Here is a 57,671-nt window from a genome sequence, read left to right on the forward strand (position 1 = left end):
CGCATGTACCGCACAGGCGATCTCGCACGTTATCGTGCCGATGGCAACATCGAGTTCCTCGGCCGCAACGATCATCAGGTGAAGGTGCGCGGCTTCCGTATCGAGCTCGGCGAGATCGAAGCGCAACTCGTGGATCATGCCGCCGTGCGTGAAGCGGTCGTCATCGCGCGGGCCCGCAGCGAAGCCTCGCAGGATCAGCAACTCATCGCTTATGTCACGCTGCTCGCCGATGTCGATGCCAGTGTCTTGCGCGAGCATCTCGCCGAGCGCTTGCCCGATTACATGGTGCCCTCAGCGATCGTCATGCTCGATGCACTGCCGCTCACACCCAACGGCAAGCTCGACCGTCACGCGCTGCCCGATCCGCACGCCGATGCCTTCGCGTTGCGTCCCTTCGAAGCGCCTTTGGGCGAGACCGAATCGTCGCTCGCCGATCTGTGGGCCGAATTGCTGGGCCTCGATCGCGTCGGCCGGCAGGATAACTTCTTCGCGCTCGGCGGCCATTCGCTGCTGGCCGTCACGCTCATCGAACGCATGCGCCGCATCGGCCTGCACGCCAATGTGCGCGATCTCTTCGCCACGCCCGTGCTCAGCACGCTTGCCGCATCGATCGAGCGCGGTGCGATTGCGCACGATATCGTCGTGCCGCCCAATGTCATCACGCCCGACACGACCGCGCTCACCCCTGCCATGCTGCCGCTCATCGCCTTGACGCAAGCGGATATCGACTCCATCGTCGAACAAGTCCCGGGCGGCATAAAGAACGTGCAGGACATTTACGCGCTCGCACCGCTGCAGGAAGGCATTCTGTTCCATCACATGCTGAGCACCGAGGGCGACCCGTATCTGCAAACCGCGCGCATCGCCTTCGATAGCCGCGAGCGTCTGGATGCCTGGCTCGATGCGCTGCAACGGATCATCGCACGGCACGACATCCTGCGCACCGCCTTCATCCACGACGGCATCAGCACGCCCGCGCAAGTCGTCTGTCGCCAAGCGCCTGTCACCATCGATGAGATCGAGCTCGATCCCGCACACGGTCCGGCTGTCGATCAACTCGCGCGTCTGTTCGATGCGCGCTCGCAACGCCTGCCTCTGCATCGGGCGCCCCTGCTTCGGCTCACCCTCGCGAAGGAACACGATTCGCCGCGCTGGCTCGCGCTGCTCGTGTGGCATCACCTGATCGGCGATCACGTTACGCTCGAAGTGATTCAGAAAGAGATCAGCGCACTGCTCGAGGGCCATGCCGATGCGCTCGATGTGGCGCAACCGTTTCGCGATCTGGTCGCGCAGGCGCGGCTCGGCGCCACTCAGCAGGAGCATGAAGCGTTCTTCCGCGACATGCTCGCCGAGCTCAGCGAGCCCACGCTGCCCTTCGGCTTCACCGATGTGCATCACGACGGCTCCTCGGTCGCCGAAGCTCGCGTGACGTTGCCCGCGGCGTTGAACACGCGTCTGCGCACGCAGGCGCGAGAACTCGGCGTCAGTCTCGCCAGTCTCTGTCATCTCGCATGGGCGCGTGTGCTCGACGCGGCAAGCACCGGCGATGGCCGCATCGTCTTCGGCACCGTGCTGCTCGGGCGCATGCAGGCAGGTGTCGATCAGGCGCTCGGGCTGCTCATCAACACCTTGCCGATTCGCCTCGATGTGAACGATGTCTCTGTTGTCGATAGCGTGCGTGACACGCATCAGCGTCTCGCGGCCTTGCTGCAGCATCAGCATGCTCCGCTCGCACTCGCTCAGCGATGCAGTGGCGTGGCCGCGCCCGCGCCGCTCTTTAGCGCGCTGCTGAACTATCGCCACAACCAGGCCGTCGCCGATGAACAATATGCCTTCGAGGGGATCGAGCTGCTGGGCGCCGAAGAGCGCACCAACTATCCGCTCATGCTCGCTGTCGAAGACAACGGCGCGAGCCTTGGCTTGACCGCGCAAACGCTCGCGCCGCTCTCGCCCGATCAGTTGTGCGGGTACATGGAGCAAGCGTTATCGAGCCTCGTGCAGGCACTCGAGCAGGCACCGCAGACGCCCGTCGACCAACTCGATGTGCTGCCGCCCAAGACGCGTCAGTTACTGGTCCAGACGTGGAACGATACGGCTGCGTCGTACCCTGTCGATCTGTGCATTCATCAGTTGTTCGAGCAGCAGGTCGAGCGCACGCCCGATGCGATCGCGCTGATCTTTGGAGATCAGACGCTCACGTATGCGCAACTCAATGCGCGTGCCAATCGGCTCGCGCATCATTTGATCAAGTTGGGCGTGCGTCCGGAAGATCGCGTGGCGCTGTGCGTGGAGCGTGGCATCGGCATGGTGGTGGCGTTGCTCGCGATACTCAAAGCGGGCGGCGCCTATGTGCCGCTCGATCCGGCTTACCCCGGCGAACGCCTGACTCACATCCTCACTGACTCGACGCCGCGCCTCTTGCTCGCCGATGCCATCGGCCGTGAAGCACTCGGCGATACGGGTACGTTGAGCGTGCTCGATCCGGACGCATCGCTCGATGCATCAGAGGACAATCCTCAAACCAGAATCGAACCACATCATCTCGCATACGTGCTCTTTACATCGGGCTCCACAGGCAAGCCCAAAGGCGTGATGATCGAGCATCGCCAGATGCTGAACTTCCTGTGCTCGATGCGCGATATCACCTCGATGAACGCCGCCGACACACTGCTCGCTGTCACGACGATATCCTTCGATATCGCGGGCCTGGAGTTGTATTTACCCTTGAGCGCCGGCGCGTGCATCGTGCTCGCATCGCGCAACGATGCAGCCGATCCGCTCGCGTTGCAAGCGCTCATCGATGCACACGCCATCAGCTTCATGCAGGCGACCCCGGCCACCTGGCGCATGCTGCTCGATACGCAGTGGAGCGGCAGCGCGAAGCTTACCGCGCTGTGCGGCGGCGAAGCGTTGTCCGCGAACCTCGCGGCGCGTCTGAACGAGAAGGTCAAGGCGCTGTGGAATCTCTACGGTCCGACTGAAACGACGGTCTGGTCCTCGTGCTATCGCACGGGCCGCGACGCGCATAGGTCATCCACGGTATCGGTCGGCCGGCCGATTGCCAACACGCGTCTGTACGTGCTCGATGCGCACTACCGGCTCGTGCCGCCGGGTGCCGTGGGCGAGTTGTATATCGGTGGCGCGGGGGTGGCGCGTGGTTATCTCAATCGTGCCGAGCTCACCGCCGAGCGCTTCCTCGACGATCCGTTCATTGCCGATGCGCGCATCTATCGCACGGGCGATCTCGCGCGCTATCGCGCCGATGGCAATCTCGAGTTCCTCGGACGCAACGATCATCAGGTCAAGATTCGCGGTTTCCGGATCGAACTCGGCGAGATCGAAGCGCAGCTCGCGAGTCATCCGGCCGTGCGCGAGGCCGTCGTCATCGCACGCGCGCGGCGTGAAGAGACGCAGGACCAGCAGCTCATCGCCTATGTCACTGGCGCCACCGCTATCGATACGAATGCGCTTCGCGAGCATGTGACTGCGCGCTTGCCGGATTACATGGTGCCATCGGCGTTCGTCACGCTCGATGCGCTGCCGCTCACGCCCAACGGCAAGCTCGATCGGCGCGCATTGCCCGATCCGCAGTGGCAGGATCTCGCCGCTTATGTCGCGCCGCGCACCTCGCTCGAACATACGCTCGCGCAGTGCTTTGCCAGCGTCCTCGGACTCGAGCGCGTGAGTGTCTTCGACAACTTCTTCGCGCTCGGCGGGCATTCGTTGCTGGCCACGCAACTCGTATCGCGCTTGCGTCAGGCGCTTTGCATCGAATTGCCCTTACGAACATTGTTCGATGCGCCGACGGTGGCTTCGCTCGGCGAAACCTTACAGCAGGAAGCGGGTCGCGTGAGCGCAATCCCGACACTGCAAGCACGCACGCGGCCGCAGCATTTACCGCTGTCTTTTGCGCAGGAACGCTTGTGGTTCCTCGAACAGCTCAACCCCGGACAGTCGGCCTATAACATTCCGGTAGCCGTGCGCCTGAGCGGGTCGCTCGATGTTCCGGCGCTCGACACTGCGTTGAATGCCCTCGTGGAGCGTCACGAAAGCCTGCGTACTTCCTTCGTGCAACAAGACGGGCAGGCGGTTCAATGTATCGCGACGCAATTGCGGATCGCACTGCCTCTCGTCGAACTCGGCACGCTCGCCTCCGACGCGCAAGCCGCCGAAGTCCGCCGGATCACGCAAGCCGAAGCCACGCGAGCCTTCGATCTTCAGCACGGGCCGCTTCTTCGCGCGCGGCTGCTTCGCCTCGCCGAAGACGAGCATGTGCTGCTCTTCGCGATGCATCACATCATCTCCGATGGCTGGTCCATCGGCGTGCTCGTCCGTGAACTCGGCGCGTGCTATGAGGCCGCGTTGCATGACGAAGCGCTCGCTTTGCCGCCGTTGGCCGTGCAGTATGCCGACTTTACGTTGTGGCAGCGCGATTGGCTCACCGGCGCGGAACTCGATCGACAGACGCAATACTGGCGCACTCAGCTCGCCGAACTCGCACCGCTCGATCTGCCGACCGATCGCGCTCGCCCTGCGCGGATCAGCGGACGTGGCGCAACATTGCCCTTTTCGCTGAGTCCCAACTTGTCGGAGCGCGTGACCACGCTCGCGCATCGAGAAGGCGTGACGCCATTCATGGTGCTGCTCGCCACACTCCAGACGCTTCTTGGTCGTCTCTCCGGGCAATCGCAAGTGGCAGTCGGCTCGCCGATCGCCAATCGCACGCATGCACAGATCGAACCGCTCATCGGTCTGTTCGTCAATACGCTCGTATTGCGTGCGAATCTGTCGGGCGCGCCCAGCATGCGCGAATTGCTCACGCAAGTGCGCGATACGACGCTCGCCGCTTACGCACATCAGGACCTGCCTTTCGAAAAACTCGTCGAAGCCCTCGCGCCGGCGCGCGACACGAGCCGTACGCCGCTCTTTCAAGTGATGCTCGTCTTGCAGAATGCGCCGCTCGAGGCGCTTACTTTGCCCGGTCTCACGCTGGAACTTCTGCCCCCGGCCGAAGCCGGCGCCAAGTTCGACCTCACACTGAACCTGACTCACACGCACGACCGCTTCGCGGGCAGCATCAGCTACGCAAGCGATCTTTTCGATAGGCAGACTATCGTGCGTTTCGGCGAACGCTTCACGCGCTTGCTGGATCAGGCGCTCGCGCGGCCCGATGTACCGTTACATGCGCTCGAACTCGTGTTGCCTGAAGAGTATGCGTTGTTCGATCGATGGAACGACACGGCAGCCGCCTACCCCGAGCACCTCTCCATGCATCAGCTTTTCGAGCAACAGGTTCGACGCACGCCCGATGCCACCGCGCTCATCTTCGAAGACGAATCCCTCACGTATGCGGACCTGAATGCGCGTGCGAATCGGCTTGCTCATCGACTGATCGCGCTGCGCGTGCGTCCGGAAGATCGCGTCGCGTTATGCATGGAGCGGCGCGTCGGCATGATCGTCTCGTTGATAGCCACGCTCAAGGCGGGCGGCGCATACGTGCCGCTCGATCCTGCGTATCCGGGTGAACGGCTGAATCACATTCTTGCCGATGCCGCGCCTCGATTGCTGATCGCCGATGCAGCCGGCCGTCATGCGTTGGGCGACACGGGCACCCTGACGGTACTCGATCTTCATGCATCCGACGAGGAAACGCTCTCGCAGGCCGATCCGCAAGCACCGGTCGCGCCGCACAACCTCGCGTATGTGATCTATACGTCGGGATCGACGGGCAAGCCGAAGGGCGTCGCCATCGAACATCGAAACGCCGTCAACTTCCTGAACTGGGCGCAGAACGCCTTCACATCGAAAGAGCTTTCACACACGCTGTTTGCCACATCGATCAATTTCGATCTTTCGATCTATGAATGCTTCGCACCGTTGACCTGCGGCGCCACCGTGCATCTCGTCGACAACGTCCTCGCACTTTCCAGGAAGCCGCACGATGTGAGCCTGGTCAACACGGTGCCTTCGGCGATCACTTCTCTACTCGATGCAGGCGCATCGCTCGCATCCGTCGAGACTATCAACCTTGCGGGCGAGCCGCTCAGGCTCGCGCTGATGAAACGCATCTTCGCCGAGACCGATATCGAACGATTGTGCAATCTGTATGGCCCGTCCGAGACGACCACTTACTCGACGTGGATCGAGATGCATAGGGGCGATCACCTGAAGGAGACCATCGGCAAGCCGATCGCCAACACCCGCGTCTATCTGCTCGATGCGCGATGCAAGCCGGTGCCGCTCGGCACGGTGGGCGAAGTGTATATCGGCGGCGCGGGCGTGGCGCGTGGCTATCTCAACCGGCCTGAACTCACCGCCGAACGCTTCCTCGACGATCCGTTCATGCCCGGCGATCGCATGTACCGCACAGGCGATCTCGCACGTTATCGTGCCGATGGCAACATCGAGTTCCTCGGCCGCAACGATCATCAGGTGAAGGTGCGCGGCTTCCGTATCGAGCTCGGCGAGATCGAAGCGCAACTCGTGGATCATGCCGCCGTGCGTGAAGCGGTCGTCATCGCGCGGGCCCGCAGCGAAGCCTCCCAGGATCAGCAACTCATCGCTTATGTCACGCTGCTCGCCGATGTCGATGCCAGTGTCTTGCGCGAGCATCTCGCCGAGCGCTTGCCCGATTACATGGTGCCCTCAGCGATCGTCATGCTCGATGCACTGCCGCTCACACCCAACGGCAAGCTCGACCGTCACGCGCTGCCCGATCCGCACGCCGATGCCTTCGCGTTGCGTCCCTTCGAAGCGCCTTTGGGCGAGACCGAATCGTCGCTCGCCGATCTGTGGGCCGAATTGCTGGGCCTCGATCGCGTCGGCCGGCAGGATAACTTCTTCGCGCTCGGCGGCCATTCGCTGCTGGCCGTCACGCTCATCGAACGCATGCGCCGCATCGGCCTGCACGCCAATGTGCGCGATCTCTTCGCCACGCCCGTGCTCAGCACGCTTGCCGCATCGATCGAGCGCGGTGCGATTGCGCACGATATCGTCGTGCCGCCCAATGTCATCACGCCCGACACGACCGCGCTCACCCCTGCCATGCTGCCGCTCATCGCCTTGACGCAAGCGGATATCGACTCCATCGTCGAACAAGTCCCGGGCGGCATAAAGAACGTGCAGGACATTTACGCGCTCGCACCGCTGCAGGAAGGCATTCTGTTCCATCACATGCTGAGCACCGAGGGCGACCCGTATCTGCAAACCGCGCGCATCGCCTTCGATAGCCGCGAGCGTCTGGATGCCTGGCTCGATGCGCTGCAACGGATCATCGCACGGCACGACATCCTGCGCACCGCCTTCATCCACGACGGCATCAGCACGCCCGCGCAAGTCGTCTGTCGCCAAGCGCCTGTCACCATCGATGAGATCGAGCTCGATCCCGCACACGGTCCGGCTGTCGATCAACTCGCGCGTCTGTTCGATGCGCGCTCGCAACGCCTGCCTCTGCATCGGGCGCCCCTGCTTCGGCTCACCCTCGCGAAGGAACACGATTCGCCGCGCTGGCTCGCGCTGCTCGTGTGGCATCACCTGATCGGCGATCACGTTACGCTCGAAGTGATTCAGAAAGAGATCAGCGCACTGCTCGAGGGCCATGCCGATGCGCTCGATGTGGCGCAACCGTTTCGCGATCTGGTCGCGCAGGCGCGGCTCGGCGCCACTCAGCAGGAGCATGAAGCGTTCTTCCGCGACATGCTCGCCGAGCTCAGCGAGCCCACGCTGCCCTTCGGCTTCACCGATGTGCATCACGACGGCTCCTCGGTCGCCGAAGCTCGCGTGACGTTGCCCGCGGCGTTGAACACGCGTCTGCGCACGCAGGCGCGAGAACTCGGCGTCAGTCTCGCCAGTCTCTGTCATCTCGCATGGGCGCGTGTGCTCGACGCGGCAAGCACCGGCGATGGCCGCATCGTCTTCGGCACCGTGCTGCTCGGGCGCATGCAGGCAGGTGTCGATCAGGCGCTCGGGCTGCTCATCAACACCTTGCCGATTCGCCTCGATGTGAACGATGTCTCTGTTGTCGATAGCGTGCGTGACACGCATCAGCGTCTCGCGGCCTTGCTGCAGCATCAGCATGCTCCGCTCGCACTCGCTCAGCGATGCAGTGGCGTGGCCGCGCCCGCGCCGCTCTTTAGCGCGCTGCTGAACTATCGCCACAACCAGGCCGTCGCCGATGAACAATATGCCTTCGAGGGGATCGAGCTGCTGGGCGCCGAAGAGCGCACCAACTATCCGCTCATGCTCGCTGTCGAAGACAACGGCGCGAGCCTTGGCTTGACCGCGCAAACGCTCGCGCCGCTCTCGCCCGATCAGTTGTGCGGGTACATGGAGCAAGCGTTATCGAGCCTCGTGCAGGCACTCGAGCAGGCACCGCAGACGCCCGTCGACCAACTCGATGTGCTGCCGCCCAAGACGCGTCAGTTACTGGTCCAGACGTGGAACGATACGGCTGCGTCGTACCCTGTCGATCTGTGCATTCATCAGTTGTTCGAGCAGCAGGTCGAGCGCACGCCCGATGCGATCGCGCTGATCTTTGGAGATCAGACGCTCACGTATGCGCAACTCAATGCGCGTGCCAATCGGCTCGCGCATCATTTGATCAAGTTGGGCGTGCGTCCGGAAGATCGCGTGGCGCTGTGCGTGGAGCGTGGCATCGGCATGGTGGTGGCGTTGCTCGCGATACTCAAAGCGGGCGGCGCCTATGTGCCGCTCGATCCGGCTTACCCCGGCGAACGCCTGACTCACATCCTCACTGACTCGACGCCGCGCCTCTTGCTCGCCGATGCCATCGGCCGTGAAGCACTCGGCGATACGGGTACGTTGAGCGTGCTCGATCCGGACGCATCGCTCGATGCATCAGAGGACAATCCTCAAACCAGAATCGAACCACATCATCTCGCATACGTGCTCTTTACATCGGGCTCCACAGGCAAGCCCAAAGGCGTGATGATCGAGCATCGCCAGATGCTGAACTTCCTGTGCTCGATGCGCGATATCACCTCGATGAACGCCGCCGACACACTGCTCGCTGTCACGACGATATCCTTCGATATCGCGGGCCTGGAGTTGTATTTACCCTTGAGCGCCGGCGCGTGCATCGTGCTCGCATCGCGCAACGATGCAGCCGATCCGCTCGCGTTGCAAGCGCTCATCGATGCACACGCCATCAGCTTCATGCAGGCGACCCCGGCCACCTGGCGCATGCTGCTCGATACGCAGTGGAGCGGCAGCGCGAAGCTTACCGCGCTGTGCGGCGGCGAAGCGTTGTCCGCGAACCTCGCGGCGCGTCTGAACGAGAAGGTCAAGGCGCTGTGGAATCTCTACGGTCCGACTGAAACGACGGTCTGGTCCTCGTGCTATCGCACGGGCCGCGACGCGCATAGGTCATCCACGGTATCGGTCGGCCGGCCGATTGCCAACACGCGTCTGTACGTGCTCGATGCGCACTACCGGCTCGTGCCGCCGGGTGCCGTGGGCGAGTTGTATATCGGTGGCGCGGGGGTGGCGCGTGGTTATCTCAATCGTGCCGAGCTCACCGCCGAGCGCTTCCTCGACGATCCGTTCATTGCCGATGCGCGCATCTATCGCACGGGCGATCTCGCGCGCTATCGCGCCGATGGCAATCTCGAGTTCCTCGGACGCAACGATCATCAGGTCAAGATTCGCGGTTTCCGGATCGAACTCGGCGAGATCGAAGCGCAGCTCGCGAGTCATCCGGCCGTGCGCGAGGCCGTCGTCATCGCACGGGCGCGGCGTGAAGAGACACAGGACCAGCAGCTCATCGCCTATGTCACTGGCGCCACCGCTATCGATACGAACGCGCTTCGCGAGCATGTGACTGCGCGCTTGCCGGATTACATGGTGCCATCGGCGTTCGTCACGCTCGATGCGCTGCCGCTCACGCCCAACGGCAAGCTCGATCGGCGCGCATTGCCCGATCCGCAGTGGCAGGATCTCGCCGCTTATGTCGCGCCGCGCACCTCGCTCGAACATACGCTCGCGCAGTGCTTTGCCAGCGTCCTCGGACTCGAGCGCGTGAGTGTCTTCGACAACTTCTTCGCGCTCGGCGGGCATTCGTTGCTGGCTGTTCAGTTGATGGCATCGATTCACGCGAAGCTCGGCCAGGACATTTCGATTCGCGTTCTCTTCAATGCGCCATCGGTCGCGGAACTCGCCGATCAACTGAACGCCGCGCCTTCGAACAACGAATTCGATCCGATTCTGCCTATCCGGGCATCGGGGAGCGGCGCACCGCTCTTCTGCATTCATCCGGTCGGCGGACTGGCGTGGAGCTATGCGGGTCTCGCGAAGATCATCGATGACGACCGGCCCCTCTACGCCGTCCAGACGCCGGCGTTGAAGGAGCCCGGCTACCGTCCCGCGAGCATCGTCGACATGGCGGCGGACTATATCGCGCGCATCCGCACGGTTCAGCCTCACGGTCCCTATCACCTCCTCGGCTGGTCCTTCGGCGGACTGCTCGCGTACGAAATGGCGACGCAACTGCAAAACCTTGGCGAGAAGATCGGCGAGCTCGTGTTGCTGGATTCGCGTCTTCCGGACGGACTCACTGCATCCGAAGTCGATGAATGGGCGCTGTTCGCCGCGACGTTCCCGGACATGTCGCCCGATCTCACGCTCACGCTTCAGGCAATGCAATCGACCACCGAGCGCGTGGTCGCGCTACGTGAGCATCGGCTGATACCGGCGTATATCACGGACGAGCACGTCACAACGCTGATCGGCACGACGCAACGGAACATGCAGTTGCAATCGATGTACGCGCCCCGGTCGTTCCATGGCGATATCGTCTATTTCACGGCGACGCGCTCCGAAGCGCCCGGACAACCCCGACGTAGCGCGCAATGGCGAGCGTGCGTGAATGGTTCGATCGTGAACTACGACATCGACTGCATGCATGGCGAGATGTGCCTGCCATCGTCGCTCGCGTTGATCGGACAGAACCTCGCATCGATGAATGTGATTGGTGCATCAGCGAAGTAGAGAACGAACAGCGCCACGGGCTTAGGCCGGTGGCGCTGCTATCGAACGAAGGAATAGAAGGAGTGAAAAGAGTGCGCCGAGGCCGCCGATATGACGATCGCTCAACCTGCGCGCCGCTGCTTGCGATCGGTATGCTTGCGCACGTTGCTGGCGAGTTCCGAAATGATTTCGGTGGCTGCGCCGATGATCTGACCGAAGTCGAATCCCGCGCGCGTCATCTCCCGATAGAACGATCGTGCAAGCATCTTCGAGAGCTGGCTCGGGTTTTGTACGGATTGCGCGACGATGTCGCCGATCGTCTGATCCGAGGATCGCTTGATCGTTGCCTGAGCGAACGGCGAGGCGACGAGCTTCTCAAGCCGGTCCGCCTCGACGGATCGCGTGACGAACGTGCCGAGAATGCGAAGCAGCTTCAGATCATGTTCATCGAATTGCCGTCCGAGCCGCGGTCCCGATACTTGCACGACGCCTATCGTCTTTCCGTTCAGCGCGAGGACGGCGAACATCTTGTCGCGCGCGTCCGAGTATTCGACGATGGCCGTCTTCTCCCCGATATGCACTTCGCCGAATGCCTCCGTGCGGGCCGCGCACAACTCGACAACGCGATCGTCGACGGGTATCGAAACGACGCATCGCTTCACGCGCATTGCCTCGGCGACCATCGCTGCGAGTGCTTCCGGCGATACGTCGGTCATCTCGGTGTCCGCAAACTCGACGAGCAGCGAATCCTGCGCTTCATAAACATGTTCGGCGCTTTTCATGAGCACTCCACCGGTAGGTTTGGATGTGCGTCAGGGTATGCGTCGAGAGTTAGTTCGCAGTTAGCCCATGACCGTGATTCGAACCGATCCGCGTCCTCATCCCACGCTAACTTTCGAAAGACACACTAAGCGTCATTCCTGACAGGTGCTCACGATGAAACGTCCCTTATTCATGCAGCGTCGCAGCATCAAGGTTCGCGACGGCCGTTTTGATATTTCCGTCGAAGAGTCCGGAAGTATCGGCACGCCCTGCGTCTTGCTGCACGGCCGCGGCGAGTGCAGCGGCGTATGGCGAACATTGACCGACGCAGCGTCGGCCGAACATCGTTTCGTGTCGATCGATCTGAGGGGCCACGGAGATTCGAGCTGGGACCCGGAGCGCGCGTACGATTCGCCAACCCTCGCGGGCGATGTATTGCAGGTTCTGCTTGCAATGAACATAAGAAAGCCCGTTCTTATCGGTCATTCGCTCGGCGGCAGTGTCGCACTGCAATTGAACGCACTGCTCGGACACCATGTTTCCGGACTGGTCATGGTGGACTTCGGACCGGAATCCGATGCATCGGGTTCACAACGCGTTCGTGCCGACATACGCGAGACGCCGGCTACATTCGACACGGTCGACGGATATGTCTCGTGGTTGCTCGAACGGCGTCCGCTGGCCAACGGCCGTGCGCTTCGCAATCTCGCGCTGCATGCGTTGCGCCGCACGCCGGCCGGAGTGTTCGAGCCGAAGCTGGACCGGCGCGTCGCCGATGAGTCGTCGCAAAACAGGGAGCCGCAGGCGGAACAACTGTGGCAGATGCTGGCGTCCGTGCGCTGCCCGACGCTCGTCGTGAGAGGCGTCGGGTCAGCGGTGCTAAAGCCGCAGGTTGCGCAACGCATGGCGCATCACGCGCTATGTGAAGGGCAACTCGCCACGATATCCCGCGCCGGCCATGCGGTGATGACCGATAACCCCGACGAATTCAATCGTACGATCGACGCCTTCCTTGCTTCGCTGCCGGATGCCGTGAGCGGAGGTCAGTGATGTTCTCGATCATTCCCGCGCAGCTTCGCCGACAGTCGATGCCGCGACTGGTCATTGCAGTCATCGCCGGGTTCGCCGGGGCGCTGTGCAGCGCGGAGATCGCGCGTCTCATCGGCCAGGTCGCCGCCGGCCAGATCGAAACGCGCGGACTGGTGATCGTTTTCTTCGCGGTGTGCGCGGCGCAATTGCTGTTCAGAACGAGTTCGCAGATCATCGTGCTCGATTTCGGTCAGCAGGTGATCTGCAGTCTTCGAATCGAGCTATGCCGCAAGATCCTGCGCACGCCCTACAAGAAGCTGCAATCGCTCGGGAAGCCGCGCCTGCTCGCCATTCTTACCACGGACATCAACACGTTCGCGCAGGCATCGCAAATGCTGCCGCTCGCGTTCGGCAACGTCGTGCTCATTGTCGTATGCCTCGTGTATATGGCCTGGCTTTCGTGGCAGGCGTTCGCGTGCTTTTTCGTCTTTCTCGTCGTCGGGGGGGCGATCTATCACAGTATCGAACGCTGGCCCTTGCGCGAAATGCAAGCGGTGCGAGATCAGCTCGATGTCATCTTCCGGCACTTTCGTTCCTTGCTGGAAGGGACGCGGGAATTGCAACTCAACGACGCGCGAGCCCGATACTTCACCGAACACGTCGTTCATTCGACCGCACACGCATTCCGCCGATCGTTCACCCGCGCGATGCTCATCTACTCGCTCGTCGCCAACGCCGGTGGCATGCTCTTCTATGTGGCGATCGGCCTGATCCTGCTCGTCGTGCCGCACTGGTTTCCACAATCCCACGGCGTGCTCGTGACGCTCACCCTCCTGCTTCTTTTCCTGATCCATCCGGTCAGCGAAGTCATGACGATCTTGCCGATTCTTCGTCAGGCGTCGATTGCGCTCCAGCGCATCCGCATTCTCGATGCCGAGCTCATGCAGCAAGCGGACGATGACGGTCATGGCTCCACAGACGATCCCTTCGGGGCCGCAGTCGAAGGCGTGCCGCTCATCCGGTTTTCCGCGGTATCGCATCGCTATCCGGGGCTGACGGAAGATCATCCGTTCACACTCGGACCGATCGATCTGTCGATTCGTCAGGGCGAAGTCGTTTATCTGATCGGCGGAAACGGCAGCGGCAAGACCACGCTCGCGATGCTGCTGCTCGGACTGTACGAGCCCGAGCAAGGGCACGTAGAACTGAACGGTGTAAAAGTCGAGAGAGACAACCTTGCGCATTATCGCGAGCGCTTCTCGGCCGTGTTCGCCGACTTTCATCTGTTCGATGAAGTGCTGTGTGAAGACCAGTCGCAAATCGCGAAGCAGGCGGCCCAGTATCTTCACAAGCTCGAACTCGACCACAAGGTCAGCATGAAGGGCAACCGGTTCAGCACGGTCAATCTCTCTTCCGGACAACGCAAGCGCATGGCGCTCATAGCGTCGTATCTGGAAGACCGCCCGATCTATCTCTTCGACGAATGGGCCGCCGACCAGGACCCCGTATTCAGGCGCGTGTTCTATACGCAGTTGATTCCCGAGCTCAAGCGCAAGGGCAAGACGGTCATCGTCATTTCTCACGACGATGCCTATTTCGAATGCGCCGATCGTCTCGTTCAGGTTGCGAACGGGCGCCTCATCGACGTCTCTTCCGAAGCACTGAAAGAAGGCCCCTTCGCGGGACGCAGCGGCTCGGCAGTGGCCGAATAACTTCGCCGTTCGCTCGAACAAGACGTCCCCACCTACGGCGTTCGACAGCGACGCCGGCAAAGTCAGCGCCGACCAAGCAAACGTTTGGCGCGTAATTCCTTCCGCAAAAACTTAGGGCTGCGCAACCAGTGGAAGGCAAGCGCGCCGCGGAGACGCTGTGCTTCGCCTATCGCCGCATGTACGGCACCGATGTGCGCGTCGCCCGCATCTTCAACACCTACGGTCCGCGCATGGACCCTCAGGACGGACGCGTCGCGTCGAACTTCATCGTGCAGGCGCTGAGCGGCGATCCAGGACCGCGCGGCTCACTCCACTTGAAACACCGCGACCGCCCGACGCAACGCTTCGGCCTGCTCGGCGAGCGATTGAGCGGCGGCGGACGCCTCTTCGACGAGTGCCGCGTTCTGCTGCGTGACCTCGTCCATCTGCGCGACGGCCACATTCACCTGATCGATGCCCATGCGCTGCTCGCCAGATGCCGCCGCCACTTCGCTCATGATGGCCGTCACGCGATTCACTGACGCGACCAGGCCTTCGATCGTGCCGCCGGCATGCTCGACGAGCGCCGAGCCGTTCGACACGCGCGCGTTCGAAGCATCGATGAGCGTCTTGATCTCCTTGGCGGCCACGGCGCTGCGTTGCGCCAGTGCGCGCACTTCGCCGGCGACGACCGCGAACCCGCGGCCCTGATCGCCTGCCCGCGCGGCCTCGACGGCCGCATTGAGCGCGAGGATGTTGGTCTGAAACGCGATGCCTTCGATCACGCCGATGATGTCGGCCATCTGCGACGAAGCCTGCGCGATGCTGCGCATGGTCGCGACCACGTCGTTGACCGTGTCGCCGCCCTGAGTCGCGTCGCCGCATGCTTTCGTCGCGGCGTGCGTGCCCTCGGCGGCGTTGTCGGCATTCTTCGCGACCGTGCTCGCGAGTTCTTCCATGCTCGCCGCCGTTTCTTCGAGCGATGCCGCCTGAGACTCCGTGCGTTTCGACAGATCGACAGTGCCCTGCGCGATTTCGCTGGCCGCTTCGGCAATCGCCATGCTCGATGATTGAATGCCAACCACGATCGTGTTCAGACGCGCGCGCATCGTCTCGAGCGAGACCATCAGGCTGTCGGGGCTGCGGCCTTCGAGCGGGATCGCATCGCGTAGATTGCCTTGAGCGATGCGTGCCGCAAGCGCCATCGCTTCGCCCGGTTCGCCGCCGAGCGCGCGTGTAAGACCGCGCGTGATGACAAGCGCGGCTACGATGCCGGCAAGCAAGGCTGCTACGCCGAGCGCGAGCATGATCGCTTTGGCGCGGGCGTAGGCGGCGTCGGCGTCGCGGTTGGCGATATCGTTCTGTTCATCCTGCAGCGCGATCATGTCCTTCGTGGTACTCATCCAGTCCCGTTGCACAGGCCGCAACTCGTCGATCAGCACGCGAATTGCCGCCTGTTGCTCGCGCGCTTCGGCAAGCGAGATCGCCTTTTCGATGATCGGCGCGGCGGCGGCTTCGTTCGCGCGAAGCTTCTCGAATACCGCGCGTTCGCTTGCGGAGGTCTGATCGCTTTCCTTGAAGCGCGTGCCGAGTGCGTCGTAAGCCTGCGCGTAGCCTTGCGCCTGCGTACGGATGCGCGCTTTCTCCGTCTCGACCGCGGCCGCATCGGTCAGGAGCGCGATGTTGCGCAGTGCAATCATCCGGTCGCTCACCGACAGGCTCAGCACGTGCGCGAGCTTCGCCTCCGCATTGTTGACTTCGACGACTTCATCGAAGCGCGCCTGGATTTGCGACATGCTCACGAGACCGAAGACGAGCACGGCGAACAACGTTGACAGCACGATGCCGAAGCCCAGACCCAGTTTGGTGACGACCTTCATGGTTGTGATTCTCCGTAGACAGATGCGAGCGGGTTTCCCAGGATGAGAAATCCACTGCTTTCATACTGTTTACGGATAGCATTCGGTTTACTTTACGGTGCTTTCGGCGTCTTTTGACGAGTGTGCCGCGCAAAGCAACGGGCTAGCGCATCGCCTTGGTTTTGCCGTCGCTTGTACTTCCTCATTCGGGCAATCACACCCTCAGGCATCGGGCGTCTCAAGTCTTGCGCTTCCACTGCCGATATGGCGAGATCGCTTTCGCCTCTTTAGCTCCGGACGCCACCGCTGCGCGCGAAGTAGAAACTCGAGAAGATAACTGAATGCGCTACAAAATATGCGATACATGCGGCGCCGAAGTAAGCGCTATGGCCTCTCTATGCAAACGCTGCCAGACACATTTGCCGCCGAATCCGCCTCCGGATGAAGCGACAGGAGAATCTCTGACGTCCTCGTCACAAAGCGTCAGCCGGCAGATGTTGCTCGCGTCGAGCATCGCCATCATCGGCGCGATCGCTGTTGGAGGGGTTCTCGCAACCGCTCCACGCGACGAGAGTCGAACGCAGCACAGAGCCGACGCGACCTCGGTAAGCGGTCGTGTGATTCCGGCTGAGCAGGCCGAACACCCGTCTTCGGAAAGTACATCGAAGTGAAGTCGGACCACGACGACGCAGGCCGACGCCCACCATGTCGTGACGTTACGGAATGACGGTCCCGATCGTACGAAGCTCGTCGGATTGCCCATCTGCGCAGTAGTCAGTCCGTTGGTCGCGGGCGTTAGTTAGCTGCGTGCCTGTTGTTCCAGCACGGATGTCCCGACATCTGTGTCTGCGTAGCTTTTGAGTTGGCAGATCTGACCGCGATCGCATAAAGTCAGGTAGAGCACATCGCGCCTTTTCGTATCGATGACTCGCAAGGCTGCGCGCCCGTAAGACATCTAGCTCCGTGTAGAAAGCGTTCCCAGAGAATGTATCTCCCGGTCTTGGCTGCTGGAGCAGGCACATGAACAAGATGCTTAAGATAGGTGCGACGACGATCCTCACACTCGGCGGGGCAGCGCATGCGCAAAGCAGCGTCACGCTCTACGGGCTAATCGATGCGGGTTTGACCTATACGAACAGCCAGATCAGCGGGACGGGCGGCGGGCACAGCAACTGGGAAATGACGAGCGGCGCGGTCCAGTACAGCCGCTGGGGTTTGCGCGGGGCCGAGGACCTCGGCGGGGCGTGAAGGCAATCTTCACACTGGAAAGCGGCTTCAATTTGAATACCGGGCAGTACTCGGCAAACATGCGCCTCTTCAATCGCCTGGCGTATGTCGGCTTGTCGAGCCGCGATTACGGCGCGCTCACGCTAGGCCGCCAGACCGACAGCATGGTCGATTTCGTCGCGCCGCTTTCATTGACGGGTACGGAGTTCGGGGGCACGCACTTCGCGCATCCGCTAGACAACGACAATCTGAACGACTCGTTTCAGATCAACAACGCGGTCAAGTACCTGAGCCCGAACATCGCAGGCTTTCGGTTCGGTGGGCTGTACGGCTTCTCCAATCAGGCGGGCGGATTCGCGAACAATCGTGCGTATAGCTTCGGCATCTCATACGTCGCGGGCGCGTGGAACTTCGGTGCGGGTTATCTCGCGCTCAGCAGTTCTGCGCGCACGCCGGCACAGTTGAATACGAACGGCGCAGTCACCGATACAACCGGCGCGTCCCTGCAAGGCGCGCTGACGCCGACGGGTGTGCCTTTGGGCGTGCTGGCCAGCAGTCAGAAGACCTTCGGCGCCGGCGTGAACTACACCTTCGGTCCGGCTGTGGCCGGCTTCGTGTACTCGCACACCAAGCTCTCCCAATTCTTTCAGACTGGGCTGAGCGGAACTTTCCAGAACTTCGAAGGAAACATTCGGTATGCGCTGACGCCGGCGGTCGAACTTTCGGGCGCGTACACCTATTCGCGCGCAGGCGGAAATGGCGGCGGCGGCGTTCCACATTGGAATCAGGTAAGCGCGATGGCCGATTACCGCTTCTCTCGGCGCACCGATGTCTACATTCAGGGCGCGTGGCAACGGTCGAGCCCGAGCGGCACTTCGCCCTTGGGCGTGGCATGGATTAACGGCGTGACCGCCCCGGCTTCCACGACGAATCAGCTCGAAGCGGCCGTCGGCTTGAAGCATCGCTTCTGACGCCCTCGAAACAGCCTTAAGCGTCAAACCGGACGAAGGACACTATCCAACGACGAATCTATCGATGACGGATGACCGCGCAAAGCGGTCCTCCCGGTCGTGTGCGGCCACCGATCGCCAAGAACGGTGGAACAACGGCGCACTGTGCGCTAATTGCATCGTCGCGCGCGGAGCCAATAACACATTGCGAAGCCGCATCGTAGCGATCGGAACGGATGAAAAACAGCCGCGCGCCTTTAGGCCCCATCCTTGTCGCCACCGGCACCTGAATAAAGCGGCGTGACGCTTAAAAGAAGAGAGACCACAATGTCGAGCAAGCGACGCATGCGTATCTCCTTCGAATGACAGCGCCGCGTATGGCGCGCGGCTCACCTTCAGTTAAGGAGAGCAGATTCGCAATGCGTCCAATTCAAGAAGCATCGGTCGACGTCAAGAATACAGCGGCGAAAGCTCTATCGCGCCGGACCCAGGAAGCCACGAAAGCCGGCGCCACTTTATTTATTAGGATCGCTTACTTGATACTCGACGGTGGCGCCGCCTTATTTGCAGGCCAGGCCCGGCCGACTAGTCACATTCAGATCTGACGTGTAGTGCTCCACTTCCCGCGCTGCTTCCGCGACCGTCGGCTGAGTCATTGCCGGGCTGGCGTCGATCCGCGGACTGTGCAATAGATTTCCCGGCGCATCCGCAATTATTACCTATTACCCAGATTCAAAGCGACTGCGTTTCGGTATCGCGTTCCGAATAACCTAAAGAACGCACAAAGCTTGCCGTAAAACTGTTTATAAGGCTCATCCATTCGGTAATTTTGGCTAGCCCTTATGCGTCCTCAAAGGTCGACGGGGTAGCAACATCGCGGAGCGACATTGCGACCGATTTGCGAACCCGGCTCCCTTGCCGTGCAAGTCGTCCTCATTAATCCCCTAACGCTCCGGTCCATACAGCGTACCGACCGAACTGCAGCAACCGGGCGTTTCAGTCCGAAACCTGCATTCCATCGCGGTCTGACTACCGACTTAGAGAAATAGGCGTCATCAGTCCGCACGCCCACGGCTTCGGAACACATCAATTCGTATTGCTAACTACCATGACAAACCACAGAAAACCTGGCCATTGCTTGCGTGACCGTTTCCGCCTCGTCAATATCTCGGCGGCCGTCGTTGCCGTCGCCACCAGTCTGATGCTCGCGGCATGCGGCGGCGGCGGCGAAGGCGCCGTCGAGGCCGCCACGGCGAAAGCCACCGATATGCCGGAGGCGACCGCAAAGGCGGCCACCACGGCTTCAATCTTTTACGGCATGAACGGTCACATTACCAACGGCGGCGCCTATGACAACACGCCCTACGCGACACAGCTCTCGCAGCTCCAAGACCTTGGCGTGAAGATTTTCCGCAACGACGTGTACAACTTGGCATCCGCCAAAGTGCTCGCTACCGTTGCCAAACAGTTTGCGGCAGGAGGGGTTCAGGTGTATCCGGTGATGCTGCTCGGGCTGGGTTTTGACAGCGAGGAAGCGGCTTACAATGCGGGCTTCGTAATGGGTCAGCAAACGGCACAGACCTATAAGTACACGTACTACGAAGTCGCCAACGAATTGGATTCTGCCGCGCTGGCTGGAAACTACGACGGCAACATCTGGTGGCAATACAGCAATCGGCCGTTCACGATCGCGCGCGGCGTGATCCGTGGCATGATCGCGGGTGTGAAGTCGGTCGACAGTTCCGCGAAGATTATCGTCGATGGCACATGGAAGCACATTGCGTTTTTTCAGATGCTTCTCGACGGCTCACAGCCCGACGGAACACACGGTCACCCGACCGTCAGCTGGGACATCACCGCATGGCACTGGTACTCCGACCAGGGCGACATGACGAATGCGTGCGGGGGCACGGGGTGTCACGACATTCTCGGTATCATCAGTTCCTTTGGCAGGCCCGTCTGGATCAACGAGTTCGGCGTGCGTCCGGAATATGGCGCGAATGACACTATCGCTTCTTACCTGACCGGTAACCTGATGATGCAGCAGTACTACACCCAGGCGTCGAAGTACAACATCCAGTCGATTCAAGGTTTCGAGTTGTACGACTCCCAGGAAGGCAACTACGGCATGCTGCAAAGCGATGGCAAGACGAAGAAGGCCTCGTACATGGCAGTCAAGAATTTCATTGCGAGCCACCCGAAGTAATAAGCGGCAGGGCGGTCGCCAGCTGAAATTCGCCGCGTCGGGGCTTTCGATGACGCGGTCATCGAAAAACCCGGCGAACAAGGGAATCGCTCACTTCGAAAGATATTCGATTCCCTCGGATCCTCCACCGACTATTAACGGCTCGAGTTGGCCGGCTAAGACCGTCTAGCACAACCTCTCGATCTTTCGCCAAGGCAACCATCGGTCCAGCGCTTACGAACCGGCGACAACAACCTCGGCGACATCCCACTGTCGAGGCGTCTGCGGTCTCAACAACATTCTCCGAGTGGGCAAGGACGTCTGGCGCACAAGTGCCCCTCAGCCCCCTTTGCGGTATCACCGATTCCACTCAAGAACTGCCGATGCGACCGGAAGAATTTCGCAGACTCGTGCAAGCGCGCTCACCACGGGCTTAGCGCCGCAGCGGTCCACGCGCCGTTTCCATCACTTCCCGACCGTCGGGCCTCGGCTCGGCGAGCAGGAATCGCCTATGCCGCGAAATACTGGTTTTCCCGTATTAACTCGTCTCGTCAAATTGCCGTTATCCGCTGCAAGCAACAGGTCATAACGGCACGCAAGAGCGCCAACGTTTGCGTGACCAGGCGTTTCGAGCAGCCGTACATGGCGCTTTGATGCGTCGCATAGCCCGAATTGGGATTGCAGAAGCCGGTCCGAATCGATGCGCCGGACTTGGAAAAAAGATGACTGATTCGATGAGAAAAGTACCGCTTTCCGATGCAGACGCTACCTCGGTAGTACGTTCGGGGACGCGGTTTCAGTTCATGCACATGGCAGGAGGCCGGGTGATCCTCGAAAATGAAATTCGGCAACTTGAACGGTCCGTCAACACCCTGATATGCCGACCCACATTGATCCGCCGTGAATACTGGGCTGCTCAGACGGAAAAGCTTCTGGTGTTTCCGGGACTGTCCGCCCGCGATCGCCGTCGCTTGATCGCGTTACTGGATCTTCTTGGAATTTCAACCCGCGAAGAAGTCGCTCCGTTAGGCCCGCCCACGATGGTCTTCAGTATGTCCGGAGAGCCGACTGCGACGTGATTGATCCGCTTGCACCCTCTTCCGGTCTCTCAACGAAACGACAAGACGGACAATTCTCCTGAGCTGCCCGTGTTATGCCGATTGCGGGTGTTCATCATTGGCGATAATCCCGGACGTACCTGTCTGTTGCGCCAATGCATGCTCTCGTAGAAGGGCACGAAATCTGTCGATCGACATGGGCGTGCCGGTGAAATAACCCTGGACGACGTCGCATCCCGCTTCCATCAGCCACGCGAGCTGTTTCGCGTCTTCCACCCCCTCGGCAACCGCGTCAAGCCCGAAGCTATGAGCCATCGACAGGATCGCCGTCACGATGGGCTGTCCATGTTCTGGAAGCCTTTCGATGAATGAACGGTCGATCTTGATCGTATTGACAGGGAAGGCATGCAGATACGAGAGCGACGAATACCCTGTGCCGAAGTCATCGATGGATAACAGCACACCCGCAGTGCGCAGACGATTCATCACGTCGAGCGCCGTCTCGCGGTTGGCAATGAGGTGGCTCTCGGTAAGCTCGAGCTCGAGCAGCCCGGGTGCGAGGCCGCTCGCCGCGAGCGCCGCGAGGACGTCGTCGACAAAGGCCGGATGCCGCAACTGCCGCGCCGACACGTTCACCGCAACGCGAACGCTTACGTTCTGATGGTCGGCGCACCACGTCGCCGCTGCGACGCACGCGCGCTGCAGCACCGAACGCCCGAGCCGCACGATCAGATCGCTGTTCTCTGCGATCGGAATGAACTCTGCCGGCGATACGACGCCTTCGTCCCTATGCGTCCACCGCGTCAGCGCTTCTGCACCGACGAGCGAACCGTTGCGGCAGTCGAACTGCGGTTGATAGACGAGATCGAGCGCACCGCCGTCGACGGCCTTGCGCAATTCCGCTTCGAGATACGCACGGCGATGCGCTGCATTCATCAGTTCACGAGAGAATCCCACGACCATGTTCTTGCCGCGCGTTTTCGCTTCGTATAACGCGATGTCCGCGCTGGCGACAAGGCTTCCGCTGTCGTGCCCGGCCTCCGGAAAGCTCGCATAGCCGATGCTCGCCGTCACGCTGATCTCGTCGCCGTCGATTATCGCGGGCTGGCAGAGTGCGTGTCCGACTTCATTCGCGACTTCCTCAACCGCGCTCCGTTTCCAGGAGCACTCTACCGTTACGGCGAATTCGTCGCCGCCCATCCGACTCACGATCCCACGACCGCGCACGGCACTCGTCAGCACGCGCGCCACATGCTGCAGCAGTTCGTCGCCGGCCCCGTGACCGAGCGTGTCGTTCACCGTCTTGAAGTCATCGAGATCGATCAGCACGAGACCAAGATGGCGATGCGGGTCCTTTGCCGCCCCGAGCCGCGCCTCCAGCGTTTCATAGAACGTACGCCGGTTCGACAGGCTCGTGAGCGGGTCCGTGCGCGCCAGCTGCTCCAACTCGCGTTCCGCTTCCGTCACTCGTCGCCGCATCCGGCGCATGACGAGTGTCGAAACCCAGAGCGCACCCAGACACGCGACGCCGAGAAAGCACGCATATTGCAGGAGTTGTCGACGCACCAGGTCGCTCGTTGCTACGAGCACCACATGTCCCAGCTTGTGGCCTTTATGCTCGATCGTCGCGCGCACGTAGACGTCACCGAGCGAGAGTGTCGTGCGATGCTCCGTCGACGCGAGCGTACCCTCGTCGATGTGCTCCGCGCTAATTCCTGCGCGCGCGTAGCGAGTGAAGATCCGGTTGTCGTCGCGATATACGCTGACACTCTCGACGTAGGGAACCCGGCGCAGCGATCGCAAGACGTCTGTCATCGACGCTTCGTCATCGAACATCAACGATGCGCTGACGTTCTCTGCGATGACGGACGCTTGCAGCGACGCATCGTCATAGAGAGCGCTGCGGAATGCCACCGCCTGGTACACGAGAAGCACGATGCTCGCGACCACCAGCGCAATGCCGACGCTCACGAGATTCGCGTGCACCGTCAGACGCTCGGCGCTCCGACTGCTGCTCCGCATGGTCATTTGAGTCTCCTTGCAAGCCGCAGCAGTTTCGAGCTAAGAACCAGCTTTCGGCGTAAGGCCTCGGTGTTGCTGATGTCGAAGCGCAAATGTTCGTCCTCCGCGATCAGCTTGATGACCGCCTCACCGGGTGCGGTCGCGCCGGCGCCCGCGATGACGAGCACTGCATCGTCCGACCGCAATGCCTCGCGCATCTCCGCGCTCGTGCTGTCGCCGTCGTCCAGGGCAAGCACGTCGCATTCGCCGGCTCCCTTGCCGCCCACGGTCATAAAACGCCACACGCGCGCACCCACCAGCCGCCCATTGAGTCCAGCCAGCGCGTCGCGCAGCGAACTACGCTCGCTCGCACAGACGCGCAATTCGGCGCCGCGAGCGCGCTCAGCGGGCCATTGCGTGAATTGCGTGAAGTTGAAGATGTAGGCGCTCTCGAGCTTTGGCAGATCTACCTGCGCGTGCGCACACCATGCCGCGAGCGAACCGGCCGTGCACAAACAGAGCGCTATGCCTCGACGGATCCACATCTTCAGAACCCGTAGACCATTTTCGCCAGCAGCGTGCGGCTCTGCTGCACGATGACGTTCTGAGCGAAGCCGGGGCCAGCCGGATCTGCATATCGGCGGTCGAAGACGTTATAAACCGACAGCGACACATCTGCCGGCGCAATAAGTTTCCGGCTGTGGAGCGACACGTTGACGACGCAGTAGCCCCCCGCCGAGCCCGCTTGTGCGAGCCGCGACGACAGACACTGCGCTTCGGAACCTGCGCGCGCCGACATGGCAAACAGCGGGACGCTCACGTTGACCTTGGCCATGTGGCGCGGCGAGTTTTGAAGCGCGCCGCCCGACACGGAATCGCGCGAGAACTGATAGGCGTAACTGGCCCGCGCGCGCACGCCCGAGGCAAACTGCTTCTGCCATGAGAGTTCCGCGCCGCGTGCCTGCGCGCGATCGACGTTGCGAAACACATAGAGACCCGAATCCGGGTCGATGGACTCGGTGATGAGGTCCCGAAGCGAGTAACGGAACAACGAGAGGGTCACGCGTCCCGTGCCGCCCAATGCACGCTCGTAGACGAACTCCTGCGTGCCGATACGTTCCGACTTCAACCAGGGATTCGCAAGCTGCCCGCCTTCGCCGGGAATTGCGTAATACATCTCGTAGGCATTCGGCGCGCGATATGCGGTGCCGTAGACGAGCTTGAACGTATCGCTTGCGGTCGGCCGCCAGATCAACGCGATACGGGGACTGAAATTGCCGCCGATGCGCGTCTCGCTATCGAAGCGGCCGCCGATGTCGAGCGTCAGCGGCTCGGCGAGTTTGATTTCGTCATCGACATACACGCCGACGCGCTGACTGACGCGATGGTCGTCGAGCAGGCGCTCATACGGCCCAACGTTGTAGTTCCACTGGTCGCGTGCCGTGTTTATCGTGTAATCGACGCCGGCCACGATGCGATTGCGCGGCACCGTGCGCACGGTCGCATGCACATCGCCGCCGTACCACACGGCATGATCGCCATCGACGTTGGTGATGCCCGGCGCGGGCGAGACGAGCTGACGGCTCGTGTAGTCGTAACGCCCCGAATAAAGCTCATAGTCGATCGCAATGTCGTTGCGCAAATGATGCGTGTACGTGGCATCCACGAAGGAATGCGTGTCCGTTACGCTAAAGGGTGCGTTGAAGACAGCGTCGTAAGGCGCGCCAGGAACGTCCTTCGTGCGGTTGCCGTAGCCCGCGCTGATGCGCAAGCCGCCGATGCCGAACTTCGCGAACAACTTCTGGTTGCGCTCGCCATCGAGTCCGTTTGCTACGCCGTTGTTCTTGTCCGGCGTATCGAACTCGGGAAAAAAGAGGTCTTGGCCGTGGCGCTCGTAAGCCGTCGCGGACAGCACGAGGTCCGCGCCGTGCGCGCTATGCCAACCATACGTCGCTCGAGCTTGTTTCTCACCGAAGCTGCCGACAGCGCCGGCGAGTTGAACGCCACCGATCTCGCTGCCCTTCTTTGTGATTACGTTGATGGTGCCAAGCAACGCATTGGAACCATACACGGCCGAGCCGGGGCCGGGTATGTATTCGATACGCTCGACGAGATCCATGTCGATCGGAAAGTCGGAGCCGACGGGCGCCTGATCATAGACTCCGTCGTTCAAACGCATTCCGTCGACGAGCAGCAGGAAGCGGCTGTTGTAATCACCCGGGCGCTGGAAACCGCGCGCGCCGAGATACGAGTACATGCGATCGGAGGTGATATACAGTCCCGGCAGCGTTGCAAGCGCATCGGCCAGCGTGCGCCAGCCGTAGTCGCGTATGTCACGGGCGGTCAGAACGATGACGGCGGCAGGCGCGCTCGCCGCGGACTGTGCGACCCGCGTCGCACCACTCACGGTCATGCTCATCAGCGACTCGAGCGGCATCGAAGCAAGGTCTTCGTTCTCCGGTTGGAGCGATGCGCGCGCGAGCGACGGAGCGGTAGCCGCACACGCGGGCGTCACGCACGCGCCGACGAACGCGGCCATGAAAAGTCCGGCGACAAAGTGCAGCGGTGCATCAGCGGAACAAAGACTTGGCGGCTGGGTGAAGATCGACATCTGTACGGCATGTTCTAATGAATTCGAGGGTTCTTTTCTTATCGGCATCCGCACCCGGCCGCTTGAGTCGGACTCCATGCGTCGGCGCGCTTCAGCGGCCGCGTGTCGGTAATATTTTCGCGGCACCCCGCACCGCGCTGTGTGCCGGCGTGAGCGCACGCCAGCGCCGTCGTCTGATCGCTTACCCTGAAGCGGCGGCACGGATGTTGCGCAACTGCCTTCTCCATCCTCCGGAGAATTCAAGGCGTCTCCTGCCGCGCCTCCGTCCCCATGGCCTCCCCTGAGATCTTCGCAGAAATTTTCAACACGGCGCCCGTCGGGAGCTACTTGCTCTCCCCCACACGGGACGCAATCATCCTTGCGGTCAACGATGCGTTCCTCAAGGCCTCGACGCTTCGCAGAGAAGAGATGGTCGGACGGAGCCTTTTCGATGTGTTCCCCCACAATGAAGCTGATCCGGAAGACACAGGAGTCGAAGCGCTGCGCCAATCGATTGCTCGTGCAATCGAGACGGGTGAACCTCAGACATTGCCGCTACAGCGATTCCCGCTCTGGGTGACCACCGACGACGGGAAGACACGTTACGAAGAACGCTTTTGGAGTGCTGTCAACACGCCGATTTTCAATTCAGAGGGCACGCTGCTCTGCGTCTCTCATACCACGACCGATGTCACGAATGCGCATTTGACCCGGCAAGCGCTCGCCGCAAGCGAACAGAGATTCCGAAGCCTCTTTGATGCGATCAACCAGGCGTTCTGCGTCATCGAGCTATCGTTCGATGAGGGCGCGGAGCCAATGGACTACAAGTTCGTCATGGTGAATCCCGCATTCCAGGCGCACACGGGGTTGGTGGACGTCGTGGGAAAGAACGTTTCCAAAGTGATTCCCGGCCACGACCGCCACTTCTTCGATATCTATGGCGCGGTCGCCAGGAATGGCCTCCCGATTCACGCACAGAGGGAGGCGTCGCAGCTAGGACGCTGGTTCGACATCTATGCATTCCGCCCTGACGCTGCAACGCCTCATCAGGTGGGAGTCCTCTTTTCTGACATTACCGAGCAGCGAGAAGATGAGCAACGTCTGGTCGCCAGCGAGCGGAACGCAAGAAGCGCCGCGCGCGAAGCACTGGACGCTACCCGCCGCCTGGACGCAGTATTGGAAGCCGCGCCGATCGGCATTGTCGTCAGCGACAGAGGCGGTGCGATCGAACGAGTGAATCGATCGTTTGCTCAGTTTTGGGGCGAGAATCATCCGCGCCCACAAAACATCGAAGACTTCGAGATGTGGAAAGGACGCTGGGCCGATCATTCAGACAGACACGGCCATCCACTCACCGCCCATGAGTGGACTACGGCGCGCGTTTTAAACGGTGAAGCCGCCGCCAGGGATATCGTCTCCATCGAAAGCTTCGATGACCCGCCCAATCGACGGACATTACTGAGCACGGGGGCCCCCATCAGGGACGATCATGGCGCCATCGTCGGCGCCGTTGTCGCACAGTTGGACATCACCGATCGCGTCAACGCCGAAGAGGAGTTGCGTCTCGCCGATAGACGGAAGGACGAATTCCTCGCCATGTTGTCACATGAACTCCGCAATCCGCTCTCGCCTATCGCAAGCGCGGCAGAACTGATGAGGGTCGCACCTAACGATGCGCGACGGGTCAGCAAGTCGTGCGAAATCATCTCGCGACAAGTAAAACACATGACGGGACTCATCGATGACCTTCTCGATGTGTCACGGGTAACGCAGGGACTGATCAACCTCAACGTCGAGGTGCTCGACGCAAATCGGGTTGCGGCTGACGCAATCGAGCAGGTCAGACCGATCATCGAGAGGAAAAGGCATCGTCTTTCGCTGCGTACGTCGTCGACGGCGGCGCTGGTACGGGCAGACGAGAAGCGGCTGACGCAAGTCTTCGTCAATCTGCTCAATAATGCAGCCAAGTACACGCCGGAAGCAGGCGTTATCGACTTCACCGTGAGCTTGAACGACGACTGTGTCAAAGCCGTCGTAGCGGACAACGGCATCGGGATGACGCCGGAAATTGCCGCGCGCGCCTTCGACTTGTTCGCGCAAGGCGAACGCAGTTCCGATCGCTCTCAAGGTGGACTGGGGATAGGACTCGCACTCGTCAAGAGTCTGGTCCAGCTCCATGGAGGTACCGTCACCGCGTACAGCGCAGGTCCCGGCGAAGGCAGCACGTTTGTTGTATGCCTGAAGCAGGCTGAAACCTCGAATGTCCAACGAAATGACAAGACGGACAATTCTCTTGAGCTGCCTGTGTTATCCCGATTGCGGGTGTTGATCGTTGACGATAACCCGGACGCGTCGGAGACGCTTGCCATGCTGATGCAAACCTTGGGAAATGAAGTACGTGTCGCGGCAAACGGCAATGGAGCCCTGAAGGAAGTTGAACAGTGGAATCCCGACGTATGCCTTCTCGACATCGGCTTGCCCGACATGGACGGATATCAGTTGGCGTCCAAACTCAGGTGCCGCCCGGAGACCGCGCGCAAAGTTCTCATCGCAGTAACTGGATACGGCTTGCAACAGGACAAAGAGAACGCGATCGCCGCCGGGTTCGATCATCACTTTGTCAAGCCATTGGACGTGCGGAGACTTTTTTCCCTGCTTGGCGATGTCGCTTCGCGCGCGGATCGCGAATAGAACACCATCGCCCGACAGGCGAATTGCGTTGACAGGCAGGCGTCTGCCGACGCTTAATGGCGGATCTGTCGAAGATGGTAGATCAAGTCCTGCGCTCCTCCCGAAAACGCAGTGCGGAGTTCGGTACTCGGCCCATGCTGCCTATGAAATCGGCACCGCATCGCGGGCGGCGCTTCTCAGCCCGCGCGATAACGCGCGCCGGGATGCGTGTCACGCAGATGCGGCCCGCGTCCCGCGAACAGCTTCTCGCGCAGGGTGCCGTCCGCATACGCCGTGCGATATCGGCCACGGTTCTGCAACTCCGGCACGACCAGATCGACGAACGCATGCAGGCTCTCCGGCATGACCGTGCGACGCAGATTGAAGCCATCGACGCCGGTTTCATCGGCCCACGCGACGAGTTGATCCGCCACTTCTGCGGGATCGCCGACAATGAACGGCCCGCGCCCGCCGATCTGATCGAAGCGCGTCATGTCGCGCGGCGTGATCGGCCGCCCGGCGCGCTTCGTCAGGTTTTCGACGGTCGATTGCAGCGCATTGCTTTTGACATAGCGGATCGGTTCGTCGAGATCCGTCGCCGCGAAGTCGATGCCGGTCCATCCCGACACGAGCACGAGCTGGCCGAGCGTGTCGACATATTCCGCGTATTCGGCGTGGAGTGCCCGAGCTTCCCTGGACGTGCGCGCCACCACGACGGTCGCGCCGAGATAAAGCAGCACGTCGTCAGGCGCGCGGCCGGCATCGACCGCATGCTTGCGGATGTCACGCGCCGCCGCCGCGACGATGGCAGGCGTCTGGCCTTCGAGGAACACGCATTCGGCATGCTTGCCGGCGAACGCCTTGCCGCGTCCCGATGCGCCGGCTTGATACAACACCGGCGTGCGTTGCGGCGACGGCTCCACGAGATTGAAGCCATCGACGCGAAAGTACGGCCCTTCGTGCAACACGCGGCGGATCTTCGACGGGTCCGTGTAAGGCTTGCCCGCGCGCCTGTCATGCACGACCGCGCCCTCCGTCCAGCTTCCTTCCCATAACTTGTAGACGGCTTCGAGGAAGTCCTCCCCCGCCGCATAGCGCTCGTCGTGCTCGCGCGCCTTCTCCAGTCCCATGCCCCGCGCCGCGCTCTCCAGATATCCGGTGACGACGTTCCAGCCAGCGCGCCCGCCCGTCAGATGATCCAGCGTCGAGAAACGCCGCGCGAACTGATACGGATGCTCGTACGTCAAATTGGCGGTCACGCCGAAGCCCAGGTGCTTGGTCGCATGCGCCATCGCGGGCACGGTCAGCAGCGGATCGTGCGATGGCGATTGCGCGGCGGAGAACAGCGTCGCGTCGACGCCACCGCCGTAGACATCGTAGATGCCGAAGACATCGGCCAGAAAAACGCCGTCGAACAGGCCGCGTTCGGCAGTCTGCGCAAGTTCGATCCAGTAGCCGAGCGTGTTGTGTTCGAGAGAACGGTCGCGCGGATGCCGCCAGAATCCGGCCCACGAATGCGCGGGCGCGTTCATGTGGAACGCGTTGAAATGCAGATGTCTGTTCATGGTGCGCGCGCTTTCTCGCGGCCGGCATTTCGGAGCGATACACACTAGGAGAGAGGCCGCGTCGCGCCAACCAAGTTAATCAGCTAAGCAAATTGACCGGTCGCTGGCAAGCCCATTACGCCCATCGTGCAGAGCTTTCGCGAAATGATCCGTTCGTCCTGACGACACGAGGAATCAACATGGAGAGCTTCCATCCCATGTGCATCCGTCCATGTCCAGTCACGATCAGTTCAATGACCGGGTTTTCTGGGTCACAGGCGCATTCGGCGCGCTCGGCGCGGCCGTCGTGCGAAGACTCGCTTGCGCAGGCGCGCATGTGGTCGCGTCCTCGCGCAACATCGATAATCATTTCCCCGGTTCGAGCGTCAACGCCGCGCTGGACCTGCTCGTGCAAGGTCTCGGACGCAAGTACGGGCCGCATGGCGTGCGCGTCAACGCGGTCGCGCCCGGTCCGATCGAATCGCCGCGCTTCGCGTCGATGACGACCGGCCAGGCCGACGCCGAACCCACGCGTCTCACCGCGCTCGACGGCCCCGGCACGCCCGACGACGTCGCGGCGGCGGTCACGTATCTGCTCTCCGACGATGCCCGCTTCGTCACCGGAACGCGTCTCTATGTGGATGGCGGCGGCCCGCCGTACGCCTGATTTCTCGATTCCGCTTCCTACTTTCAAGGACTTCTCTCTCATGTCCCGTTCCGTATCCGCCTCGCAGTTGCGCACGCTCATCGCTCAACGCTCGGAACTCGCCGTGCTCGACGTGCGCGAGGAAGGCGTCTCCGCGCGAAAGCGTCTGTTCTATTCGTCGGTTGCGCCGGTGGGCCGGCTCGGACTGCTGATCGATCGCCTCGTGCCGCGCCGCGGCACACCCATCGTTCTCGTCGATACCCACGGCGAGTACACGCCGCGCGCAGCCGCCTTGCTCGAACGCTGGGGTTATACCGACGTCGCGATCCTCGAAGGCGGCGTCGAAGGCTGGGCGCAGGCGGGCTTCGAAGTTTTTTCGGGCACCAATGTGCCGGGCAAGGCATTCGGCGAAGTCATCGAGCACAAGCTGCATACGCCCAACATCGACGCCTCGACGTTGAAGGCCCGCCAGGATGCCGGCGACGATCTCGTCGTGCTCGACTCGCGTCCGTTCGGCGAATTCAACACGATGAGCATTCCCGGCGGCATCGATTGCGCGGGCGCGGAACTCGTCTATCGCGCGCTCGCTGTCGTGCCGTCGCCGGATACGCTGATCGTCGTGAACTGCGCGGGCCGCACGCGCAGCATCCTCGGCGCGCAGTCGCTCATCAACGCGGGCGTGCCGAACCCGGTCGCCGCGCTCACGGGCGGCTCCATGTCGTGGCTGCTCGAAGGCTTCGAACTCGAACACGGCAAGATCCGCACCGCGCCGCGCCCCGAAGGCGAGGCGCTCGCGACCGCGCGCGAGCTCGCCGCCGCCGCCGCGCGCCGCGCCCGTGTGCCGGTCATCGACCGCGACACGCTCGCCGCGCTCGAACGCGAAAGCGGGGAACGCACGCTGTATCGCTTCGACGTGCGCGATCCGCTCGAATACGAAGCGGGTCATCCGGCAGGCTGGCAAAACGCGCCCGGCGGACAGCTCGTGCAGGCAACCGACGAATACGTCGGCACGCTGCATGCGCGCGTCGTGCTGCGCGACGACGACGGCGTGCGCGCGCGCATGACGGCGTCGTGGCTCAAGCAACTCGGCTATCTCGATGTCCGCGTGCTCGACGATGCGGGGAGCGCATCGCTCGTCGCCGAGCACGTCGAAGCCGGTGCGCAGGCCGTGCGCGTGCGTCCGCACGGCGCGCGCACGCGCTGGATAGAAGCCGATGCGTTGTTGCGCGAGATCGAAGCGGGCGCCGTGCGGACCATCGATATCGACAGCAGCCTCGCGTTCCGCCGCGCCCATGTGAAGGGAGCGCGCTTCGTCGCGGCGAGCGCCGTTCTCGCGCATCTGAACGACTTGCCGCGCGACACGCCGATCGTGCTCACGTCAGAAGACGGCGTGCTCGCGGGACTTGTCGCGGCGGAAATCGCGCAGACGCGCGGCGGCGTATCCGCGCTCATCGGCGGCACGCGCCGCTGGCTCGCGCTCGGACTGCCCCAGGACGCCGGCGACGCGGGCAACCTGACCGGCGACGACGACGCGTGGTACAGCCCGTATCACGCAAAGGCGGATCAGGTCGCCGCGCAGATGAACGCGTATCTCGCCTGGGAGTTGCAACTCGTCGAACAGGTGGACCGCGATGCGATCGCGTCCATCGACGTGCTCGACTTCGAAACGCCCACCGCGCGGCGCAGCCGCGAACGGCTCGCCGACATCGCGGGGCGCGCGAAATGAGCCCCACGTTCGACGGCGCATCGAGCCCGGCGGACATCGAAGGCAGTCCGCTGCACGCGGCGTTCCAGCAACCGCTGATCCTCGGCCTCTTCCTGCCGATCCAGAACGGCGGCTGGTCCATTTCGACGCTGCCGCGCGGCACCGACTGGCGCTTCGACTACAACGCGCGTCTGACGAAGCAGGCGGAAGCGCTCGGCTTCGATCTCGTCTTCGGGCTCGCGCAATGGCTCGGCAAGAACGGTCACGGCGGCGAGATGAAGTATCGCGAGCAGTCGCTCGATGCATTCATCGCGACGAGCGCGCTCGCCGCGATCACCGAGCGCATCCTGCTGATCTCGACGGTTCATGCGCTCTACGGGCCGTGGCATCCGCTGCATCTCGCGAAGTTCGGCGCGACGCTCGATCACATTTCGAACGGGCGCTGGGGCATCAATCTCGTGACCGGTCACGTCTCCACCGAATGGGCGATGTTCGGCCAGCCGATGATCGAGCACGACGAGCGCTATGCGCGCGCGGCGGAATTCGTCGGCGTGCTCGACACGCTCTGGCGCAGCGACGCGAACCTGACGATCCGCACGCCGCGCTGGCGGCTCGACGATGCCTTCGTGAGCCCGCGCCCGCGCTATCGCCGTCCGGTGCTCGTCAACGCGACCGGCTCCGATGCCGGCATCGACTATGCAGTGCGCCATTCGGACCTCGTCTTCATCACGAGTCCGGCGGGCGCGGATTTCGACGACGCCATCGGCGCCTTGCCCGCGCACACCGCAAAAATTCGCGAAGGCGCGGCGCGCGTCGAACGGCACGTACGCACGCTCATTAACCCGACGATCGTATGCCGTCCGACCGAGCGCGAGGCGTATGCGTATCGCGACGCCATCGTCGCGCACGCCGATGAAGGGGCGCTCGACGGCTTCGTCGCGCAAGGCAGCCGCAGCGACGCGAAAGCGTGGTCGAAGCACAAGCGCGAGCAGCGCATCCTCGGCGGCAATCTGCATCTGATCGGTTCGCCCGAGCAGATCGTCGACAAGCTGCTCGCGCTGAAACGCGCCGGATGCGACGGCGTGCAACTGACCTTTTTCGACTTCGAACCCGATCTCGCCTATTTCGGTGAAGCGGTGCTGCCTTTGCTCGTCGAAGCGGGCCTGCGTCGCGACTTCGCCGGATCCAACTCTCCGCACACGACGACATGACCACCACGCGGCCACGGCAACTCCATCTGAACACGAACGTGACCGGCACCGGGCGGCATCCGGCGGGCTGGCGCACGCTCGACAATCCACGTTCGATCATCGATCTGAGCTTCTTCAAGGCGATCGCGGCGACGGCCGAGCGCGGCAAGCTCGATGCGGTGTTTCTCTCCGATACCCTGTCGCTGCGCAATCACGCCGAAGGCCCGTCGCAGGCGCTGGAACCGACCGTGCTGCTGACCGCGCTCGCGGGCGCGACGCAACATGTCGGCCTGATCGCGACGGCATCGACCACGTTCAACGATCCGTTCAATCTCGCGCGCCGCTTCGCATCGGTCGATCATCTGAGCGGCGGACGCATCGCGTTCAATGCGGTGACGACTTACGACACGCACGCCGCCGCGAACTTCAGCCACGAGATTCCGCTCTCGACCGAAGAGCGGTATGCGCGCGCACAGGAGTTCGTCGAGGTCGTGACGAAGCTCTGGGACAGCTGGGAAGACGATGCCTTCGTCGCCGACCGCCCGTCGGGCCGCTATACCGATCCCGCGCGCGTGCATACGATCGAGCATCGCGGCAAGTACTTCTCCGTGCGCGGGCCGCTGTCCGTGCCGCGCAGCCCGCAAGGGCGGCCCGTGCTCGTGCAGGCCGGCTCCTCGGAAGGCGGACGCGCGCTTGCCGCACGCTTCGCCGACGCCGTCTTTACCGCGCAGACGACGCTGCCGACGGCGCAGGCTTTCTACGCGGAGATGAAAGACCGCGTGCGCGCGCATGGCCGCAATCCCGATCATTTCCTGCTGCTGCCGGGGCTGTATCCGGTCATCGGCGGAACCGAGCGCGAGGCGCGCGAACGCAAGGCCGAACTCGACGCGCTGCTCGATACCGATCGCGAAATCGCGCGGCTTGCAGGCGCACTCGGCCTCGCGCCCGACGATCTGTCGATCGATGCGCCCTTGCCCTACGAGCTCATCGGCAAGGTCGCGCGTTCGGACCTGCCGCGCGGTTTCATCGACTCGACGGTCGCGCTCGCGAAGAGCGGGAACCTCACGGTGCGCGATCTGCTCGACCGCAACCCCGGCGCCCACCGGATGATCGTCGGCACGCCCGAGCAGATCGCCGACGATATCGAGCAATGGTTCCAGGCACGCGGCGCGGACGGCTTCAATCTCAACGCCGACGTGTTTCCTTCGGGCCTCGCCGCCTTCGTCGATCACGTCGTGCCGATCCTGCAGCGCAAAGGCATTTTTCGCCGCGACTACGAAGGCACGACGCTGCGCGACCATCTCGGCCTGCCGCGACCGGCCAGCCAGTATGCATCGTCGGCGCATGCCGCATGAACATCGAGAGGACAGGAACCGCATGACACAGGACAAGCAACTCACGCGCGCGGCGCTCATCCGCTCGGACGACGAAGCCCTCGACACCGCGCGGCGTCTCGCCGCCGAATTCGCCGTCGACGCCGCCGCGCGCGATCGCGATCGCCGGCTGCCGCTCGACGAGATCGAAGTGTTCAGCGCGAGCGGCTTATGGGGCATCGGCGTGCCGCGCGCATTCGGCGGCATCGATGTCTCCGTGCGCACCATCGCGCAGGTGTTCGATACGATCTCGGCGGCGGATTCGTCGCTCGGGCAAATTCCGCAGAATCACTTCGCGACGCTCGAACGTCTGCGACACGACGGCACGCCGAGTCAGCAGGACTTCTTCTTTTCACGCGCGCTCGCCGGAGAACGCTTTGGCAATGCGACCGCCGAACCGGGCGACCGTCTGCCCTCGGAGCACGAGACGCGCGTGCGCCGCCGCGCCAATGGCAACGGCTTCGTGCTGACGGGCCGCAAGGTGTATTCGACGGGCGCGCTTTTCGCCCACTGGATTCCTGTCGCCGCGCGCGATGACGACGGTCTTCCCGTGACCGCTTTCGTCGCACGGCATGCGCGCGGCGTCGAAGTCATCGACGACTGGTCGGGATTCGGTCAGCGCACGACGGCGAGCGGTCAGGTGCGGCTCGACGAGGTCGAACTCGATGCGCTGCAGATCGTCGCGCGCGGGCTCCGTCCGTATATCGATGCGGCCAATGCCGTGTCGCAGGTGCTCCATGCGGCGATCGATCTCGGTATCGGCCGGGCCGCGCTCGATGAGACCAAGCGCTTCCTGCACGCGTTCGCGCATCCCGCGCGCGGCAGCGGCGCATCGCATGCGACGGACGACCCGTACACGCTGCGCGACATCGGCGCACTGACGGTCGATTTGCATGCGGCCGAGGCGCTGACCGCACGCGCCGCCGAGTCGATCGACCGGGCGCGCGACCCAAACCCGCCGCGCGAGGCCGTCGCCGCTGCCATCGTCGCGACGGCGGAAGCGAAGATCGTCACGACGCGATTCGCGCTCGATGCATCGAACAAGCTGTTCGAACTCGCGGGGACGCAATCGACGCGCTCCGAACACAATCTCGACCGGCATTGGCGCAATGCGCGCACGCACACGCTGCACGACAGCGTGCGGTGGAAATATCACGCGGTCGGGCAGTTTGCGTTGAACGATCTACTCTGCGATCCGTTCACTTACGCGAATCCTTATACGAAGCTCGACGTGTAAGTCAAAGGGCGTGCCTTCAGCACGAAAGGCACGCCGTTTCCGCGAAGCTTCAGTGCGATGCGACGGCCTGCCTGTCGAACACCGGGTTGAACTCTACGTCCACCTTGATCTGATTCTTGATGTCGCCGGATTTATAGAGCGTGTCCGCGATCTTCTGCTCGCGCGCCACCAGTTCCTTGTCGAGCGGATAGAACCGGGAACGTCCGTTTTCGGCGGAGAATTTCGCGCGCGCCGGGCTTTGCTTCATCTTCTCGAGATAGATCTTCTCGACGGCCGGCACGTTCTGCGCCCACCACGTCCACGAGTTCTTCAGGCGGCCGAGGAAGTCGCCGAGCGCCTCGCTCTTCTTCGGATCGCGCAGCACGTCGGTACGGGCGGTGAACACGGACAACGCCGGTATGTCGAGTTCGTCGCTCCTGATGATGACGCGCGCATCGCCCTTGTCCACCGTTTCCTTGACCGGGCCGTAGCCGCCCGAATAGACCGCGACCTGCCCCGCATTGAACGCGGACGCGGACACGTTGCCGTCGCCGAACTTGACGGCTTCGAAGTCCTTCGGCTTGAGTCCGGCCTTCACATACGAGAGCACGTATTGCAGATAGTTGAAGCCGCCGAAGTTATAGCCCCACGTTTTGCCCTTGAGATCGGCGAGGTCCTTGACGTCGGCGCTCTTGCGCACGACCGTGACGATAGGCGGATAGCTGCTATCCGGATTGCGCCAGCCCGCGATGATCTGCAAGGGCGCGGTGTCCGCGGTCCACGGCGTGCGTGCGTTGCCCTGTTCGATGATGAGCGACGTATCGCCCATCAGCCCGACATCGAGCACCTTCGAATACAGCGCGGACAGTTGCGCCGCCGGACCGGTCAGCACGGCCCATTTGACTTTGTACGGCGCGCCGTCGAGCACGTGCGACGCTTCGACGATCAATGGCCATGCGGCGTCCTGCGTGCCGATCGTGAGCGTCAGCGGTTCGCCTTGCGCGAACGATGCCGACGACCCCGCGACGAAACTCGTCACGAAAAAAGCGATGAAGCGTTTCCTGATGCGCATGAACGTGTGGTCTGAGTGAATGAAGTCTTCATGCCGCGTTTCGGGACGCGGCTTGCAATGCAGCGTCGTCGACGCCGAGTTCCGCGAGCAGCCGCGCGCGCAACGCGATGGCGTGCTCGTCGCCGCGCGAACGCGGACGCGGAGAATCGACCGTCACATCCGCGTTGATCTCGCCTTGCGATAGCACGACGATGCGATCGGACAGCAGAATCGCTTCGTCGATGTCGTGCGTCACGAGCACGACCGCAGGCGTATGCGCGCGCCACAGACGCGCGACGAGTTCGTACATGCGGATGCGCGTCAACGCATCGAGCGCGGCGAAGGGTTCGTCGAGCAACAAGAGCTTCGGCTCGCGCACGAGCGCACGCGCGAGCGCGACGCGTTGCGCCTCGCCGCCGGAAAGCGTCTTCGGCCAGCCTTGCGCGTGGCGCGACAAGCCGACTTCGTCGAGCGCGGCGAGCGCGGACTGCTTCGCCGCGCCCAGGCGGTCGTGGCCGATGACGACGTTTTCCCATACGCGCTTGGCGGGCACGAGACGCGGCTCCTGAAACACGACGGAACGCGCGCCCGCGACGCGCACGCGACCGCTGTCGGCGCGATCGAGCCCGGCGAGGATGCGCAACAGCGTCGTCTTGCCCGCGCCCGATGCGCCGAGCATCGACACGAACTGGCCGCGCCTGATGGTGAGCGAGACGTCCTTCAGCACCGCGCGCCCGGCGAACACTCGGCTCACGCGGTCGAGTTCGAGCGCGGCTTCGCGCTGTTGCAACGCGTCGAAGCGTTCGATGTCAGGCGAGTTCAAAACGCGGCCTCCACGGCAGGGCGAGATGTTCGAGCGCGCGCATCACGAGATCGGTGACGATGCCGAGCGCCGCATACACCAGAATGCCCGCGATGATGATGTCCGCGCGCTGATTCTGGTTCGCGTTCACGAGGATGTAGCCGATGCCGTTCTGCGCGTTGATCTGCTCCGCGACGACGAGCGCGAGCAAGGCGACGGCGCTCGAATAGCGCACGCCGACGAGGATCGATGGCAGCGCCGTCGGCAGAATGATGCGCAGCGCCATCTGCCGGCTCGACAGCCCGAAAACGCGCGCCGCTTCGAGCAGCTTCGGATCGACGCCGCGCACGCCGGCATACGTGTTGAGATACATCGGAAAGATGGTGGCCGCGAGGATCACCGCGACCTTCGCGCCTTCACCGATGCCGAACCAGGTGATGAAGAGCGGAATCAGGGCAATGAACGGAATGGTGCGCAGCATCTGCAGTGGCGCATCGACGATCTCTTCGCCGACGCGCCACAGGCCCGCAAACAGGCCCGCCAAAAGACCGATGCCGCCGCCGATGGCCAAGCCCGTCGCCGCGCGCACGAGCGACACGCCGATCGCGCTTTGCAGTTCGCCGTCCGCGATCAGTTCCTTCAGTGCCGCGACGATGACGGTCGGCGGCGGCAAGGTTTCGGGCGCGACGAGTTGCAGCGAGGATGCGAGCTGCCACAACACGATCAACGCGAGCGGAACGCCGATGCGCAAACCCCGCGAGCGCAGCGCGCTCAACGTGCGCGCGCGTGCCTGCGCCGCTTCGCGTGTGGGCAGGTCGACTAGCGCGCGCGTATCGTTTGTGCGCTTGTCGTCCCGTTCGGGGGGCGCGCCGGCATCGAGCCGTAGCGCGGCGGAAGGATAGCGGGGAACGTTCATGGGCAGGCGGGCGGGAATGACCGGGAGCGGGTTGAACGAATGATGGTACGTTCGCCCCCATTGCGAGCAAACGAAGCGTTTGCCGGATGCTATGCGCGCTTTCCCGAATAACTATTGCAGTCGAGGGACTATCCGGACCCGGCGAGCCGCGCTGTTCCACCTCTTCATCTGTCAGGCCGATGCGGATCGGTCCGCCGACCAGCGCGAGCGTCGCATTTCACGCAGCCGCGTGTCCCGAGCTGAAGATCCGCGATGCGCTTCCGAAGCACGGAGCACGAGCCCGCCGCGGGGCTGCCATCCATCCACGCGCGGCCTGCCTGACCCATGCCGAAATCTGATGCGCCTCATGAGATCTTTTCGATTGGCTTCGCGACGGAGCCGCGTCGAGAATGATTGCACCCCAGCCGCCTCCGCAGTCCAACCAATCAGGAATGCAACGACCGATGAACCTTCGTGAATCCACCAGGCACTTCGACGATCGCAACGTGAGAACGGCAAACGGCCAGGCCGGCTCGCGCCATCGAACCTGTGGCGAATCGCTCGTCACCTTGCTCGAGATTTACGGGGTCCAGTATGTCTTCGGCATCCCGGGGGTGCACACAGTAGAGCTCTATCGCGGTCTTGCGCGCTCGTCGATCCGGCACGTGACGCCCCGTCACGAACAGGGCGCGGGCTTCATGGCCGACGGATATGCGCGTGTCACCGGCAAGCCCGGCGTGTGCTTCATCATCACCGGTCCGGGCATGACCAATATCGCGACCGCGATGGCACAGGCCCATGCCGATTCCGTCCCGATGCTCGTGATATCGAGCGTCAATGCGCGCAGCGAGCTCGGCAGCGGCGACGGACGCCTGCACGAACTGCCCTCGCAGCGCGAAGTATTCAACGGGCTCGCCGCGTTTTCGCACACCTTGCTCGATGCCGCCGATCTGCCTCAGGTGCTGGCCCGCGCGTTCGCGGTGTTCGAGAGCGCCCGGCCGCGGCCGGTGCATATCGAGATCCCGCTCGACGTCATCGTGTCGCCGGCGGGCGTCATCGAGGCGTCGTGCGCCGTGCGTGCGGCGAAACCCGCTGCACACCCCGCCGCGCTCGCCGCCGCCGCGGAACTGCTCGCGGAGGCGCGCCGCCCGCTGATTCTCGCTGGCGGCGGCGCGGCCGACGCTGCCGCCGAACTGCGCGAACTCGCCGAGCGGCTGCAGGCGCCGGTCGCGCTCACGACCAATGCGAAAGGTCTGCTGCCGTCCGGACAGCCGCTTCTCATCGGGTCCACGCAGTCGCTGCCGCACACCCGCGCGATGATCCGCGAAGCCGACGTAGTGCTCGCGGTCGGAACCGAACTGGGCGAAACCGATTACGACGTCGTCTTCGACGGCGGCTTTGCGATCGCAGGCAAGCTCATCCGCATCGATATCGATGCGCAACAACTGATGCGCAACGTTCGTCCGGATGTGGCCATCGTCAGTGACGCGCGCGAGGCGTTGAGCGAGCTGTCGACGAGACTGCACGAGCGTCCCGTTCGCCCGGCCGCGACGGACTGGGGCGCGGCGCGCGTCGCCGCGGTGCGGGCCGCCAACCTGGCCGGCTGCGACGCCGCGATGCGCTCGCAGCAGCGCCTGATCGACACGATCGTCGGCACCTTGCCCGGCGTCGTCATTGCAGGCGATTCGACGAGCCCGGTCTACGCGGGCAACTTTCTCCACGATGCACCGGCGCCGCGCTCATGGTTCAACTCGTCGACCGGCTACGGCACGCTCGGGTATGGACTGCCCGCCGCCATCGGCGCGAAGCTCGCCGCGCCCAGGCGGCCGGTCGTCTGCCTGATCGGCGATGGCGGTCTGCAGTTCACGCTGCCGGAACTGGCGAGCGCGGTGGAGGCGCGCGTGCCCGTGATCGTGCTGGTGTGGAACAACTTCGGCCACGGCGAGATCCGCAAATACATGGCGCAACGCGATATCACGCCCGTCGGCGTCGATATCTACACGCCCGACTTCGCCGCGCTCGCCAAAGCCTTCGGATGCGAGGCCGCAAGAGTCGACGACCCGCGGACCCTCGAAGCCGAGCTGCGGCGCGCAGTATCGCGCGACGTCCCGACCGTGATCGAGGTCCGCGAAGCCGACTGGTTTGCACGGGTGCCGTCATGAACGCGAACGCACGCCCCGTCTTCGACTTTCCGCTGCGCACCCAGCTCTTCATCGACGGCTGCTGGTGCGCGCCCGAAACGCGGCAACGCTTGCCCGTCATCAATCCATCGACCGAAGAGACGATCGCCGAAGTGGACGCGGCCGGTCCCGCCGACGTCGATCGCGCGGTGCGCGCCGCGTCGCACGCATGGCGCGCCTGGAAACAGACTTCGGGCGCCGCGCGCGCCGCCTTTCTGCGAGCGATCGCCCGCGGCGTGGAAGCCCGTGGCGAGCATCTCGCCGCGCTTCAGTCGCTCAACAACGGCAAGCCGATCGCCGAATCCCGCATCGATGTCGGCGACGTGGTCGCCACCTTCGACTACTACGCCGGGCTGGCCGAACGGCTGGATGAACCGGGCGAAGCGATCGCCATCCCGAGCGACCGGCATCGCGCGGTGATCCGCCGTGAACCCGCGGGCGTGGTCGGCCTGATCGTGCCGTGGAATTTCCCGATGGTGACCACGGCCTGGAAACTCGCGCCCGCGCTCGCCGCGGGATGCACGGTCGTGCTCAAGCCTTCCGAATTCACCCCGCTGCCGGAACTGGCGCTGGCCGCGATCGTCGAGCAGGCCGGCCTGCCACCCGGCGTGTTCAACATCGTGACCGGCACCGGCACCGATGTCGGCGCGGCGCTCACCACGCATCCGCTCATCGCCAAGGTCTCGTTCACCGGCAGCACGGCGGTCGGCGAGCAGGTCATGAAGGCGGCGGCGCAGTCCATCAAGGGCGTGAGCCTCGAACTGGGCGGGAAGTCGTCCATCGTCGTTTTCGCGGACGCCGACCTCGATCTCGCCGTCGATCTCGTCATCGGCGGTGCGTTCTTCAATGCCGGACAGATGTGCTCGGCCACGTCGCGCGTGCTGGTCGAACGGCCGCTCGCGCAGGCGCTGATCGCTCGCCTCGCCGACCGGGTCGCGCGCACCGTCGTCGGCGATCCGTTCGCCGCCGCCGTGCAGATGGGGCCGCTCACGAACCGCGCGCAGCATGAACGCGTGCAACGCTTCATCGCGCGGGGCAAGGCGGACGGCGCGAGCCTCGTGGTCCAGGGCCAGGCGCCCGACGGACCCGGATACTTCGTGCAGCCAACGATGTTCGTCGACGTGCCCACCGGCAGCGCCGTGTGGCGCGAAGAGATCTTCGGACCCGTCTTGTGCGTGCGCAGCTTCGACACGGAAGACGAAGCGATCGCCACCGCCAACGACACCGAGTTCGGGCTGGTCGCAAGCGTCGTCACGCGCGACGCGGCACGCGGACAGCGCGTGGCGGCCGCGTTGCAGGCGGGCGTCGTCTGGATCAACGCGCCGCAACTGATCTTTCCTCAGACATCCTGGGGCGGCTTCAAGAAGAGCAGCATCGGCCGCGAACTCGGGCCGTTCGGACTCGCGGCCTTCCAGGAAATCAAGCAGGTGCTGACTGCGGCCGATCCCGACTGAAAGCTTTTGTTAAGGCCGAGCCATGCGTTCGGCTCATGGCAACCATGCCGAGATTTCGATTGTTGCCGAAATTTTGCGTCCCTAGAGTGCTCTCACAACGCCGCTGTTGATCGACCGACCGCATTGACCGACTGCTGCACGTTCAGCGAGGAGTGAACCATGCATGACATCAAACGAGGCAGAAGGCAGGCCATCAAGACCATCGGCATGGCGCTCGCCGCATCGAGTCTGCCGATGCCGTTCATCAGCACCGCGAAGGCGCAGGAGAGGAGCTTCGCCGGCAAGACGCTGCGCCTGCTCACATGGTCCGACGACACCGGCGCGGCGGCCTTGCGCAACATTGCCGCGACGTTCAGCCAGAAGACCGGCGCGCAGGTCATCGCCGATCGCGCCGACGGCACCTCCGGCATGGTGGCGAAAGTGAAAGCGGCCGGAGACCGCCCGACCTACGACGTCATCACGCTCGCGGGCGTGGGCGCCTCGGGTCTCGCGGATGCCGGTCTGCTGATGAAGCCCGATCTGAACAAACTCCCCAACCTGAAGGATGTCGCCGCGCGGTATCAAACGGGCGCCAACGGCTTCGGCATCGGCTATCTGTTGTGGTCGGACGGTCTCGTCTACAGCACGTCGTCGGTCAAGACGGCGCCCACGACCTACGAAGCGCTTTGGGATCCCAAGTATGCGGGGCGGATTTTCCTGCCGCCGCCGGAATGGGCCGAAGCGGTCGATCTCGCGATCATCGCCGCCAAGATGGCGGGCGGCTCGCAGCAGAACATCGAACCGGGCTTCGCGAAGCTCGCGCAACTCAAGGACCGCGTGCTCACGCTCGGCGAGAATCCGAATCAGGTCGCCGACCTGTTCCGCACGGGTTCGCTGGATATCGGCGGCATCTACTCGCCGGCGTTCTTCCCCAATCAATTGCGCAAGCCCGAGTACAAGATGGCCGTCACGTACGGGATGAAGGAAGGCTTCGCCACCCAGCTGATGTTCACGGTCATACCGAAGGCGCATCCGGGCGACATCGACCTGATCCACGCGTTCATCAACCATTCGCTCGACGCAGGCGTGCAAGGCCGCATGGCCGCCGACGTGCTGAACGGTCCGGTGAACTCGAAGGCGGCGATTCCCGCCGAAAGCCGCGCGTTCGTGCCGTCTCCCCAGCAAATCGCGGAGAACGCCGTGCTGCACGACGACAAGGCATTGGCGGCGGTGCAACCGGCGTGGATCAAGCGCTATACGGAAATCTTCTCGGCCTGAGCTCCATGTCCGCACTCTCTTTCCGCCGCAGGACGGCAGCGCTGGCAGGCGCCGCCTCCGGACAGACGTCGGCTCCCGCGCTGCCCAGGGTGCCGCCGTGGGTGCTGCTCGCGCCGATCCTCGCGTTTCTCGCCGTGCTCGTCGCGGCGTCGCTCGCGGTGCTGCGCATGAGCTTCGGCGTGCCGGGGAACGAGTGGCGCGCACTCACGCTTCACAATTACGCGGACCTCGCCGATTCGTACTTCCTGCGTTCGCTCGGGCTGACGCTCAAGCTCGCGTTTGAGAGCATGGTCTGCGCGGTGGCGCTGGCGATTCCGGTGGCGCTCGCGATGGCGCGCACCGAATCGCGGCTCGCTCGCCGGCTCCTTCTTGCCGGCGTGCTGCTGCCGCTGCTCGTCAATCTGCTGCTGCAGGGTTACGGCTGGCTCGTGATGCTCGGGCCGGCGGGCATGCTGAATAACGCGCTGCTCGCGGCCGGCGTCGTGCGGCGTCCGGTGCAGTGGCTTTATCGCGAGAACGGCGTGCTGCTCGGCCTGATCCAGACCGCGTTCCCGCTCGCCGTGCTGCCGCTCGCGAGCGCCATGCGCGCCATCTCGCGCTCTTACGAGGAAGCGGCCGCTACGCTCGGCGCGACGCGCTCGCAGACGCTGCGCCACATCGTCCTGCCGCTCGCGATGCCCGGTCTCGTTTCCGGCGCGCTGCTCGTCTTCGCCTACAACGCGAGCGCGTTCGCCGTGCCGCTGCTGCTGGGCGGCCGCCGCGTGCCCATGCTCGCCGTGCTCGTGCACGACCAGGTGGCGCCGCTTCTGAACTGGCCCGCCGCGTCGGCATCCGGCGTGGTGCTGATGGTGGCGACGCTCGTCGTCATGTCGGTATCGCAACGGCTCGTACGCGGCATGCAAAGCACGGGGGAAGCCCGTTCATGAGCGCCCTGCGCCTTTCCGCGATCATGCCGGGACGCCTGAGCCGCGCCGCCAGCCTGCTCGCGACCGTCGTGCTCTTTCTCGCCGCCCTGCCGATCCTCACGATGGTGACGATGTCGTTCGGCAATTCGGATACGCTCCAATTCCCGCCGCCGAGCTTCGGGCTGCGCTGGTATCGGGCTGCGTGGCACACGTTCGTATCGCCCGACGCAAGCGATGTGCTCTCGATGGGCACGGCCCTCACGACGAGCCTCGTCGTCGCGGTATCGACGATGATCATCGCCACCGCCGTCTCGGTGCCCGCCGCCTACGCGCTCTCGCGCTATCGCTTCCGCGGGAAGGCGGTTATCGAGCAGCTCGTCGCGCTGCCGCTGGTCTATCCGCTCGTGATGCTCGGGCTCTCGCTGCTGCTCGTGTTCAACGTGCTGCCCGTCGAGCTCGGCATTCTGCGGCTCATCATCGCGCACGTGATCCTCGCCTTGCCGTTCACGGTGAAGAACTGCGCCGCCTCGGTCGCGGCGATCGGCCCGGAGTTCGAGGAAGCCGCGTGCCTGATGGGCGCGAGCCCGCGCCGCGCGATCGTCGATGTGGTCCTGCCGCTCATGCGGCCCGGCATTCTCGCCGGCATGCTGTTCGCCTTCATCGTCTCGTTCAACGAGTTCACGGTCACGTTCTTTCTGTACGGCATCGACACGATGACGCTGCCCATCTGGCTGTACAGCCGCACCGTGTCCTCGCTCGATCCGACCGTGTTCTCGTTCGCGGTCGTCATCGTGCTCATCGACTTTGCGTTGATCTGGCTGCTCGAAAAGCTGGTCGGCGACGAAGGCGTCGCGCTGTAACCGGGGAACCCTCATGACTCATCTGACACTTCAGGCGGTAACGAAGCGCTTCCACGCCGCATACGCCGTCGATCATGTCGATCTCGCCGTGCCCGACGGCAAGCTGGTGTGCTTTCTCGGGCCGTCCGGCTGCGGGAAGACGACGCTCTTGCGCATCATCGCGGGGCTGGAAACGGCGTCGTCCGGAACGGTCGCCTTCGCCGGCCGCGATCTGACTGACGTGCCCGCGAACCGACGCGATTTCGGCATGGTATTCCAGTCGCTCGCGCTCTTTCCTCACATGACGGTCGCGCAGAACATCGCCTATCCGCTGCGTCTTCGCCGGGTCGGCAAGGAGGCGGAAGCCAGCCGCGTCGCCGAGCTGCTCGATCTGATCCGGTTGCCGCACATGACGGACCGGCCGGTCTCGCGGCTGTCGGGCGGACAGCGCCAGCGCGTGGCGATTGCGCGCGCCATCGCGTCGTCGCCGAAGCTCTTGCTGCTCGACGAGCCGCTCTCCGCGCTCGACGCGAAGCTGCGCGAGGCGATGCAGGTCGAGATCCGTCTCCTGCAGCAGCGCCTCGGCATCACGACGATCATGGTGACGCACGACCAGCGCGAAGCCATGACCATGGCCGACGAGATCGTCGTCATGGAAAAAGGACGCATCGCGCAGGTCGGCAAGCCGCTCGACATCTATCGCAATCCCGTCAGCGAATTCGTCGCCGACTTCATCGGCCTCGGCAACATCCTGCCCGTCACGCTCGAAGGCGGAGACCGGATCGCGCTTCCGGGCGGCCAGCAGATCGTCGTCGATGCCGCACCGCCCGCGCGCGGCGCGGCGGGCGATGTCCGCCTGCTGATTCGTCCCGAAGACGTCTGCATGCGGACAGCCGTAAACGGCGCCGTCGATCCCGGGCCCAACGTGCTCGCCGGAAAGGTGGCGTTCATCCGGGATGTCGGCGCGTCGCTCGAAGCGACCATCGATTGCGCGGGCTTCACGCTCACCGCCGCCACGACGCCGCGCGAGACGCCGGACCTGCGAATCGGCATGCCCGTCTTCGCGGAACTTCCGCCGCACGCCTGCAAGCTCATCGCGGCACGCACCGCGCACTGAATTCACGCCGCCCACCGTATCGACACAGGAGAGACCTTCATGCACACGACGACTTCCGCGCAGCGCTTCCTCGCCCGCACCGCCGCCCTCCTCGCCTTCTCGGGCATCGCGGGCCTCGGCGCATTCGCGCCGCTGGCGCACGCCGACGCGCTCGACTCGATCAACAAGTCCGGCGTCGTCCGGATCGGCGTCTTCGAGGACTATCCGCCGTTCGGCTCGATCGGGCCGGACATGAAGCCGCAGGGCTATGACATCGACGTGTCCAGCCTGATCGGCAAGACCCTCAACGCGAAGGTCGAACTGATTCAGGTCACCGGCGACAACCGCATGGCGTATCTCGTCGACCATAAGGCCGACATGCTGCTCTCGGTCGGCAAGACGCCCGAGCGCGAAAAGGTGATCGACTTCTCGCAGGCCTACGCGCCGTACAACCTGGCCGTATTCGGTCCGAAGTCGCTGCCCGTGAAGAACGCGGGCGACCTTGCCGGCAAGAGCGTGGCCGTCGCGCGCGGCACGCTGGAAGACCTGAGCGTGAGCAAGGTCGCGCCGCCGTCCGCGTCGATCAAGCGATTCGACGACCCGAACGGCGCGATCTCCGCGTTTCTGGCCGGGCAGGCGCAACTGCTCGTGGTGGGCAACGACGTGGGCGCGACGATCATCGCCCGTCATCCGTCGACCGATCCCGAGCAGAAGTTCTCGCTCTTCAGCTCGCCCGATCACGTGGGCCTGAACAAGAACGAGCCGCGCCTCAAGCAGAAGGTCGACGAAGCCATCGCCGCGGCGAAGAAGGACGGCACGATGAACGCGATCTCGCAGAAGTGGCTGCGCGCACCGCTGCCGGCCGACCTGTGATGCGCGGAGCGCTCCGTTCACTCGCACGCGGGAGGATCGCTCGATGACCTACACGTTCGACTTCAGCGACGTCGGCCTCTATGTCGATGTGCTCGCGCATGGCGTCGCGGTGACGCTCGGCCTGACCGCCATATCGACGCTGCTGGGCGGCCTGGTCGGCATCGGCGGCGCGTGTCTCGCCGTGACGGGCCCGAAGCCGGTCCGCGCGGCGATCACCGCATATGTCGAGCTGATTCGCAACACGCCGTTTCTCGTTCAGCTCTTCTTCGTGTTCTTCGGGCTGCCCAGCCTCGGCGTGCATATCGGCGAAATCGAGGCCGCCGTGCTGGCGATGACGGTGAACCTCGGCGCGTACGCCACGGAAATCGTCCGGGCGGGCATCGACTCGATACCGCGCGGACAGCTCCAGGCCGCGATGGCGCTCGGCCTGCGGGGACCGCACGTGTTCCGCCACGTCGTGTTGCCGCAGGCGCTCGCCAACGTGTTTCCCGCACTGCTCGGGCAGGTGCTGATCGTGATGCTCGGCTCCGCGGTCGTATCGCAGATTTCGGTGCCTGACCTGACGCACGCCGCCAGCTTCATTCAGTCGCGCAACTTCCGTTCGTTCGAGTGCTACGTGATCGTCACCGCGATCTATCTGCTGCTGTCGATCGTGCTGCGCATGCTGATCAACCGACTCGGCAAGCGGCTGTTCGCGGGACGGGCCGGCCGCGCGGCCGCGACCGCTTCCCGGCGCGGTCTGCGCAACCTGATGTCCCTGCGCATCGGCGCGGCCGAACCCGGCCTTCCGAAGGAGCGTTCACGATGATCGAGTTCACGCTGTGGGATATCGCCCGCAACCTGACGCTGGCCGCGCGCTGGACGGTTGTGCTTTCGGTGATCGCGTTCGTCGGAGGCGGCCTCACGGGACTGGCGCTGCTCGCCATGCGCGTGTCGCCGCTGCCGTGGCTGCGCCGGACGGTGGTGCTGTATGTCGAGGTGTTCCAGGGCACGCCGCTTCTGATGCAGCTTTTCCTCGGCTTCTTCGGCTTGCCGCTGCTGGGCGTCGAAGTGTCGCCCTGGGCTGCCGCGACCGTCACGCTCACGCTGTACACGGGCGCCTGTCTCGCCGACATCTGGCGCGGCTGCGTGGAGGCGGTGCCGCGCGGCCAGTGGAGCGCCGCGGCGAGCCTCGGCATGACGTGGACGCAGCAGTTGCGTTACGTCGTCTGGCCGCAGGCATGGAAGATCGCCGTGCCGCCCACCGTGGGATTTCTCGTGCAGGTCGTGAAGAGCACCGCGCTCACGTCGATCATCGGTCTCACGGAGCTGACCAAGACCGGCACCATGATCACCAACGCAGTGTTCCGTCCCTTCCCGATCTACGCCCTCGTCGCGTTGCTCTACTTCGCGATGTGCTTTCCGCTGACCTGGTATGCGCGCGCGCTCGAGCGCCGGTATCGCGTCGGCAGACATCGCTAAAAAGCCGCGTCTCAATGGCTAACGCACTTTCAAAAAGGTTTGCGCATGATTTCCATCGGTAACGTGTCGAAGTGGTACGGCCAGTTCCAGGTTCTGGCCGACTGCACCACCACCGTCGGCAAAGGCGAAGTGGTCGTGGTCTGCGGGCCGTCCGGGTCCGGCAAGTCGACGCTCATCAAGACCGTCAACGGGCTCGAGCCGTTCCAGAGCGGCAGCATCACGGTCAACGGGGAGTCCGTCCACGACAGGCGCACCAACCTGTCGAAACTGCGCTCGAAAGTGGGCATGGTGTTTCAGCATTTCGAGCTGTTTCCGCACATGTCGATCACGAACAACCTCACGCTCGCGCAGACGAAAGTGCTGGGGCGCTCGAAAGACGAAGCGTCCGACAAGGCGCTGCGTCTGCTCCAGCGCGTCGGCCTGCGCGCGCACGCCGACAAGTATCCCGCGCAGCTTTCAGGCGGCCAGCAGCAGCGCGTGGCGATTGCGCGCGCACTGTCGATGGACCCGGTCGCGATGCTGTTCGACGAACCCACTTCCGCGCTCGATCCGGAGATGATCAACGAGGTGCTGGACGTGATGGTCGAACTGGCACAGGAAGGCATGACGATGATGTGCGTCACGCACGAAATGGGCTTCGCCAGAAAGGTCGCGCACCGGGTGATCTTCATGGATCACGGGCGCATCGTGGAAGACGAAAATCAGGACGCGTTCTTTGCGCATCCGCGGTCCGACCGGGCGAGGGATTTTCTGGGCAAGATACTGCATTAGCACCGCGCCCGGCTTGCTACACTATTTCCGGCTGACGTGATTTTCATGATCGGAGACACGCCCCGATGCGACGACTTCCTCCGCTCAACGCACTGCAGATCTTCGAGACCGTCGCGCGTCACCGCAGCTTCACGCGTGCGGCGGAACATCTGTGCCTCACGCAGGGGGCGATCAGCAGACAGATTCTCGCGCTGGAGGAATACTTCGGCTTTCCCCTTTTCATCCGCGGCGCAAGGGGCCTGACCTTGACGGCGGAAGGCGACGTGCTGTTGCCCGTCGTGAGAGAGAGCTTCGGGCGCATCGAAGAGGTATCGCTGCGTCTCACGCGCCAGCGCACCGATCTCGCGCTGAAAGTGCCCACCTGCGTGATGCGATGGATGCTGCCGAGGATCATGCGCTTCCAGAGCGAGCATCCCGAACTGCAATTGCAGATCACGACGACCTGGCAGCACGATGTCGATTTCGAGGTCGAATCGTTCGATGCGGCGATCATCTACGGCTCGTCGCCCGGTGCGGACGTGCACGCCGTGCCGCTCTTCGACGAGCAGCTCACGCCCGTGTGCTCGCCCGAACTGCTCAATGAAAGTCCGCTCGCCGCCGCGGCTGATCTCGCGCATCATGCGTTGCTGCATCCGACGCGCGATCACCGCGACTGGAAGCTCTGGCTCGATTGCGCGGGTGCGAGCGAGATCGACGCGACGCTCGGACCGACATTCGAAACGCTCGATCTGGCGACCAACGCCGCCATGCAAGGGTTCGGCGTCGCGATCGGCGACCGGACGCTGGTCAGCGAAGACGTGGCGGCCCGGCGGCTCGTCATGCCGTTCGACACCGTGCTCGAAACGGGCTCACGCTATTACTTCGTCTATCCGGAGTGCGTCGCGAGTCAGCCGAAGGTCAAACTCTTCAGCGAATGGATTATGCGCAACCGTGAGGCGGCTGCGACGGCCGGGTAGTTCGAGGCCGCCGTACGCAACGCCACGTCGCGAGCGACTGTGTTTTGCGGAAACAAGCGCCTTAGTGGCCGCGTTCCAACGGTTCGCGCGCACGACCGGGAACGTCGCTGCGTGTGCCGAACAGCGTGTCGCAAATCGGGAACGTGAGGTTGAAATTCTGTGTCGCCATCACTTCGGGATCGTGGTGTGTAGCGTGCAGGCGCCGCACTGTGTTCACGAACGGAACGCGGTCGAGGAACGGGCTGTCGGTGACGTGCGAGAGCGTATGCAGGCCCTCGTACATCAGAAAGTATGCCGCCATCGTGAACAGCGCGATGTAGCCTGCGTTGCGGGAGAATACGAACCCGATCAGGAGCGCGAACGGCACGGCGGCCAGCACGAATGCAACCGGCGCGAAAGGCGGAAACAGCAGCGCGCGCCAGTGGCGGTGACCCTTGTATTCAAGCGTCACATGCGTGAAGAACCGGTGATGAACCGCGCAATGGCGCTTGTAGATCATGCTGAAATACTTCGTCGGACGATGCAGCACATAGCGGTGCGCCGCCCATTCCGCCCAGTTGCCGAACAGAAAGAGCGGAATGACGGCCATCCATTCGGCGAGCGTCGGCGCATGAAGCTGCATCAGGCAAAAGACGATCACGCCGCCCGTGAAGAGCAATGTGAAGCCGAGGTGCATTTCGCCGCGATACCACCATGGCGTGGCATCGACATACTCGTCGCGGAACTTGTAGGAACGCGCACGAACGTCATCTTCGTATTTCATCAATGTCTCCGGCTGTTGTGAAAGGCGTGTGCCCGTTGGCGTCCGCCGTTATGCGCAATGATTCGGGAGGGAGTCCGCGCGTAGCCGCCTTCGAGCTTGTCGAGCGTCTCTGGCACCACGAATAACGCTGATCCCGAAGCCGATGCACGCGCTCGTTCTGGAAGATCAGCACGGGCGCATGATCGGCGCTGCCGCGCGCGGACGACAACACCGGATAGACGAATGCGGGATTGCCGTTCGCTGCGGCAGCGCGTGTTCATCAGCGTCTCCATCTGTGCGCGCCGACTGTGGTAAGCGAGCGCATTGGATGAAGCGTAGCGAGATCGCACCATAACGCCTAATACTGTTTATTGATGCGCCGGATAATTCGGGCTTATATCGGTGCTAGCCCGGATGACACCGTCCTTACGGTTCCGTATCAATGGGACGCGCGGGAATGGGCGGTTAAGCAGCAAGCCTGAATAAATGCCCGGCGCGCTCCGTCAAATCGATCTGATAACGGCGTCTTCGTCTATTAGCATCGCTGATGCCGCGAGGGACGGCTGATGTACCGCCCGTCTTTGCCGATCGTGCGAGAGTTGGCGCACGCGCGGGGCGGGCCACGGCGAAAGTGCTTCTTTTTCTGCGGGGGATCAACCTGTTGTTTCAGAGGGGCGCGTTCACGCCGGAGACACCGTCGCTGTGACGAAACTGTTCCGCTGCGGACTCGCGAATCAGTTCGCGACCGAAACGCGCTATCGCATGATCTCTGAGGCTTCGCGGTTAAGATTCTCGCCAACGTCGTGCTGGCCAATCCTTACCGCGCACAAGGCGTCCACCTCGCGACGGGCGTCAACGCGGCGAGCGTGCTCGTGCGCTATCTCTTCCGCACGCGCCACATGCCACCCGTTCGCAACCGATCAGAAAGTCTCTTCCTGCGGCTCCGGCCCGCGCGTCGGCGCATCCGGCTGGGCGAGCTTCACGGCGCGGCCGGTGCGCGCCGATTCGTAAATCGCGTCGATGATCCGCTGATCCTGCAAGCCTTCCTCGCCCGGCGTGTGCGGCACGAGATCGTCCTTCACGCAGACCGACATGTGATCGATTTCGCGCGCGAACTGGTTCTGCGGATCGATCTGCACTTCGGTCGTCGCGCTCTTGCCGTCGACGAGCATGCCGTGACGCAAGCGCAATCCGTTATAGCCGAACGCCGGATCCATCTCGACCCAGCCTTGTGCGCCTTGCAGCCTGAAGAAACGCGATTCGTGGCTTGCATAACTCGACATGCACGTCGCCGTGAGTCCGCTCGGAAAGCGCAGGATGAAGTGCACCGATTCCTCGACCTCGGCAAAGCGCGGATCGCCTTGCGGGCGATGCACCGTCGCGACGACTTCCATCGGCTCTTCGTTCGACAGAAAGCGCGCCGCGTTGAGGCAATAGAGGCCGATGTCGGGCATTGCGCCGCCGCCCGCGAGCGCCTTCTTCAAGCGCCATTGCGATGGATCGCCCACATTCTGCGAATTTCCCGCGATGAACTCGCGCAATGTGCCGAGCTTCTTCTCCTTGACCATCTTCGCAACCATGCGATCCATCGGCTCGTACTGGCTGCGATACGCGATCATCAGCTTGCGATTGGCGCGCTTCATCGCTTCGACCATCGCCTCGCAGTCGGCGGCATTGTTCGCCATCGGCTTCTCGCAGAGCACATGCTTGCCGATCTTCGCCGCGCGCAGCGTGAACGCCTTGTGCATGCCGTTCGGCAACACGATATACACGACGTGCACGCGCGGATTGTCTGCAAGACGCTCGAAGTCCTGATAATCGTGGATGTCGGCATCGGCGATGCCGTATTGACGCGCGACGCGCCGCGCCTTTTCGCGATCGCCGGAAACCAGCGCCGCCACCTTCGAGTATTTGCATTGCGCGAGCGCGGGCAGAATCTGATTCAACGAAAGACGTCCGAGCCCGACGATCGCATAGCCGATGCGCGCGTCGGGCGGCAGATTCGCGTCGGGCGTTTCTTCCTTCTGCTCCGTGTTCGGATCTTGAATCAGCGGCAGCTTGACCTGATTGGCATCGGCACCTGAAGGACCGGCGGCCCATGCGCTGCCGGTTCCGGCCGCGAGCGCGACTGCAATGCCCGCGCCGCCGCGTGTCAGAAACGAACGGCGCCCCGCTTCCGGTTCGGCGGGCGCGGCGTTGGGCAAAAGCTGATCGGGTTGGCCGCGAAAAGGCATCGAGAACTCCGGCGGGGAAATGTGATCCCTGCGTTCAGCATTGCGCGTGCCATCCGAAGTAAGCTTGTTGGTTAGCGAGTCGTCGATGAGAATTGAGCGCTGCGCGCGTCGGTTCACCGCCGAACGCACAACGCTACGATAAGCGCATCACCATTCCTTTTGGAGCGCACACGATGCTTTCAGATATTTACAGGCAATACATCGCTTGCCTGAATGCGCGCGACTGGCCGAATCTCGGCGCGTTCGTTCACGATGCGCTGCAGTACAACGCGCGCGCGCTCACGCTCGATGACTATCGCGAGCTCCTGAAGAAAGATGTGCGCGAAATTCCGGACCTCCGCTTCGATATCGAACTGCTGATAGCGGAGCCGCCGCGCGTCGCTTGCCGGTTGCGCTTCGAATGCACGCCGAAGGCTGACTTCCTCGGCCTGCATATCGATGGAAGACGCGTCGTGTTTTGCGAGAACGTCTTCTATGAGTTCCGCGATGGCAAGATCGAGCGCGTGTGGTCCGTTATCGATAAAGCGGCGATCGAAGCGCAGCTTTAGGCCGCTTCGGTGAAGAAGCTGTCCACGATATCGTCGCGCAACCTGGCGACCTTGCTATCTCCAACCTTTCGCGGCCGCGGCAGCGATACATCCACCACTTCCCCGATGCGTCCCGGCCGCGCCTGCATCACCACGATCCGGTCCGACAGCAGCACGGCTTCCTCCACATCGTGCGTGACGAGCACCATCGTGATCCGTTCATGCTCCCATATCCGCTGTAATTCGAGCTGCAAGCGGCTTCGCGTAAGTGCGTCGAGCGCACCGAAGGGTTCATCCAGCAACAGCAGACGCGGCCGGTTCACCAGTCCTCGCGCAATCGCAACGCGCTGCGCCATGCCGCCCGATAACTGATGCGGATAAAGCCGCTCGTAGCCCTTCAATCCGACGAGCTCGATATGCTCGGCCACCGCGCGCGCCTTCTCGGCCTTCGATAACGGCGCGTTGCGCAACGCGACCGCGACGTTCTGCGCGACATCGAGCCACGGAAACAGCCGATGATCCTGAAACACGATGCCGCGCGACAGATCCGTCGTCACGACGCGTTCGCCGCCGAAATCGATCTCGCCGTCGTAATCGCCATCGAGGCCCGCGATGAGCCGCAGCAACGTCGACTTTCCGCAACCGCTCGCCCCGACGATGCTCACGAACTCGCCGCTCGCAATCGACAGCTCGATGCGATCGAGCACCGGCGGCCCCGCATCGCCAGCGAAGCGCTTGCTCACGTGCCGAAGCGTCAGGCCACTGTCTTGCTCTATTTGCGTCGTCATATCCGGATTCTCCTCAAGCCGCGCGCGACGCGCCGAACCAGCGCCGCTGCACGCCGCGCGCGAAAGCATTCAACGCCCACCCCGTCAAACCGACCACGATCACGCCGAACACGACGAGATCCATACGAAACTGTTCGCTGCCATCGACGAGCGTATTGCCTATGCCGCTGCCCGCAACGAGCAGATACTCCGCGCCGAGCGTCGCGAGCCACGAATAGATGAGCGCCAGATACACGCCCGTGAAGATGGACGGCAACGCTGCGGGCACCACGACATAGGCCACCGTTTGCAGCCTGCCATAGCGATATGCGCGCGCCACGTCGAGCCAGTTCGCGGGAACGGCGCGGATGCCGTCGCTCGTATGCATCACGACGGGCACGAGCGCGGCAAGCGACAGGAACACGACCTTCGCGACATCGCCGAGTCCGAACCACACGGAGATCAACGGAATCCACGCGAACAGCGACACTTGCTTGAACGTGTTGAAGCTCGGTGCGATCGCGCGATTCGCGAGCTTCGATATGCCGAGCAATGCGCCGAGCGCGAGGCCGAGACTGGTGCCGATCGCAAAGCCCGTCAGCTCGCGCGCAAGCGATGCCGACAACGCACGCGCGAGCGCCCCGCTGCGGACCTGATCGACCGCCGTACTCCACACGTGTGCAGGCGAAACCATCACGCCTCGCCCCACTTGCGCATCGCGCGACACGTACCACCACACGGCGAGCGCGGCTATCGGCAGCACGAGTCCGCGCCACGATCCTTTGACTGTTCCCGCTTCCCAATCCAGAGTCGACATGGCTGATCCTCAATTGACGCGGCCGCGTTGCAGCTTGCGCTCGAATGCATCGAGCAGGCGATCTGCCGCATAGCCGATTGCGCCGACGATCAGCACCGCGGCCAGCACGAGATCGAGCTGAAAAAGCTGACGTCCATACACGATCAGATAACCCAGTCCTTCCGACGACGCGACGAGCTCGACGACGACGAGCGTCAGCCACGCTTTCGTGAACGCGAGCCGCACGCCCGTGCCGATGACCGGAATCGCGGACGGCAAAGTCACGCGCGTGATGACTTGCCAGCGCGTATAGCGATACACCGACGCAACTTCCTGCAACGCACGCGGCGTGCCGCGAAAGCCTTGCAGTGTCGAGAGCGTGACGGGCACGAGCGCCGCATGCCCGATCAGCAGATACTTCAGCGGCTCGCCGATGCCGACGACGATCATGAGAAACGGCAACCAGCCGAGCACCGGCACTTGCACGATCGCGTTGAAGCTCGGCAGGACGTAGGCTTCCAGCGTGCGCGACAGGCCGAGCAATCCGCCGAGCGCGATGCCGAGCAGCACGCCGCCGCCGAATCCGACAGCGGCGCGCGTCGTGCTCGCCAGCAGATGCGTCCACAACTCGCCGCTCTTCGCGAGTGCGCCGAGCGTTCCGAAGACGAGCGCGGGCGCCGGCAACACTTGCGCGGAGATCCAGCCGTAGTGCGAGCCGAGCACCCACAGCAACGCGCAGACGCTGGGCACGATCCACGGCAACGCAGTCCAGCCGATCGTGCGCCACGCATCAGTCGATGACATTCCGCGCGCACAATCCGCGGGCTGAAACACACGCGTCAGTGCATTGGCCATTTATCTGTTCTCCGCGAGACGTTCGCCGGAAGGCTTGCCCGTTGCATCGAAACGCGGCCAGTAGGCTCCGAGCTTCAGCGACTTCAGCGCCTGATCCAGATACTTCGGCTCGAACCATCCATTCACGCTGACGGGCTGACGAATCAGATTCAGACGCAACGCATCGTCGGCGACGGCCTGATAACGCGCGACCAGAAACGGATCGATGAGCGGCGACATGCGGTCCTTCATCGATTGATTCGCAAACTCGGACGACCACGATTCGACCGGCACGCCGCTCTTCGCCCACAACGCGAAGAGTGCATTGCGATTGGTTTCATCGGACGACCATTGCGCGGCCTGCACCACGGCGGTCACGACCTTCTGCACCGTGTCGGGATGCGCGCGCTCGTAGTCTTCGAGCACGAGAAGATGCGCCTGGCGCGTGAACTGCACGCCGTCATCGCGCGATGCATAGACGATCTTCGCGAGCCCCTGACGTTGCAGCTTGAAGAGCGAGTAGTCGAGGAACACCGCATCGACGCCCTTCGA

Annotated in this window: 38 protein-coding genes and 2 pseudogenes (1 of these 40 running past the window's edge); 25 read left to right on the plus strand and 15 right to left on the minus strand. The window is 63.3% G+C overall.

The genetic code is table 11. The features are described from left to right. Window positions 1–11,004 (plus strand): non-ribosomal peptide synthetase (locus NCT05_RS33415; protein ID WP_502801821.1); only part of this gene is annotated, 11,004 nt, incomplete at its 5' end. Between the two features lie 101 nt (window positions 11,005–11,105). Here the strand turns inward: NCT05_RS33415 and NCT05_RS33420 are convergent. After that, the gene (locus tag NCT05_RS33420; protein ID WP_250504329.1) at window positions 11,106–11,765 is read right to left on the minus strand and encodes a hypothetical protein; all 660 of its coding nucleotides are present in this window, start codon (window positions 11,763–11,765) and stop codon (window positions 11,106–11,108) included. Window positions 11,766–11,919: 154 nt separating this feature from the next. On the opposite strand from NCT05_RS33420, the gene NCT05_RS33425 reads away from it, so the two are divergent. From NCT05_RS33425 to NCT05_RS33435, 3 genes and pseudogenes are all read left to right on the plus strand, one after another. Then, window positions 11,920–12,795 (plus strand): alpha/beta fold hydrolase, encoded by an 876-nt coding sequence (locus NCT05_RS33425; RefSeq protein WP_250504330.1) that lies wholly within the window; start codon window positions 11,920–11,922, stop codon window positions 12,793–12,795. Next, entirely contained in the window at window positions 12,795–14,486 is a 1,692-nt protein-coding gene (locus tag NCT05_RS33430) for a cyclic peptide export ABC transporter (RefSeq protein ID WP_250504331.1), read from the plus strand. Before NCT05_RS33425 ends, NCT05_RS33430 begins: the two co-directional genes overlap by 1 nt. A 131-nt stretch (window positions 14,487–14,617) precedes the next feature. Then, window positions 14,618–14,779 (plus strand): annotated as a pseudogene (locus NCT05_RS33435) (NAD-dependent epimerase/dehydratase family protein); the annotation flags it as partial. Window positions 14,780–14,791: 12 nt separating this feature from the next. On the opposite strand, the gene NCT05_RS33440 reads toward NCT05_RS33435, so the two are convergent. Further along, window positions 14,792–16,345: a methyl-accepting chemotaxis protein gene (locus NCT05_RS33440; protein ID WP_175982478.1), complete on the minus strand. Its 1,554-nt coding sequence runs from the start codon at window positions 16,343–16,345 to the stop codon at window positions 14,792–14,794. Between the two features lie 999 nt (window positions 16,346–17,344). Here NCT05_RS33440 and NCT05_RS33445 point away from each other — a divergent pair. The 3 genes and pseudogenes from NCT05_RS33445 to NCT05_RS33455 all read left to right on the plus strand — a co-directional run bounded on the left by NCT05_RS33445 (window position 17,345) and on the right by NCT05_RS33455 (window position 21,765). Further along, window positions 17,345–18,522: pseudogene (locus NCT05_RS33445) on the plus strand (porin). A gap of 1,117 nt (window positions 18,523–19,639) precedes the next feature. Then, entirely contained in the window at window positions 19,640–20,707 is a 1,068-nt protein-coding gene (locus tag NCT05_RS33450; protein ID WP_008345468.1) for a hypothetical protein, read from the plus strand. Window positions 20,708–21,408: 701 nt separating this feature from the next. Further along, on the plus strand, window positions 21,409–21,765 hold the full coding sequence (locus NCT05_RS33455; RefSeq protein WP_250504332.1) for a hypothetical protein: 357 nt from the start codon (window positions 21,409–21,411) through the stop codon (window positions 21,763–21,765). Window positions 21,766–21,837: 72 nt separating this feature from the next. Here NCT05_RS33455 and NCT05_RS33460 read toward each other — a convergent pair whose 3' ends face one another. From NCT05_RS33460 to NCT05_RS33470, 3 genes are read right to left on the minus strand one after another with little or no spacing between them, the layout of a single operon-like run. Next, complete coding sequence (locus tag NCT05_RS33460; protein ID WP_250504333.1) at window positions 21,838–23,772, minus strand: putative bifunctional diguanylate cyclase/phosphodiesterase; 1,935 nt, start codon at window positions 23,770–23,772, stop codon at window positions 21,838–21,840. Then, window positions 23,769–24,290, minus strand: coding sequence for a YfiR family protein (locus NCT05_RS33465; RefSeq protein WP_250457634.1), 522 nt, complete (start codon window positions 24,288–24,290; stop codon window positions 23,769–23,771). Before NCT05_RS33465 ends, NCT05_RS33460 begins: the two co-directional genes overlap by 4 nt. A 2-nt stretch (window positions 24,291–24,292) precedes the next feature. Beyond that, complete coding sequence (locus NCT05_RS33470) at window positions 24,293–26,434, minus strand: TonB-dependent receptor plug domain-containing protein (RefSeq protein WP_350030111.1); 2,142 nt, start codon at window positions 26,432–26,434, stop codon at window positions 24,293–24,295. Between the two features lie 192 nt (window positions 26,435–26,626). On the opposite strand from NCT05_RS33470, the gene NCT05_RS33475 reads away from it, so the two are divergent. Next, window positions 26,627–29,026: a hybrid sensor histidine kinase/response regulator gene (locus tag NCT05_RS33475; RefSeq protein WP_250504335.1), complete on the plus strand. Its 2,400-nt coding sequence runs from the start codon at window positions 26,627–26,629 to the stop codon at window positions 29,024–29,026. Window positions 29,027–29,202: 176 nt separating this feature from the next. On the opposite strand, the gene NCT05_RS33480 is transcribed toward NCT05_RS33475, so the two are convergent. Beyond that, on the minus strand, window positions 29,203–30,570 hold the full coding sequence (locus tag NCT05_RS33480) for an LLM class flavin-dependent oxidoreductase (RefSeq protein ID WP_250504336.1): 1,368 nt from the start codon (window positions 30,568–30,570) through the stop codon (window positions 29,203–29,205). A 211-nt stretch (window positions 30,571–30,781) separates the two neighbouring features. Between NCT05_RS33480 and NCT05_RS33485 the strand changes: the two genes are divergently transcribed. From NCT05_RS33485 to NCT05_RS33505, 5 genes are read left to right on the plus strand one after another with little or no spacing between them, the layout of a single operon-like run. Next, the gene (locus NCT05_RS33485; protein WP_175982470.1) at window positions 30,782–31,216 is read left to right on the plus strand and encodes an SDR family NAD(P)-dependent oxidoreductase; all 435 of its coding nucleotides are present in this window, start codon (window positions 30,782–30,784) and stop codon (window positions 31,214–31,216) included. A gap of 40 nt (window positions 31,217–31,256) precedes the next feature. Then, a complete protein-coding gene (locus tag NCT05_RS33490) occupies window positions 31,257–32,921 on the plus strand; it encodes a rhodanese-like domain-containing protein (RefSeq protein WP_250504337.1) in 1,665 nt (554 codons plus the stop codon). Then, window positions 32,918–34,111, plus strand: a complete 1,194-nt coding sequence (locus tag NCT05_RS33495; protein ID WP_250504338.1) for an LLM class flavin-dependent oxidoreductase — start codon at window positions 32,918–32,920, stop codon at window positions 34,109–34,111. The genes NCT05_RS33490 and NCT05_RS33495 overlap by 4 nt, the downstream gene beginning before the upstream one ends. Then, window positions 34,108–35,445 (plus strand): LLM class flavin-dependent oxidoreductase, encoded by a 1,338-nt coding sequence (locus NCT05_RS33500; RefSeq protein ID WP_250504339.1) that lies wholly within the window; start codon window positions 34,108–34,110, stop codon window positions 35,443–35,445. The genes NCT05_RS33495 and NCT05_RS33500 overlap by 4 nt, the downstream gene beginning before the upstream one ends. Before the next feature lie 22 nt (window positions 35,446–35,467). Beyond that, window positions 35,468–36,700: an SfnB family sulfur acquisition oxidoreductase gene (locus NCT05_RS33505; protein ID WP_250504340.1), complete on the plus strand. Its 1,233-nt coding sequence runs from the start codon at window positions 35,468–35,470 to the stop codon at window positions 36,698–36,700. Window positions 36,701–36,749: 49 nt separating this feature from the next. Here the strand turns inward: NCT05_RS33505 and NCT05_RS33510 are convergent, their stop codons facing one another. From NCT05_RS33510 to NCT05_RS33520, 3 genes are all read right to left on the minus strand, one after another. After that, complete coding sequence (locus NCT05_RS33510; protein ID WP_235366136.1) at window positions 36,750–37,718, minus strand: ABC transporter substrate-binding protein; 969 nt, start codon at window positions 37,716–37,718, stop codon at window positions 36,750–36,752. Window positions 37,719–37,779: 61 nt separating this feature from the next. Then, a complete protein-coding gene (locus NCT05_RS33515) occupies window positions 37,780–38,553 on the minus strand; it encodes an ABC transporter ATP-binding protein (protein WP_250504341.1) in 774 nt (257 codons plus the stop codon). Continuing rightward, entirely contained in the window at window positions 38,540–39,448 is a 909-nt protein-coding gene (locus tag NCT05_RS33520) for an ABC transporter permease (protein ID WP_008345455.1), read from the minus strand. Before NCT05_RS33520 ends, NCT05_RS33515 begins: the two co-directional genes overlap by 14 nt. A 443-nt stretch (window positions 39,449–39,891) precedes the next feature. Here NCT05_RS33520 and NCT05_RS33525 point away from each other — a divergent pair, with 443 nt between their 5' ends. From NCT05_RS33525 to NCT05_RS33575, 11 genes are all read left to right on the plus strand, one after another. Continuing rightward, window positions 39,892–41,589 carry a 5-guanidino-2-oxopentanoate decarboxylase gene (locus NCT05_RS33525; RefSeq protein WP_250504342.1) on the plus strand — a complete coding sequence of 566 codons (1,698 nt, stop codon included), beginning with the start codon at window positions 39,892–39,894 and terminating at the stop codon, window positions 41,587–41,589. Then, entirely contained in the window at window positions 41,586–43,061 is a 1,476-nt protein-coding gene (locus NCT05_RS33530; protein WP_250504343.1) for an aldehyde dehydrogenase family protein, read from the plus strand. The genes NCT05_RS33525 and NCT05_RS33530 overlap by 4 nt, the downstream gene beginning before the upstream one ends. A gap of 159 nt (window positions 43,062–43,220) precedes the next feature. Further along, a complete protein-coding gene (locus NCT05_RS33535) occupies window positions 43,221–44,318 on the plus strand; it encodes an ABC transporter substrate-binding protein (RefSeq protein ID WP_175982461.1) in 1,098 nt (365 codons plus the stop codon). A 5-nt stretch (window positions 44,319–44,323) separates the two neighbouring features. Further along, window positions 44,324–45,244, plus strand: coding sequence for an ABC transporter permease (locus tag NCT05_RS33540; RefSeq protein WP_250504344.1), 921 nt, complete (start codon window positions 44,324–44,326; stop codon window positions 45,242–45,244). After that, window positions 45,241–46,083, plus strand: coding sequence for an ABC transporter permease (locus NCT05_RS33545; protein WP_008345448.1), 843 nt, complete (start codon window positions 45,241–45,243; stop codon window positions 46,081–46,083). The genes NCT05_RS33540 and NCT05_RS33545 overlap by 4 nt, the downstream gene beginning before the upstream one ends. A 13-nt stretch (window positions 46,084–46,096) precedes the next feature. Further along, a complete protein-coding gene (locus tag NCT05_RS33550; protein WP_250504345.1) occupies window positions 46,097–47,179 on the plus strand; it encodes an ABC transporter ATP-binding protein in 1,083 nt (360 codons plus the stop codon). Between the two features lie 39 nt (window positions 47,180–47,218). Then, the gene (locus tag NCT05_RS33555; protein ID WP_250504346.1) at window positions 47,219–48,031 is read left to right on the plus strand and encodes a transporter substrate-binding domain-containing protein; all 813 of its coding nucleotides are present in this window, start codon (window positions 47,219–47,221) and stop codon (window positions 48,029–48,031) included. 43 nt (window positions 48,032–48,074) lie between these two features. Next, window positions 48,075–48,839, plus strand: coding sequence for an amino acid ABC transporter permease (locus NCT05_RS33560; RefSeq protein WP_250504347.1), 765 nt, complete (start codon window positions 48,075–48,077; stop codon window positions 48,837–48,839). Then, window positions 48,836–49,492 (plus strand): amino acid ABC transporter permease, encoded by a 657-nt coding sequence (locus tag NCT05_RS33565; protein WP_008345442.1) that lies wholly within the window; start codon window positions 48,836–48,838, stop codon window positions 49,490–49,492. The genes NCT05_RS33560 and NCT05_RS33565 overlap by 4 nt, the downstream gene beginning before the upstream one ends. Before the next feature lie 45 nt (window positions 49,493–49,537). Then, window positions 49,538–50,263: an amino acid ABC transporter ATP-binding protein gene (locus tag NCT05_RS33570; RefSeq protein ID WP_250504348.1), complete on the plus strand. Its 726-nt coding sequence runs from the start codon at window positions 49,538–49,540 to the stop codon at window positions 50,261–50,263. A 65-nt stretch (window positions 50,264–50,328) separates the two neighbouring features. Beyond that, window positions 50,329–51,219, plus strand: coding sequence for a LysR substrate-binding domain-containing protein (locus NCT05_RS33575; protein ID WP_175982457.1), 891 nt, complete (start codon window positions 50,329–50,331; stop codon window positions 51,217–51,219). Between the two features lie 61 nt (window positions 51,220–51,280). Here the strand turns inward: NCT05_RS33575 and NCT05_RS33580 are convergent, their stop codons facing one another. Further along, window positions 51,281–51,982, minus strand: coding sequence for a sterol desaturase family protein (locus NCT05_RS33580; protein ID WP_250437727.1), 702 nt, complete (start codon window positions 51,980–51,982; stop codon window positions 51,281–51,283). An 899-nt stretch (window positions 51,983–52,881) separates the two neighbouring features. Beyond that, window positions 52,882–54,195, minus strand: a complete 1,314-nt coding sequence (locus tag NCT05_RS33585) for a Gfo/Idh/MocA family protein (protein WP_008345437.1) — start codon at window positions 54,193–54,195, stop codon at window positions 52,882–52,884. Between the two features lie 173 nt (window positions 54,196–54,368). On the opposite strand from NCT05_RS33585, the gene NCT05_RS33590 reads away from it, so the two are divergent. Then, the gene (locus tag NCT05_RS33590; protein ID WP_008345436.1) at window positions 54,369–54,743 is read left to right on the plus strand and encodes an ester cyclase; all 375 of its coding nucleotides are present in this window, start codon (window positions 54,369–54,371) and stop codon (window positions 54,741–54,743) included. On the opposite strand, the gene NCT05_RS33595 is transcribed toward NCT05_RS33590, so the two are convergent. The 4 genes in view from NCT05_RS33595 to NCT05_RS33610 are tightly spaced (at most 51 nt apart) and all read right to left on the minus strand, a layout consistent with a single transcriptional unit that may run on beyond the window. Beyond that, window positions 54,740–55,510, minus strand: a complete 771-nt coding sequence (locus tag NCT05_RS33595; RefSeq protein ID WP_033535709.1) for an ABC transporter ATP-binding protein — start codon at window positions 55,508–55,510, stop codon at window positions 54,740–54,742. The genes NCT05_RS33590 and NCT05_RS33595 overlap by 4 nt on opposite strands. Window positions 55,511–55,523: 13 nt before the next feature. Continuing rightward, window positions 55,524–56,306, minus strand: coding sequence for an ABC transporter permease (locus tag NCT05_RS33600; RefSeq protein WP_008345434.1), 783 nt, complete (start codon window positions 56,304–56,306; stop codon window positions 55,524–55,526). A gap of 9 nt (window positions 56,307–56,315) precedes the next feature. After that, window positions 56,316–57,089 (minus strand): ABC transporter permease, encoded by a 774-nt coding sequence (locus NCT05_RS33605; protein ID WP_250504349.1) that lies wholly within the window; start codon window positions 57,087–57,089, stop codon window positions 56,316–56,318. 51 nt (window positions 57,090–57,140) lie between these two features. Next, window positions 57,141–57,671, minus strand: partial view of an ABC transporter substrate-binding protein gene (locus NCT05_RS33610; RefSeq protein WP_250504350.1) — the final stretch only. It continues 555 nt past the right edge of the window; 531 of the gene's 1,086 nt are visible here — the last part of the coding sequence; its start codon lies beyond the right edge, outside the window; its stop codon occupies window positions 57,141–57,143.

The sequence above is a fragment of the Caballeronia sp. AZ7_KS35 genome (genome assembly GCF_023631045.1).
GTDB lineage: Bacteria > Pseudomonadota > Gammaproteobacteria > Burkholderiales > Burkholderiaceae > Caballeronia > Caballeronia zhejiangensis.

Coding starts and splice junctions, on each gene's coding strand:
- NCT05_RS33425 (WP_250504330.1), top strand. CDS start 11,920: ATGAAACGTCCCTTATTCATGCAGCGTCGCAGCATCAAGGTTCGCGAC.
- NCT05_RS33475 (WP_250504335.1), top strand. CDS start 26,627: ATGGCCTCCCCTGAGATCTTCGCAGAAATTTTCAACACGGCGCCCGTC.
- NCT05_RS33500 (WP_250504339.1), top strand. CDS start 34,108: ATGACCACCACGCGGCCACGGCAACTCCATCTGAACACGAACGTGACC.
- NCT05_RS33525 (WP_250504342.1), top strand. CDS start 39,892: ATGAACCTTCGTGAATCCACCAGGCACTTCGACGATCGCAACGTGAGA.
- NCT05_RS33600 (WP_008345434.1), bottom strand. CDS start 56,306: ATGTCGACTCTGGATTGGGAAGCGGGAACAGTCAAAGGATCGTGGCGC.
- NCT05_RS33570 (WP_250504348.1), top strand. CDS start 49,538: ATGATTTCCATCGGTAACGTGTCGAAGTGGTACGGCCAGTTCCAGGTT.
- NCT05_RS33440 (WP_175982478.1), bottom strand. CDS start 16,345: ATGAAGGTCGTCACCAAACTGGGTCTGGGCTTCGGCATCGTGCTGTCA.
- NCT05_RS33555 (WP_250504346.1), top strand. CDS start 47,219: ATGCACACGACGACTTCCGCGCAGCGCTTCCTCGCCCGCACCGCCGCC.
- NCT05_RS33520 (WP_008345455.1), bottom strand. CDS start 39,448: ATGAACGTTCCCCGCTATCCTTCCGCCGCGCTACGGCTCGATGCCGGC.
- NCT05_RS33590 (WP_008345436.1), top strand. CDS start 54,369: ATGCTTTCAGATATTTACAGGCAATACATCGCTTGCCTGAATGCGCGC.
- NCT05_RS33540 (WP_250504344.1), top strand. CDS start 44,324: ATGTCCGCACTCTCTTTCCGCCGCAGGACGGCAGCGCTGGCAGGCGCC.
- NCT05_RS33455 (WP_250504332.1), top strand. CDS start 21,409: ATGACTGATTCGATGAGAAAAGTACCGCTTTCCGATGCAGACGCTACC.
- NCT05_RS33535 (WP_175982461.1), top strand. CDS start 43,221: ATGCATGACATCAAACGAGGCAGAAGGCAGGCCATCAAGACCATCGGC.
- NCT05_RS33595 (WP_033535709.1), bottom strand. CDS start 55,510: ATGACGACGCAAATAGAGCAAGACAGTGGCCTGACGCTTCGGCACGTG.
- NCT05_RS33495 (WP_250504338.1), top strand. CDS start 32,918: ATGAGCCCCACGTTCGACGGCGCATCGAGCCCGGCGGACATCGAAGGC.
- NCT05_RS33550 (WP_250504345.1), top strand. CDS start 46,097: ATGACTCATCTGACACTTCAGGCGGTAACGAAGCGCTTCCACGCCGCA.
- NCT05_RS33545 (WP_008345448.1), top strand. CDS start 45,241: ATGAGCGCCCTGCGCCTTTCCGCGATCATGCCGGGACGCCTGAGCCGC.
- NCT05_RS33560 (WP_250504347.1), top strand. CDS start 48,075: ATGACCTACACGTTCGACTTCAGCGACGTCGGCCTCTATGTCGATGTG.
- NCT05_RS33470 (WP_350030111.1), bottom strand. CDS start 26,434: ATGGAGTCCGACTCAAGCGGCCGGGTGCGGATGCCGATAAGAAAAGAA.
- NCT05_RS33490 (WP_250504337.1), top strand. CDS start 31,257: ATGTCCCGTTCCGTATCCGCCTCGCAGTTGCGCACGCTCATCGCTCAA.
- NCT05_RS33565 (WP_008345442.1), top strand. CDS start 48,836: ATGATCGAGTTCACGCTGTGGGATATCGCCCGCAACCTGACGCTGGCC.
- NCT05_RS33605 (WP_250504349.1), bottom strand. CDS start 57,089: ATGTCATCGACTGATGCGTGGCGCACGATCGGCTGGACTGCGTTGCCG.
- NCT05_RS33585 (WP_008345437.1), bottom strand. CDS start 54,195: ATGCCTTTTCGCGGCCAACCCGATCAGCTTTTGCCCAACGCCGCGCCC.
- NCT05_RS33460 (WP_250504333.1), bottom strand. CDS start 23,772: ATGACCATGCGGAGCAGCAGTCGGAGCGCCGAGCGTCTGACGGTGCAC.
- NCT05_RS33465 (WP_250457634.1), bottom strand. CDS start 24,290: ATGTGGATCCGTCGAGGCATAGCGCTCTGTTTGTGCACGGCCGGTTCG.
- NCT05_RS33485 (WP_175982470.1), top strand. CDS start 30,782: ATGTCCAGTCACGATCAGTTCAATGACCGGGTTTTCTGGGTCACAGGC.
- NCT05_RS33575 (WP_175982457.1), top strand. CDS start 50,329: ATGCGACGACTTCCTCCGCTCAACGCACTGCAGATCTTCGAGACCGTC.
- NCT05_RS33480 (WP_250504336.1), bottom strand. CDS start 30,570: ATGAACAGACATCTGCATTTCAACGCGTTCCACATGAACGCGCCCGCG.
- NCT05_RS33420 (WP_250504329.1), bottom strand. CDS start 11,765: ATGAAAAGCGCCGAACATGTTTATGAAGCGCAGGATTCGCTGCTCGTC.
- NCT05_RS33505 (WP_250504340.1), top strand. CDS start 35,468: ATGACACAGGACAAGCAACTCACGCGCGCGGCGCTCATCCGCTCGGAC.
- NCT05_RS33430 (WP_250504331.1), top strand. CDS start 12,795: ATGTTCTCGATCATTCCCGCGCAGCTTCGCCGACAGTCGATGCCGCGA.
- NCT05_RS33580 (WP_250437727.1), bottom strand. CDS start 51,982: ATGAAATACGAAGATGACGTTCGTGCGCGTTCCTACAAGTTCCGCGAC.
- NCT05_RS33530 (WP_250504343.1), top strand. CDS start 41,586: ATGAACGCGAACGCACGCCCCGTCTTCGACTTTCCGCTGCGCACCCAG.